This is a genomic window from Roseibium sp., assembly GCF_048261595.1.
In the GTDB taxonomy this organism is placed as follows: domain Bacteria; phylum Pseudomonadota; class Alphaproteobacteria; order Rhizobiales; family Stappiaceae; genus Roseibium.
Window position 1 is genome coordinate 395,154 of record NZ_JBLXFW010000003.1, and the last position, 55,400, is coordinate 450,553.

The following is a 55,400-nucleotide window of genomic DNA, read 5'->3' on the forward strand; positions in this document are numbered from 1 at the left end:
AACCTGCTGATCGGTCATGGCATAGCAACCGCGCGAGGAGCAGGCGCCATGGACCATCAGGTGAGACCCGGTGCGTCCGTGGGAGCGGTCGTAGGAATTCGGGTAGCCGAGGTTGAACGCCAGGTGGTAGTTCGAGTTCGGGTTCATCAGCCCAGGCGTGATTTCGTAAAAGCCTTCAGGTGCCTGACGGTCGCCTTCCTTGAACTTCGGGCCAAGCTCACCGGACCACTTGCAGATCTCGAATTCGTCGAGCAGCGCAAAACGGCCGTTCCGCTTTTCCTTCCAGACCTCGAGCGTATTCTCCTCTTTGAAGATCCGGATCAGGATCGGGGAGGTCGAGCTCATGTTGAGATCGGTCATTCGCCGCTTGATATCGCTCGAGACGGGGCGCTGGGCCTTGGGGCCATAGCCGAGTTCATCTGCCTGACAACCGACAAGAACGCCGGCCATCAGGATGACTCCACCGATCTTGCCCAGTTTATGTCGCGAGAAACGCCAAGCGGCCATGTCGAGGTCCCAAACTCAAGCTCATCCGTACAACCCGAACCTTGTCCGCCGGATGGGGCGGAGCTGGCCCTGAGTGTTCAAGTCGTAGCCATTTATGGTTGATGTGAGGTTACTTCGATCAGCAACATTCCACCAACCTGTAGTGCGTCCGGGCAGTGAAATGATCCGGAGCCTGCACATGATTGATCAATTCCCAACGTCATTGAATGAGGATTCTGGCCAAACAACGGCAAACGGGGATGCCCAGTGGACATCCCCGCACACAGTTTTGTGAAAATCGGAGTGTTATCGAATCAGGAAAGGGTGCGACCAATCGCCAGGAATTTTTCGCGGCGGTGCTTGCGCAACTCATCCGCGCTCTTGCCTTCCAGATCCTTCAGAGCGGCCTCGATCGAGTTGCCTGCGCGGTCGATCACTGTTTCGCGGGCGCGATGGGCACCGCCAACCGGTTCTTCGACAATGCCGTCAATGACACCAAGCTGCAGGAGATCCTGGGCCGTGATCTTCATGTTGGTGGCGGCATCCTGGGCGCGGGCGCTGTCACGCCACAAAATGGAGGCTGCGCCTTCCGGCGAGATCACAGAATAGATGGCGTGCTCCAGCATCAGCACCTTGTTGGCCGTGGCAATGGCGATCGCACCGCCCGAGCCTCCTTCGCCGATCACAAGAGAAATGCTTGGCGCGCCGAGGCCGAGGCCCATGTCGGTGGAGCGGGCGATGGCTTCGGCCTGGCCGCGCTCTTCAGCGCCAACGCCCGGATAGGCGCCGGCCGTGTCGACAAGAGAAATAACCGGGATTTCGAACCGTTCGGCCATTTCCATGATGCGGACCGCCTTGCGGTAGCCTTCAGGACGGGCCATGCCGAAATTGTGCTTCAGGCGGGATTGGGTGTCCGATCCCTTTTCCTGTGCAAGAACGGCGACGGACTGACCGCGGAAACGGCCCAGGCCGGCGATCAGAGCGTGGTCTTCGGCAAACTTGCGGTCGCCTGCCAGGGGTGTGAAGTCCTCGATCAGGCCAGCGATATAGTCAGCTGCATGAGGGCGGTCCGGGTGACGCGCCACCATGGTCTTCTGCCACGGCGTCAGCTTGGAATACAGATCCTTCAGGGTCTGCGAGGACTTCACCTGAAGGCGCTGGATCTCGTCCTCGACATTGACCGCTTCACCATCTGCCGCAAGTGCGCGCAGTTCCTGGATCTTGCCTTCGATGTCAGCGACGGGTTTTTCGAATTCCAAATAGCTGTGCATGTACTCGTATACCTGGAACAGGCCGCAGCCGGTGCATTCCCGATTGAAGGCGGCCGGTCGGAATTTGGGTCTGGGCAGGGTTTCGCGGCGGCTCGCCTGCCGTTTGCATGGGCTCTAGCAAGAGAAATGTGGCGGCGCAAGAGCCGCGCCGCAAGTGAAACCATGCGGCTAAAGGTTAACGGGCCGCGCTGTCGCTGCCGCTTCCGTCGATTTTCAGCTTCGAGGCTTCAACAACAAGACGCCCGGATTTGGTGTCGATCGAGATGCGATAGGGGATCAGAACGTCGTCGCGCCCCATCGGGGCCAGCCAGGTTTCCATATTCGCCTGCGCCATATACTTGACGCTGTCCTTGGAGGGACGATGGCCCGCAACAGGAACCCACTTGGCCTTGCAAACGACAACCTTGCCATCGTAACCACGTCCGGAGACTTCCCGGGTGCCCTCATAGGACAGCTTGACGTCGAAGCGCGTCCAGCCGTCGAAAATCGGCAGCTTGCGCTTGCAGGCTTCGGGTCCTAGTGCGTTCGAGGCCGAGCGAACCGGCATGAGGGCAGCGCTCAAGGGGTCCATGGCGTTCTGGCGATGCTTGCCGGTAACCTGGATGCGTTCCTTGTTCGGCTTGAACTGGGGGGTCACTTCCATGTTCCGGATGTGCCCCGATCCCTGCTTGAGCGCGACGAAGAAGTCACGATTGGCGGCATGTGACGCCATCTGGTAGTTGGAGGGTACGACTTTCGAACCGACCAGCCATCCAGAGGCCTCGGCGCCGCCTTTACCGGTTGTCAGAAGCGTACCGATGCCCGCGGGCTCAAGGCCGACCTTTGCAGAATAGGCGTTGCCCTGCAGGATGAGTGACAGGCTGCCGCGCCCGACCGTGAAGCCGGCGACAGAAATGTTATACAGGCCGCCAATGCTGCTTTTCTTTGCCTCGGCCGGTTGTGCTGCGACGAGGCCAGCCAGGAACGGCAGGATCAGGAACTGCAGAAACTTCTTTGAACCAGACACGTTTAAAACCTCCGCGTCACCGGATCTGATGACGATGCTGCGCCCCCGCGCTGCCGGAAACCGGCTACCTGCCCAACGAGAGAATCTGCTACGCAAATCACTTGCCGAGCTGCCGCAATTGTCTTCGACTTATGGTAACTCAGCGGTTAACGTAGCATATGGGCGTGCAGCAAACACACTGAATCGCATTCCGTGCGTTTTGAAGCCTTGACGATGGCGCGCTCGGTCAGTATAGCAGGCCAACTTTTTCCGTACAAAAGCCGGAGATGCCGTAGTCGGGCCCAGGTCCGCTCCCTTCCGGTTGCAACTGCCGAGCCCGCATTCGTTGGCCGGCCAGAAGTAAAAAGGTGATAACAATGGCACGCCGTTGCGAACTCTCCGGCAAGGACGTGATGACGGGTAACAACGTCTCGCACGCCAACAACAAGACCCGTCGCCGGTTCCTGCCGAACCTGTGCGTGGTTTCTCTGATGAGCGAAACCCTGGGCGAAACCTTCCAGCTGCGTATCAGCGCACATGCTCTGCGTTCCGTCGAGCACCGTGGTGGTCTTGATGCGTACCTGATGAAGGCTTCTGACGACGGTCTGTCCCAGAAGGCTCGCCAGATCAAGGCAAGCATCAAGCGTCAGCAGGCTGAAGCCGCTGCTGCCTGATACCCTCCCAAAGGGTTGAAGACATGCTGAATTCCCGGAGTTTCTCCGTGGCCAAGTTCGCCATCGCGGTCCTCGCGATGGCGACTGTCGTTGTGGCCTCCAATTTCCTGGTGCAGTTCCCGGTCGAAGGAATGCTCGGTGCGATCAATCTCGCCGACATTCTGACATGGGGGGCCTTCACCTATCCGGCCGCTTTCCTGGTCACGGACCTGACCAACCGCCGCTTCGGACCGTCGGCGGCCCGTATCGTCGTGGTTGTCGGTTTCTTGGTTGCCGTTGTCCTGTCGATCTGGCTGGCCACGCCGCGCATAGCGATTGCATCTGGCGCGGCGTTCCTGGTGGCGCAGCTTCTTGACGTGTCAGTGTTCGATCGCTTGCGCCGTGCGACGTGGTGGAAAGCCCCGATCGTTTCGTCGCTGCTCGGGTCGATCGTCGACACGGTCCTGTTCTTCTCGCTGGCCTTTGCGGCCGTATTCTCGTCAAGCCTCGGTTTTCATGACGAGTTTTCCGTCGAGGTCGCGCCGCTGTTCGGTGTCTTTGCCGTTGAGTCCCCCCGCTGGGTCTCTTGGGCGCTCGGTGACTTTGCGGTGAAAATTCTGGTCGCCGTCGCGCTGCTTGCGCCATATCGGATCGTCCTGACGTTCCTTAGGCCGACCTCGGAAAACGCCGCTGCCTGAGGGCCAAGAGGCGCTCAAGAAGACAAAATGAAAAAAGGCGCCCATCGGCGCCTTTTTTGTTGTCAGGTCAGACGCGCTGTCAGGAGGCGAAGGCCGACGGCTCCGAAGACAGCCGCGAAGAGCCCGTTGAACACGCGATATAGTCTCGAGTACCCCCTGCGCAGAGCGGGGACCGCAAAGAGCCAGCCGTAGCCGAGAAAGACCGTGGTGCTCATCATGCCAATCATTGTGATGACCGGGACGAGCTCGGCGAAGGTTGAGTTCGCGGGAACGCCGATCGAATAGAGCGATCCGAAAAACAGGATGGCTTTCGGGTTGGTGAGGTGCAGTGCGTACCCCTTCCGAAAAGCAGCTGCAAGCGAGCCAACCTGAATGGGGCTGACCTGCTTATCAGTTGGAAACAACGTCGCCTTTGCCGCCTTGAAACCCATGAACAGCAGATAGCCTGCTCCGACATAACGAACGGTTTCAAGGATCCATGCGTTGTGCAGCATGAGCGTTCCAAGGCCGAGTGCCGCGGTGATAGACCAGGTCAGTGATCCGCAGAGGACGCCGCTCGCAAGCACCATTCCGTACTTCCGGCCCGATGCCATTGATGTTCCCGCAATTGCGAGTGTCGCAGGTCCGGGACTTGCCAGGGCAACGATCGCAACGCTGAAGATGAGCGGATAATTGATAACGTCCATTATATCCATCTCAGGCTTTTGAGGGCTATTCGTCGTCCAGTTTGAACCTTAGCAGCAATGTCCGCTGGAGGATCGACCGGTTGTTGTCCGACAGAAGCGTGAGGATGGTTTCGCCGTTCTGTCCCTCATGGATGGCGACGCCCTCCATGTTGTCGATCTGATAGCCGTAGTCGGCCTCCATGAGCACGTCTCCGGTCAGCATCGCCCCAGGCGTGATGTTCTCAGCCTTGAATCTTCGCAGGCGCATGCCGACGAGGTCGCGCAGATTGAAGCGTCGTTCGAGGATCAATAGATCTCCTCGTGACAGGAAGGCTGCGTCGGTCACGTCGTAGCGGTCACTACGGACGACCGTGAAGGTGTCTTGCCTGCCATCCTTCAGCAGGAATCCCGGGATGTTGACGTCGCCCTCTGCTCCGCGCTCTGCAATGGCCAGAAGGGTTCCTGCCAGCGGCGATCCGGCCGGAGCTATCGCCATGGCTTCCAGACCCTTGCTTCCTCGCAGGGACTTGATGTCTTCGGAAACCTCGAGCTCCTCGATCATCCGCTCGGTGCCAGTGACAAGCGGCCATGGGAATCGGAAAATGCCGTTGTACTGTTCCGCGGAGACGAGAATGCTGTCGCGATCGATTGCAAGGGCTTCAGTGTCGTGGCGCCAGCCGTCCCGGAGCGGTTTTCCTTTTGTATCGAGCAGTGGGGCCAAGCGGGCATCAGCAATGCCGGTGGGGACGCCGTCGTCGTTCTGTTCCACGCTGGCTGCGAACCACAGTCCGTTGTCAGTCACTGCAAGGATTTCTCCGCCGGCCTCAAGGCTCAGCAAAGCGGAAAGCCCTCCCACGTCCCGATTCGTCGACAACAGTTCCAGTCCGCCGAGAAAGGTCAGCGGCCCAAACGTGCGGAGGTCCCGGCCGATCTGAAATCTTTCGATCGGTTTTGTCTTGACCGCAACCGCTTCGGCATCGGTCAGAAGCGCCTTGGCTGCCAACGCTGGGATGGCCGTGGAGCCGACGATAACGCAGATGGATGCGGCGACGGCGGACAGGAAGCGATCTCGCCGCAAGCCTCTTGTGCCGCCCACGCTCATCAGCGCCGTCCCGAGGCTGAGCGCTTGCGGCCACGCCCGCGGGTCAATGCCGCCTGCTGGGCCTCGTCATCGAAGAGGTCGGCAAGCTGGTCTGTCATGGCACCGGCCAATTCTTCGGCGTCAACGATGGTGACCGCGCGGCGATAGTAGCGGGTCACGTCATGGCCGATGCCGATGGCGATCAACTCAACCGGAGAACGGTTCTCGATTTCCTCGATGACATGGCGCAGGTGCCGTTCCAGGTAGTTGCCCGGGTTCACCGACAAGGTGCAATCGTCGACCGGCGCGCCGTCCGAGATCATCATCAGGATACGGCGCTGCTCTGGTCGTCCGAGCAGGCGCTCGTGAGCCCAGGTCAGTGCCTCTCCGTCGATGTTTTCCTTGAGCAGGCCTTCGCGCATCATCAGGCCGAGATTGCGGCGCGCGCGGCGCCAGGGTGCATCGGCTGACTTGTAGATGATATGGCGCAGATCGTTGAGGCGGCCCGGCGTTGCCGGCTTGCCTTCGGCGAGCCATGCCTCGCGGGATTGTCCGCCCTTCCAGGCCTTGGTTGTGAAGCCGAGGATCTCGACCTTCACGCCGCACCGCTCGAGCGTGCGGGCCAGAATGTCGGCGCAGGTCGCGGCAACCGTGATCGGGCGGCCGCGCATGGAGCCGGAATTATCGATCAGCAGGGTGACGACCGTGTCGCGGAACTTCGTGTCCTGTTCCTGTTTGAAGGCAAGCGGAGACATGGGATCGGTAATCGCACGCGTCAGGCGAGCCGTGTCCAGAATTCCTTCTTCCAGATCGAAGTCCCAGGAGCGGTTCTGCTGGGCCATCAGCTTGCGCTGCAATCGGTTGGCCAGCCGCGCGACGGCGCCTTGAAGGTTCGTCAGCTGCTTGTCGAGGAAACCGCGCAGGCGGTCCAGCTCGGCAATGTCGCAGAGATCCTCGGCGGTCACGATCTCATCAAACTGGGTGCTGAACACCTTGTAGTCCGAAAGCGGCGGGCGGTTGGACAATGGGTGATCCTGACGGTCGCTCTCGCCGGCATCCTCCGCAGCGTCGGCCATATCGTCTTCGGCGAAATCGTCCATTTCGCTGTCGGCCGCTTCCTGCTCCCCGGCGTCCTGTTCTTCGCCGGACATTTCCATGTCCTGCGGAGCGCCTTCCTGCTCTCCGGTGTCTTCTTCGCTCTCGCCGCCGGTCTCGGACTCGTCGTTGTTGCCGTCGTCCTCGCTCTGGTCCGGATCTTCATCGTGATCCCGATCGCTGATGTCATCCGCCATGTCGAGAGCAGCCAGCAGTTTGTGAATCTGGCTGGCAAAGGCGTCCTGATCTTCGACGCGGCTCACGAGGCGGTCGAGATCCAGTCCTGCCTTGTCCTCGATCCAGCCACGCCACATGTCGACGAGTTTGGTCGCGCTTGGCGGGGGCGGGGCGCCGGTCAGACGTTCACGGACCATGAGGGCTACCGCATCGTGCAGCGGAGCTTCCTCGCGGCTGACGATTTCCGGGGCATTTGCCTTCTTGTAGCGGTCGTCCAGCATTGCATTGATGTTGCTGAGAACGCCTTCCATGCGCAGTGAACCGACCGCGTCACAGCGGGCCTGCTCCACGGCTTCGTAGATTGCGCGCGCATCCGCTCCGTTTGGTGCCTTGCGAGCGTGGATCTTCGGGTCGTGGCAGGCAAGCTTCAGTGCCATGGAATCGCCAAGGCCGCGCGTGACCGCGATCTCTGCCTTGGTCAGCTTGCGCGATGGCTCCGGCAGGCGAGCGGTCGCCCCGGACAATCCGGGCCGGTCACCCGAAAAGATGACCTCAAGCTCGGGCTCTCCGGCAATCGCCCGGATCGTTCCGGTCACGGACTGCTTGAACGGCTCGTTCGGTGGTGCGGACTTGGCGCCCGGATTTGAGTTGCTACCCGGCCCAGACATTCTGTCCTCAGCTCATCACGACGTTGACGGAGGACTCGGGAAGTTCCTCGCCGAAACAACGCTGGTAGAACTCGGCGACCAGCGCCTGCTCCATGTCGTCGCACTTGTTCAGGAAGGTCAGGCGGAACGCAAAACCGACGTCGCCGAAGATGTTGGCGTTTTCGGCCCAGGTGATGACCGTACGCGGGCTCATGACGGTCGACAGATCGCCGTTGATGAAGGCGTTACGGGTCATGTCCGCAAGGCGTACCATCTTGGAGACGATCGCGCGGCCTTCGGCGTTCTGGTAGTGCTTTGCCTTGGACAAAACGATGTCGACTTCGTTGTCATGGGGCAGATAGTTCAGCGTGGTGACGATTGACCAGCGATCCATCTGCGCCTGGTTGATCTGCTGTGTGCCATGATAGAGACCGGAGGTGTCGCCCAGGCCGACCGTGTTTGCCGTCGCGAACAGGCGGAAGGCCGGGTGAGGACGGATCACGCGTGACTGGTCGAGCAGCGTCAGGCGTCCCGAGGACTCCAGAATACGCTGGATGACAAACATCACGTCCGGACGGCCGGCGTCGTATTCGTCAAAGACCAGAGCCACGTTGTGCTGGTAGGCCCAGGGCAGGATGCCATCACGGAATTCGGTGATCTGCTTGCCGTCTTTCAGAACGATGGCGTCCTTGCCGACAAGGTCGATACGGGAAACGTGGCTGTCCAGGTTGATACGGATACAGGGCCAGTTGAGGCGCGCTGCGACCTGTTCGATATGGGTCGACTTGCCCGTGCCGTGGTAGCCCGTGACCATGACGCGGCGGTTATGTGCGAAGCCTGCCAGGATCGCCAGCGTGGTCGCGCGGTCAAACAGGTAATCCGGATCGGTTTCCGGCACATGCTCGGACGGGGCCGAGAAAGCGGGTACCTTGAGATCGCTCTTGAAGCCGAAGACTTCCTCAACGGAGATTTCGGTATCCGGCATGCTCGCAGCCGCGCTCGTCATTTCAGTCATCGGTCCTCCGCTGCCTCGGCTTGGCCGGGTCGGGTGTTTGGGAAGGGCCCCTGCGGATGCACGGGCGAGGTCGGAGCTCATTCAGGAGCTAACAAAATCCGGCTTTCTTCAGGACATTATACGCCTGAATAATCTCGCGTAGACGGTCTTCACTGGAGCGATCGCCGCCGTTGGCGTCCGGATGATTCAATTTCACAAGTTCTTTATAGCGCGCCTTGATCTCATCACCACGGGCATTGTGCCCTAGATTGAGCACATCCAGCGATCGCTTTTCAAGAGCGAGAAGCTTTCTCTGACGTGGTTGATGGGTCGAGGCGTGGCGGCGTTGCGCGTTGGCTCGCATATGGGCGCGCGGGTCGTATCCGTCAGGACCGTCGGCGGCCTGCCGGTTGACGCCCATTTTCCAGGTTGGTCGATGCCCGGTGAGGGAGTCCTTCTGATAGCTGCGCACGTCGTCGTCGCCCATGCCGGTGAAATAGTTGTACGACTTGTTGTACTCGCGTACGTGGTCGACGCAGAAACGGAAATACTGCCCTTCACGGTTGCGGCCCTTTGGGGCGCGGTGGACGCCCGGCCGGTCGCAGCCCGGGTGTTCGCAGGCGGGATGCAAGTCTTCATCGACCCGATCCTTGTCGGGTTTGACGCGAATGCTGTCGAAGATCTTCGAATCCAGTTTCATTCAAACACTTGTTGCCGTGGTGCGGGGTTCGGGTTGGCGCGGCAGAAAGAAAACCCCGGCGTTGTCAGACTCAAGAGGCGGATCATATCACCTTTCGGCGGAGCGATGAAACGCCGAGAAGGAAAACTTCTGGATCGTCCCGAATGGTGTCGGGTGGAGATGATCCCTTGTTTCCAGTAAGGCGAAGCCGGGCCCGAATACCTCGGCAAGGCTATGTGCATCATGTTGCCGCACCGCCAGACCGGAGCATTTTTCAGGCCCGCCAATGGCAAATGTGCCGATCACCAGGAGGCCGCCGGGTTTCAATGCCTTGTGAACGACGGCGGCGTAGCGGGCCTGGTCTTCCGGTGCGGTCAGAAAGTGGAATGCAGCCCGGTCATGCCAGACATCGAACGTCATGGAAGGATCCCAGTCGAGGACATCGCTGACGATCCATTCAACTGCCTCTGCCTTGTCTCCGAGGCGGGTCTTGGAGACTTCGAGGGCCGCGCCCGAGATGTCGAGTACCGCCATGTGCCCATGGCGCCGTTCCATGAGCCGGTCGATCAAAAAAGACGCGCCGCCGCCGATGTCGACGATGGAAGGTTCCTCGCACCCAGTGTGGCGGTTGATCAGGTCAAGCGAAACGGACGGTGTCTCCTCGTACCAACTAACGTTGGTGCTGTTCTTCTCAGCCCAGGCGTTCTGCCAGTGGGTCTTGCGCGCTTTGTGAGACATGTTTGGTCTTGCCGTGGGTGCTTCTGTCACGGGTTATATATGGAACGTCCCGATTGCGGCTCAAGCCGATTGACGGACGATCATGCAGGCCCCAATAAAGGGCTATGAGCACCAAGGACACCATTCACTCGAAGCTGACCCAGGCATTTGCGCCTGTTTCGCTCGACGTCATCGACGAATCCGAAAAGCACAGGGGCCATGGCGGCTGGCGCGAGGGCGGAGAAACGCATTTTCGCGTCCGTATCGTTTCAGAGGCGTTTGCCGGCATGAGCCGCGTTAATCGTCACCGGGCAATCAATGACCTTCTCGCCGACGAGCTGGCGGCCGGTGTGCATGCACTTGCCCTGGAGATCCGGTCACCTGATGAGCCGGATCCTCGTGCCGCCAGGGTTTCCGACGCCTCCTGAACTCAGGTCGCTTGGCTGGCCTTCGTGGACTGCACAGTCTGGTTTTGTGCCTGAACTGGTTGCGCGAGCGCAGGCTGCTGTGCCGCCTTTTGCTGCCCGAGCGGCATGATGCGTAGCCGCGTAATGCGGTTGCGTTCACGGCGCAGAACGGTGAAGCGAAAGCCGTGGAAGGTGAAAATCTGGCGCTCTTCCGGGATCATTCGCGCTTCGTGAATGACGAGGCCTGCAATGGTTGTGGCTTCGTCGTCAGGCAGTGACCACTCGGTCGCACGGTTCAGGTCGCGAATCGGAACGGAGCCGTCCACGATCACCGAGCCGTCTGCCTGGGGCTTAACGCCTTCCAGCTCGACGTCGTGCTCGTCCGCAATCTCTCCGACGATTTCTTCCAGAATGTCTTCAAGTGTCACAAGGCCCATGACCTCACCGTACTCGTCGACAACGAGTGCGATATGGGACTTGTTCTTCAAGAAGGCATTGAGCTGGTCCTGAAGCGTTGTCGTATCCGGCACGAACCAGGGCGAGGAGATGATCTGGTTGATATCGATCTTCTCGCTGTCGCCGCCAGCAGCATGCAGTGCGCGCAGAAGGTCCTTCGCGTGAAGGATGCCGACGAAGTTGTCCGTCTCGCCACGCCACAGGGGCAGGCGGGTGTAGGGCGAGGCTAGAGCGGCGTCGACCAGCTTTGGCAAGTCGTCATCCGCGTTGAGCGCGACCATGTTGGTGCGATGGATCATTACGTCCGAGACCTCGAGTTCCACGAGGTCGAGCAGTCCCCCGATGCGGTCCTTGTCGGCCTTGATGAGGCCGCCTTCCTTATGCTGCAGATCGACCGCGCCGCGCAGTTCTTCGTGGGCCGACAGCACGCTGGTGTCGTCGTCGACATTGACTCCGACCAGACGCAGCATGAGGCGGACGATCACTTCCACACCGATGACGATCGGGCCGAAGACAGCCACGACCGTGCGGACGATCGGCGCAACAGCCAGGGCAAATCGCTCCGGATTGGAAATCGCCCAGGTCTTGGGAAGAACTTCCGCGAAAATCAGGACCAGTGCGGTCATGACCAGCGTCGCGATGGCGACGCCGGCCTCCCCGAAGAGTGTCAGGAACACGCTGGTTGCGAGTGACGATGCCAGGATGTTGACGAGGTTGTTGCCGAGCAAAAGGGCGCCGATCAGGCGTTCGCGCGCGGCAATCAGCGCCGAGACGAGCGCGGCACGTCTGTTTCCACCCTTTTCCATCTGGTGCATGCGCGCGCGCGAGGCTGCCGTCAAAGCGGTTTCCGAGCCGGAGAAGAAGCCGGACAGGAACAGTAGGATCAGGATCGCAGTGATCGCCAGCCAGAGAGTTGTAGCGCTCATGAGGCAAGTTTCTCCGTAAGAAAGTCACGGACCAGAATGGGGTCGACGCCTTTTTCGACGAAGGCACTACCAATTCCCCGCGTCAGGATGAAGGTAAGGTTTCCCCGACTTACCTTCTTGTCCTGTGCGATGATGTCCATCAGCGTTTCCGCTGGCGGCATCTGGCCGGGAATGTCGGAGATCTTTGTCGGAAGGCCGACATCCAGAAGGTGGTGTTCGACCCGGTCGACGCCTTCCTGCGGTAGCAGGTCCAGGCGGCGCGAGAATTCATGGGCCAGCATCATGCCGATGGCGACGCCCTCACCATGCACCAGGCGTTCGGTCTCATAGGCGACTGCCGACTCCAGTGCATGGCCGAAGGTGTGGCCGAGATTCAGGAGTGCGCGCCGACCTGCTTCCTGCTCGTCCTCTGCCACAACGTCCGCCTTGGCCTGGCAGGACCGCGCCACAGCCTCGTCACGTTCCGTCCCGCCGGCAAAGACAGCCTTCCAGTTGCTTTCGAGCCAGGAGAAGAAGTCCGCGTCTCCAAGCAGGCCATATTTCGCGACTTCTGCGTAGCCGGCACGGAAATCGCGCAACGGCAGCGTATCGAGTATGGAGGTGTCGCAGAGCACCAGATCGGGCTGGTAAAAGGCGCCAATCAGGTTCTTGCCATGGCGCGAGTTGATGCCGGTCTTGCCGCCGACCGAGCTGTCTACCTGGGCAAGAAGTGTCGTCGGCACCTGGATGAAGCTCATGCCGCGGCGAACCGAGGCAGCCACGAAACCGGACAGGTCGCCGACAACGCCGCCGCCGAGCGCGAGCACGATGTCGCCGCGTTCCATGCGTGCGGCCAATACCTCGTCGCAGAGCCGTTCGAACATCTCGAAGCGTTTGGAGGCTTCTCCTGCAGGTATCGTCAGCGCCACGCTCTGAATCCCAGCGGCGTTCAGAATGTCGCGAAAGCGATCGAGATGCAGCTTGCCAACGGTTTCATCGGTGATGATAGCTGCCCGGGCGCCAGGTTTCAGGGCCGCAATTCGGATGCCGGCGGTTTCCAGAACGTCGCGCCCGATCACGATGTCATAGCTGCGTCTCCCGAGATCGACCCTGACGGTCTGGTGGTTCGGGGTCTCACTGTCAGCATTGGCAAGCGTGTCGGTCATGGAGTCTCTTCAGGTATCCTTGGGGCCCGAGATGGTGTCTGGCGGTGGCAATTCAAGCCAGCCTTCCAGGGCGTCGATGATTTCTTGCATGACCACTTCATGCGGTACTTCGCGGGAGTGGACGGTCAGATTTGCCTTTGAATAGACCGGGTGCCGTTTTGCCATGAGCTCTTTCATGGTGCCTTCGGGATCCGGATTTTGCAGCAGGGGTCTGGTCGCCTTCTTGCGAACCCTTGCCATGACCGTGTCAAAATCGGCTTTGAGCCAAACCGAAATCCCGCACTCTTCGATCGCGTCGCGGGTCGCACCGCTCATGAAGGCGCCGCCGCCGGTCGCCAGCACTTGGGGGCCTTCCTTGAGCAGGCGAGCGATCACGCGCTCCTCTCCACTGCGAAAATAAGGCTCGCCATGGGCCGCGAAGATTTCGGCGATGGACATATTCGCTGCGCGTTCGATCTCGGTGTCAGCGTCGACGAAATTGAGGCCAAGCTTGTGGGCAAGACGCCGGCCAACGGTGGACTTCCCGCATCCCATGATGCCTACGAGAACGATCGAGCGATCGCCGAGGGCCGCGACAAGGCGCTCCTCCCGGCTGGCAAGTGCTTTTTCTGCGGTGCCTTCATTGGCGTCAGGCGCGGGCGCCGGACCAGGGTCGCTAAGTTGCTTCATGGCGGCTTTTTAGCACATTCACCCAAAAAGAAAGCCGCAGTTTGAAAAGAAAGCTGGCCAGCGGATTCCATTCCCGAAATTGCACGGACCTGTGCGGCTTGCCAGCCCGCTCTGACCGGGGAAAACTGGTTCGAGCTGATTCGTGACCGGAGCCCATTCGCCGTGCCAACCCTGACGAGACTGATCCTTGCTTTGATCGTCCTAGGCGGCATCGGCTATGGCGCTGTCTATGCGCTCGCCAATATGGTGGAGCCGAGCGAGCGCGAGATCACCATTCGCATCAAGAAGGACGGCTTCGGCCGCTAGAGCCTTGGCGTCAGACCATTCGATCGAGACGTTTCTGGAGATGATCGCCGCCGAGAGGGGAGCTGCAGAGAACACGTTGCAGAGCTACCGGCGCGATCTTGAGGACTTCTCGGATTTTCTTGGCCGGACCCAGGTTGCAAAGGCCTCAGCGGATGACGTCTCAAGCTACATGGGCGATCTGACAGCAAGGGGATTCGCCGCGTCGTCCCAGGCTCGGCGGCTCTCCGCCCTCAAGCAGTATTTCAAGTTTCTCTATGCAGAGGGCGCGCGCGGAGACGACCCGACGCGAACTCTCTCTTCACCGAAGAAACGGCAGAGCCTGCCCAAGGTCCTCAGTATAGAAGACGTGGATAGCCTGATCGGTGCGGCACAGTCTGAAACGGCCAAGGACCACAAGAGCGGGGCTGCGCGGCTTCGTGCCCACCGGCTCTATACGCTGCTCGAAGTACTCTATGCTACGGGCCTACGTGTCTCGGAGCTTGTTGCCCTGCCTGTGACAGCGGCGCGGCGCGACGCCCGGCTTATCGAGATCAAGGGCAAAGGGGGAAAGGAGCGGCTGGTTCCGCTATCGAGAGCCGCTCAGGCAGCTATGAAGGACTATGTCGGCTTGCGCGCGGCCGAAGGGGCCTATGCGGCCAGTCCATGGCTTTTCCCGTCTCACGGGGAAAGCGGCCATTTTACCCGACAGGCCTTCGCCCGGGACCTGAAGGCGCTTGCCTCAAACGTGGGAATCGATCACCGGAAGATTTCTCCGCACGTTCTGCGTCACGCCTTTGCGTCGCACCTCCTTCAGAATGGAGCGGACCTGCGCGTTGTCCAACAGCTTCTCGGCCACGCAGACATCTCGACGACGCAGATTTACACCCATGTTCTGGATGAGCGCCTGCGGGACCTGGTCGAAAGCGCGCATCCATTGGCGAAGCGGTGAGGGAAGGGCGGGCCCAAGCACTGCCTCATCCTGAGGAGCGCCTTGGAAAGGCGTGTCTCGAAGGATGGGCAAACTGTTCAGAATGTGCCGCCTATGCTTCGAGACGGCGCTTGGGCGCCTCCTCAGCATGAGGCTTTGCCTGTTGGGACCGGGACAATCATCCAAGCGGGCGTTTCAAACCCCTCCCGGCTGTTACTTCGGCATCAAGGCCCAATAGTCGAAGTCGAGGATGACACCGTCGTCATATTTGCCGTCCGCGTTGTGCAGCGGGAAATCGGCGCAGGGCTTGTTCTTGGTGGCAACGAGACGCAGGCGCAGGGCGCCGACGTCGGTGCGGCCGTCGATCTCCGCCGTATCGAGCACTTCTGACCAGGCATAGACCGTGTCGCCCGAGAAAAGCGGCGCGACATGGCGTCCGCCGTTGATTCCTGCGATATGGAAGGCGTTGCCGAGGCCGTTGAAGGACAGGCCGCGTGCCAGTGAAATCACATGGCCACCGTAGATCAGGCGCTTGCCGAAGCGGCCCTGACCTTCGGTGTGCTGGTTGAAGTGCACCTTGGCGGTGTTCTGGTAGAGACGTGTCGCGATCTGGTGCTCGGCTTCCTCGACGGTCATGCCGTCGACATGGTCGATCTTCTCGCCCTTGGCATAGTCGCCGAAGCGGAAGGTGGATCCGGCAAGGTCCTCGTCCCAGTTTGCCGTGTCGAGCAGCGGCACGGCATTGCCGAGCGCCTGTGGGTCAATGGCAGCGGGCAGTTCCGGGACGACCGGCTCGGGCGGCGGATTGTCTGCGTCGCGTTTGTTGACCATCACCCAGCGGACATAGTCCAGCACTTCCGTGCCGTCGGCGGTGTAGCCTGTCGAGCGGACATAGACGACGCCGGTCTTGCCGTTGGAGTTTTCCTTCTTGCCGATGACCTCGGAGACCGCAGAGAGCGTGTCGCCCGGATAGACAGGGGCGAGGAAACGGCCACCTGCGTAGCCGAGGTTGGCAACGGCGTTCAGGGAAATGTCCGGAACGGTCTTGCCGAAGACGATGTGGAAGGTCAGCAGGTCGTCGACCGGTGCGCGGTCATAGCCGAGTGCGTTGGCGAAATCGTCGGAAGACTGGACCGCGAAGCGGGAACCGTAGAGGGCGGTGTAGAGGGCGACGTCGCCGGTCGTGACTGTGCGCGGCGTGGCGTGACGGATCACCTGCCCGACATAGAAGTCCTCGAAGAAATTGCCCGCGTTGGTTTTGGTCACGGTTCGCTCCCGCTGATGCTGTTTGTCCGGAAATGTTGCTTGCTGTCCCGGACATGATCCGGGACATTAGAATTGCCGCTGGCCCCGGATCAAGTCCGGGGCTGCGCCGACTCTGGTGAAATGTGTCGGCCCCTACGCCGCCTTTTCTGCGCCGGATGCGACGATCCGGACCACGTCGGCCATGATGTCGGTGAGCTGGAAGTCCTTCGGCGTGTAGACCGCCGCAACGCCCATGGCTTTCAGGGCCGTGGCGTCCTCTTCAGGTATGATGCCGCCGACGACAACGGGGATGTCATCGACGCCGGAGGCCCGGAGACGGTCCATGACATCCCGCACCAGCGCCAGATGTGAACCGGAGAGGATCGACAGACCGATGACGTGGACGTCTTCCTCGACGGCTGCATTGGCGATCTGGGCCGGGGTCAGGCGGATGCCTTCATAAACAACTTCCATGCCGCAATCGCGAGCGCGTACGGCGATCTGCTCGGCGCCGTTGGAGTGACCGTCCAGGCCGGGCTTGCCGACAAGGAACTTGAGGCGGCGGCCCAGTTTGGCGGAGACGGCCTCGACATCCTGACGTACGGCTGTCAGGTCACCGGCATCGTCGCGCGCGGCCTGGCCGACCCCGGTCGGGGCGCGGTACTCGCCGAAAACTTCACGCAAGGTGCGGCCCCACTCGCCGGTGGTGACTCCAGCCTTGGCGGCCGCGATCGAGGGTTCCATGATGTTGCGGCCTTCGCTGGCGGCCTGCTTCAGCTCCGCGATGGCGGCATCGACGGTCTTCTGGTCGCGCTGGTCGCGCCAGGCCTTGATCTTCGCGATGGCTTCGCCTTCGACATGTTCGGGAACCGTCAGGATGCCGCCGTCTTCACCAGAGGCCAGCGGGGACGGTTCGGTCTCCGTCCACTTGTTGACGCCGACAACGATCTGGTCGCCCGCCTCGATGGCGGCAAGGCGTGCGGAGTTGGCTTCCACCAGCTTGCGCTTCATGTAGCTGGATTCGACTGCGGCAACGGCGCCGCCCATATCGTCGATGCGGGCGAGCTCTTCGCGGGCTTCTTCCTTGAGGGCTTCCACCTTGCGGGTGATTTCCGAGGAACCGTCGAAAATGTCGGCATACTCCAGAAGATCGGTTTCATAAGCGACGATCTGCTGCATCCGGAGCGACCACTGTTGGTCGAACGGACGCGGCAGACCGAGGGCCTCGTTCCACGCGGGTAGCTGAACAGCGCGGGCGCGGGCGTTCTTGGACAGGACCACTGCCAGCATCTCGATCAGGATGCGATAGACGTTGTTCTCCGGCTGCTGCTCGGTCAGGCCCAGGGAGTTGACCTGAACGCCGTAGCGGAAGCGGCGGTACTTTTCTTCCTCGACTCCGTAGCGTTCGCGGCAGATTTCATCCCACAGCTCAGTGAATGCACGCATCTTGCAGAGTTCTGTGACGAAGCGCATGCCGGCGTTGACGAAGAAGGAGATGCGGCCGACGGCCTTCGGGAAATCGGCTTCCGGGATTGCGCCGCTCGCCTTCATGCTGTCCAGGATGGCAACCGCCGTGGCGAGGGCGAAGGAGAGTTCCTGAACCGGCGTCGCGCCTGCTTCCTGCAGATGATAGGAGCAGACGTTCATCGGGTTCCACTTGGGCATGTTGGAGTATGTCCAGGCAATCACATCTGTGGTCAGGGCCAGGGACGGGGCCGGCGGGAAGACATAGGTCCCGCGCGATAGGTATTCCTTGATGATGTCGTTCTGGGTCGTGCCGGAGAGCAGCTTGCGGTCCGCGCCCTGTTCGTCGGCGGCTGCGATGTAAAGCGACAGCAGCCAGGGAGCGGTGGCGTTGATCGTCATGGACGTGTTCATCCGCTCAAGCGGGATCTCGTGGAACAACGCGCGCATGTCGCCAAGGTTGGAAACCGGAACGCCGACCTTGCCGACCTCACCTCGCGAGAGGAGATCATCCGGGTCGTAGCCGGTCTGGGTGGGAAGGTCGAACGCGACGGATAGACCGGTCTGACCCTTGGCCAGGTTGGTCCGGTAAAGCTTGTTCGACTCCGAGGCCGTGGAATGACCCGCGTAAGTGCGGAAGATCCACGGACGGTCCCGTTCTGCCGCTGGCTTTTCCGGCGTCGTCATCAGTTCTCTCCTCCTCAGGAAGCCCGGGAATGCGACGAGAGTCGCGGTTCCGTGAGCCGTGAGTTTCCTTTAACGGAAACCATGCCGTTTTCTGCAAGGCGTGAAAAGCCTTTTTATATGCAATGCAAAAAGCTACTTGGCCAAAAACGCAAGTTAAGCAATAGTCGTATAGATATGGCTCTTAAATCGAACGATAGTTGCGCAAATGTAGCCGATTGGCGGGTTTTGCCTTTTGCAATGCAGTAACAAGCACTTGGCAAAGCGCATCGCAAAGGAGGATCGGCCCAAGGGAGGACTTGATGACAACTGCGACCGCAGAAGCCAACGACAACCAGACCGCGGAGACCGCTCCGATGAAAGATCTCTATGAGCTTGGTGAAATTCCGCCGCTCGGTCATGTTCCGAAAAACATGTACGCGTGGGCGATTCGTCGCGAGCGTCACGGTCCCCCCGAGCAGGCAATGCAGCTCGAAGTCGTTCCGACATGGGAACTCGACAGCAACGAAGTGCTCGTTCTCGTGATGGCAGCAGGCGTCAACTACAACGGCATCTGGGCGGGCCTCGGCGAGCCGATCAGCCCGTTTGACGGCCATGGTGCCGACTATCATATCGCCGGATCTGATGCGTCCGGCATTGTCTGGGCTGTTGGCGACAAGGTGAAGCGCTGGAAGGTAGGCGACGAGGTCGTCATCCATTGTAATCAGGATGATGGCGACGACGAGGAGTGCAACGGCGGAGACCCGATGTTCTCGCCGACCCAGCGCATCTGGGGCTACGAGACACCGGACGGTTCCTTTGCGCAGTTCACCCGTGTCCAGGCTCAGCAGCTGATGCCGCGGCCGAAGCACCTGACCTGGGAAGAAAGCGCCTGCTACACACTGACGCTGGCAACCGCATACCGCATGCTGTTCGGCCATCATCCGCACGAGCTGAAGCCGGGCCAGAACGTGCTGGTCTGGGGCGCTTCGGGCGGTCTCGGTTCCTACGCGATCCAGCTGATCAACACGGCTGGCGCCAACGCCATCGGCGTCATTTCCGATGAAGACAAGCGTGATTTCGTCATGGGCCTCGGCGCCAAGGGTGTGATCAACCGCAAGGACTTCAATTGCTGGGGACAGCTGCCGAAGGTCAACACGCCTGAGTACAAGGAGTGGTTTGCCGAGGCGCGCAAGTTCGGCAAGGCGATCTGGGACATCACCGGCAAGGGCAACAACGTAGACATCGTGTTCGAGCACCCGGGTGAAGCGACCTTCCCGGTCTCCACGCTGGTCTGCAAGAAGGGCGGCATGGTCGTCATCTGCGCCGGTACTTCCGGGTTCAATTGCACCTTCGACGTCCGCTACATGTGGATGCACCAGAAGCGGCTTCAGGGCTCGCATTTCGCTCACCTCAAGCAGGCCTCGTCGGCCAACAAGCTGATGATCGAGCGCCGCATCGACCCCTACATGTCGGAAGTGTTCCCGTGGGACCAGATCCCGAAGGCCCACACCAAGATGTGGAAGAACCAGCATGCACCGGGCAACATGTCCGTGCTGGTCAATGCACCGACGACCGGCCTGAGAACTTTCGAAGACGTGCTCAACGCTTCCAAGCGCTGAGCGATCCCTGCTCCCAGGAGCTCATAAAATAATGAGCAGCCTACACTGGCCCAACCCGCATCCGCGGGTTGGGTTTTTTTGCGTGCCGGATATGCGATGGGCTCTCCGTTGGAAATGAGCGGAGATGCCCAATTTTTGCTGCTATCTGCGATCACCAGTTGGCGCCATGATTTGCGTCGCCGGAAGATGCGGCAAAAAGGGGACATGCAATGGGGCTTTCGAATGGGGTTGTTTCCGGTCTGACATCGGGTAACAGGAGGGTCCAGCGCGCGTTTGTGCTCGCCTCGCTTCTTGCGTCTTCTGTTCTACTTGCGGGATGCGTCTCTGAACCTGAAACCCCCGCTTTCTATCAGAGCATGGCGCGGGTGGATGCGTCGGTCGATCAGGCGACTGCCGCGCAAATGATTTCCCAGTACCGGGTCAATAACGGCCTTGGGGCCGTCGTCGTCGATCCGGCGCTTACCGCGATCGCAAGATCGCAGGCCAAGGCGATGGCCGCCGAGGGCTCGGTCAAGGCATCGCTTGGTGCAGCGCAGCAGCTGACCACGCGCATGGCGTCCATAGGTGAGCCGAATGCCCATGCCGTGGAAAATGTTAGCGGCGGTTATCGTACACTCGCCGAAGCTTTCTCCGGGTGGAGGGAAAGCCCCAAGCACAATGCCGTCATGCTGGATTCCTCCGCAACTCGGATGGGCCTGGCGACCGCCTATTCCTCGCAGGCCAAGCACAAGGTTTTCTGGTCTCTGGTGATGGCGGGGCCAAAGTCCCAAACGGTAGCGGCCGGCAACTGACTTTGGACAATTTCCTTGATTGATCGTCCCTCGCCCTCCAGTCTCTGGCAAACGGGGAAGGGGCGAGCTTCAAATGGGAAATTCAGGGAAGAGATCTTCGAGGGCGCTGGCGGTCGCTATGCTGTCGGTAGGGCTGTGGAATGGCCTCCTCCACGCGTCTGGGGCCACCGATCTCCACGCAGGCTATTACTATCCTCAGCCGCAGTCGCAGGAGGTCTATGTCTCCGACGTGCCGCTTGCCCCCGATGCCAGCGAGTCCTCGCGTGCCGCCTTTGTCGTCGGGCTGGCGGCACAGCAGGCACAGCAAGCCTATCAGCCGGGATATCACCTGTTCGCCAAGGGCGAGCAGCTGGAGAAGATGATCATCGTTGCCAGCGGTGAGGGCCGCTACGACACGCTTTTCCGCATGCGGGCGCTTCTGGCGTCATTGACCTCCATGGCGCGCGCCACTCCCCTCTTCGCGCAGGTGAACGAGCCCCACGAGTACAACTTTCTGGATTTCTGCCGCTTGATGGGTTTTGAACAGCTCACCGTCAGCGACGGCAAGACGTTCGCCCACCAGATCAAGATCCGTTAGCCATTCTCCGATCAGCAAGCAGTTCAGCTTTGTGGGCGAGCAGCCCTGTCTGAACCGCTGCAGCGATCTATCTCTTCAGCTCACCCTTCAGCCATTTCTGGAACTCGGACTTGCTGCCGTAGAAGACATTCCGGTCGACATTGCCGTCGATGCCGGGAATGCGTCCCTCGGCCGTGTATTGCCAGAAGAACCAGTCGTCGCGGTCGGTGTAGATCCGGTTCGGATAACTTGCGACCGATCGCAGCCAGAATTGTTCGTCCTTGAAGGCGCGGACAAGCCGGTCTCTGTGGAAGTCGACAGAGGAATAGATCACCGGCCGCTTGCCATAATATTTTTCGATCTCGTCCAGGAAGTATTTCATGTCCCGGAGAATTTCCTCGCGGGGCGGACGAAGGCGGCAGTTTTTGGAATGGGCGTTCCATTCCATATCGAGCACCAGCGGAAGCGCAGTCGGATCGCGTGGAACATTCTTCTGTACCCAGTCTACCTGTTCGGCAACCGGGCGGCAGAAGTAGTAGAAATGGTAGGCGCCGCGTGGAACGCCTGCCGCCTTTGCCCCGAACCAGTTGTCGAGGAAACGTTCGTCGGAATGATCTCCGCCTTCTGTCGCCTTGATCCACGCGAACTCCACCCCGCCGCGTTTTGCTGCATTCCAGTCGATGTCGCCCTGATACTTGGAAACATCGATGCCGTGAATCGCGTAGTCCTCGGGCGTCGGGTCTGGAAAATCATAAAGAGAACAGGCGCTCAGGGCCAAGGCCCCGGCCAGGACACATAGCTGTGCGAGACGTTCAATCACGACAGGTCCCCAATAGTTAAGAAGGTGCAAACCATGGCGGTCAAAATGGAGCAGATTTCCTAACGAAACATGGAGATCGCGAATGCGTGATCGAGTGTGGACAGTCATTGGAAAACTGGAGCAGCGTTGCGAGAGATCAAGGCCCGGCGAGGAATTGTCGCGAAGCTCTGTGTCATGGATCATGCCGTCACACTTGTAAGCCTGGGGCTGCTTCTGCTTGTCGGAATGGCCGCCGACGAGGTGGGCCATAGGACGAGATTGCCTCGCGTCACATTGTTGATCCTGTGCGGGGTGGCGGCCGGACCGTCCGGGTTCGATGTCCTGCCAAGTGGCCTGTCTGAACTTTATGAGCTCATGTCCGTCCTTGCACTCAGTATGGTTGCTTTCCTGCTTGGCGGAAAGATGTCACGGCTGACCCTGGTCAACAGCGGCCGGACGATCATCATCGTTTCGCTCGTTGTCGTCGCAGTGACTTGCGCGGTTGTAGCATCGGGCCTCTTTATTCTCGGAGTGGCCCTCGGTCCGGCGCTTGTGCTTGCGGCAATTGCGACGGCTACCGACCCTGCCGCCACCCAGGATGTGATCCGGCAGACCGGTGCGAAAGGCCATTTCACGTCTGTGCTGACGGGCATCGTGGCTGTCGACGACGCCTGGGGGTTGATCGTTTTCGCCCTCGGCCTCGTCTGGGCCCAAAGCCTCGCCGGGATGATGGGTGAGGGACAGTTCATTTTTGCTGCACGCGAAATCCTTGGTGCGGCATTGCTCGGGGCGGTGGTCGGCTTTCCGGCGGCCTATCTGACCGGGCGGCTTCGCCCGGGAGACCCGACACAGGCCGAGGCACTTGGCGTCGTTTTTCTGGTTGCAGGTCTCGCCATCTGGCTGGAAGTGTCTTTCCTTCTGGCTGGCATGGTCTGTGGCTGCGTGCTTGCGAACTTCGCGCAGCACCATGTGCGGGCATTTCACGAAATCGAACATGTCGAATGGCCGTTCATGACGTTGTTTTTCTTCCTGGCCGGTAGCCAACTCCAGATGGAATCTCTCCTCGACCTTGGGCTTTTGGGCCTTGGATATATCGGACTGCGGTTTGTCGGCCGGCTGATCGGCGGATGGGTGGGGGGGAAAGCGTGCGGCATGCCTGCCATCGAGCAACGCTGGGTCGGGCTGACGTTGATGCCACAGGCGGGCGTTGCCTTGGGCATGGCGCTGATTGCGTCCGATGCCATGCCGCAATGGCGGGACGCGATCATGACCGTGACGATCGGATCGACCGTCGTGTTTGAAATCCTTGGTCCCTTGATGACGCAGGTCGCTCTTGTCCGCGTCGGCGATGTCGGACGGCGGTGAGGAAATAAAATCTGGCAGGGCGGGGGGAATCTTCCTATGAAGAGCCGAGTTACCGATCAGCCCGCCAAGGATTCCCATGACAGACCGTCTGACGATTGCGACATGGAACATCAACTCCGTGCGCCTGCGCATGCCGATTGTCGAGCGGTTCCTGGAAGAGGTGCAGCCGGACGTGCTGTGCCTGCAGGAAACGAAGTGTCCCGACGCAAATTTCCCGTTCAATCCTTTGCGCAAGGCCGGGTACGAACACATCGAAATCAATGGTCAGAAGGGCTACCATGGTGTGGCGACCGTCTCCCGCCTGCCGCTTTCCAACGTCGAGAAACGCGAGTTCTGCACCATGGGCGACAGCCGGCATCTGGCTGTCGACGTGCCGTTCAACGGCAGCTCGCTCCGGCTGCATAACTTCTATGTTCCGGCCGGTGGCGATGAACCGGATCGGGAGATCAATCCGAAGTTCGGTCACAAGCTCGATTTCTTCGCAGAGATGAAGGACTGGCTTCGCGGTGAGGAAACCGCCAAGCCGGCGGTTCTGGTAGGGGACCTGAACGTCGCGCCCTATGAGCACGATGTCTGGTCGCACAAGAAGCTGCTGAAGGTCGTCTCCCACACGCCGCTGGAATGCGAATTGTTCGAGACAGTTCGTGAAGCAGGCGGCTGGATCGATGCAATGCGCCAGTTCACGCCGATCGAGGAGAAGCTCTACACGTGGTGGAGCTACCGCGCCAAGGACTGGTCCGGCGCCGACAAGGGGCGCCGCCTCGACCACGTCTGGGTGTCACAGCCGCTTGGCGGCAACATCCGCGGCACACGCGTGTTGCGCGACGCGCGCGGATGGGAAAAGCCGTCCGACCATGCACCGGTAATCGCCGAATTCTCGGTCTGATACCGAAGCCGGCTTACGGCGTCAGGATGACCTTGCCACGAACCTTGCGACCGGCGATCTCGCCGAGCGCTTTGGCGATCTTCTCCATCGGGTAGATGGCATGAATGTGCGGCTTTAGCTTGCCTTCGGCCACCCATTGGAGCAGCTGCTGCATGTTCTTCTTGTGCTGTTCGGGATCTCGAACCACCGCATCGCCCCAGAAAACGCCTAGCACGTCGCATCCCTTCAGCATGATGATGTTGAGGGGGATCTTCGGAATGTCGCCGGCGGCAAAACCGACAACCAGAAAGCGGCCTTTCCAGGCCGTAGCCCGCAAAGCCTGCTCGGACAGATCGCCGCCGACCGGATCATAAACGACGTCAACGCCTTGCCGCGCTGTCAGCTCTTTCAGCGTCTCCTTGAGCGGTTGTTTCGAGTAGTCGAGCGTTTTCCAGGCGCCGAGGTCCCTCGCGAAGGCGAGCTTCTCTTCCGATGAAGCGCAAGCAATTACGTCCGCGCCCATAAGCGTTGCGATTTCGACGGCCGCCTGCCCGACGCCACCCGACGCTCCGAGAACGGCGACCTTCTCGCCTTCTGCGAGATGCGCCCGATCGCGGAATGCATGAAGGGTCGTCCCATAGGTCACCGCAAGGCCGGCGGCATCCTCGAATGAAATTCCGTCGGGCAACTTGACCAGGTCATCCTCTGTCGCGACCACCAGTTCGCGTGCCGCGCCCCAACGGACGTAGCCCATAACCCGGTCGCCCGCGGCAAACTGCTCGACGCCTTCTCCGATTGCCTCGACCACGCCGGCGAATTCCGCGCTGGGCGAGAAGGGCAATTCCGGTTGGAATTGGTATTTCCCGCGGATGATCAGGGTGTCGAAGAAATTGAGTGCGAAGGCCTTCACCCTGACCATCACCTCTCCCGCACCGGGGGTCGGATCCGGCAGATCTTCTATGACCAGGTCTTCAGGGGCTCCGAGCGATTTGCAGAGGCAAGCTTTCAACGTGTGTCTCACAATCTGGTGCTGGGCGAAATCTGCAGGTTGGTAGCATGTGCTTCCCCATGGGGATATGACCTGATTGGCTAAGTACAGCCGGTGAAGTCCTTGAAGTTCTGGACTGAGGGCGGTTAGAAGACCGCAACGACACGATCAACTTTGATCAGGCAGAAGAAGAGGACGGTACATGCGCGGGTATTTTGCAGTTGGGGCAGAGGGCCTGTCCAAAAGGATGAACCTCGGCAACCTGATGCGCTCTGCTCATGCTTTCGGCGCCAACTTCTTCTTCACCGTGGACGCGGACAAGAGCCTGCGACGGGCGCCTGCCTCGGATACTTCCAAGAGCCCTGGCCATTTGCCGCTGTTTTCCTGGGACAGTGTGGAGACGATGGATCTGCCTCGCGGGTGCCAGGTCGTCGGGATTGAACTGACCGACGATGCGATCGATCTGCCGAGTTTCGGCCATCCGCTGCAGGCGGCTTACGTTCTGGGCCCGGAGCGAGGTTCGCTGTCACAGGCCATGTTGAACCGCTGTGACCATGTCGTGAAAATTCCGACAAAGTTCTGCATCAACGTGGCCATGGCAGGGGCTATCGTTCTTTACGATCGCCATCGCGCGCTGGGCAGATATGCCGATCGGTCCCTGACGGCCGGAGGCCCAAGCATCGAACGCCCGAAACACGTTTCCGGCGGGCCGGTCAGCCGCACCGGCCGGATTGTCCCGGGTCAGGCGAAGTAATCATCGACGGACGCCCTGGCGGGCGTCAGTCAACATCGACTTCCTCGTCGGCCTCGATGGCCTTGCGCAGTCGCCCAAATGCAAGGCGTATACGGGATTTGACAGTCCCGAGCGCAATGCCGGTCCGGTCCGCAATTTCGCTGTGGGACAGGCCCGCGAAAAAGGCAAGCTTGACCACTTCTTGCTGTTCGGCCGGAAGCGAGGCGAGGGCAGCGCGCACGCGCTCGTCCCGTTTCCTGGCATCCATCTCGACAGACACATCTGGCACGTCGGAAGGCCGAAGCGCCGGTTCTTCGGGGTCGAGTTCGGCCGTGCGCTGGCGGCGCAGCCGGTCGATCCGCCGGTTTCGGGCGATGCGGTATAGCCATGTGCTGGCGGATGATTTTTCCGGATCGAAGAGGGCGGCCTTGCGCCACAGGGTAACCATGACTTCCTGCGCGATTTCCTCGGCCGATCCCTCATCGGCTCCCTGCTGCATCAAATACCCCTTCAGCCGTGGGGCGAAATAGTCGAACAACTCCGCAAACGCGGTCTTGTCAGACTCTTTCGCGACCTTCACGATCAGGCCGGAATAATACTGCAGATGCCCCACCGGACAGGATCTCCTTGTTATTCTGATCTTTTATCAGGTTCTGGGTAAACGGAAAGTGCCGGTGCCACACTGTCGCCCGAATTATCCGGCCAGCGTGCACCCAGTCGCGGCATTTTCAAGAAATCGGGATTGAACGAAACGCTTCAACCCTTTCGTAACCGGCTTTAAGTTATCCTTAAAGCAAGGTTTATATGCCAAGTGGCATTTGAGTGAAATGCGAAGGATTTTCGCAAGCAAACACGGTGTTGAGATGATGCAAGCAAAAACGCTGGGTATGGCCGTCGCCGGTCTTGTTCTTACGAGTGCAGCGGCTTTCGCACAGACCCCGACGTTGCTGAAGCAGCATAAGGACTGGGCCGCTTATTCGCACGCGGGCGGTAGCGGGAAGGTTTGCTATGCATTGACCAAACCGACCCAGATGCTCCCGGGCGACCGGAACCACGGCGACGTGTTCTTCTTCGTCTCGTCCCGGCCGAGCGAAGGTGTTTCTTCGGAGCCGAGCCTGCTGGTCGGCTATCCGTTGAAGGACGGGTCGAACGTACAGGTCGATGTCGATGGCCAGGTGTTCAGCCTGTTCACCAAGAACGACGGCGCATGGGTCGAGAATGCGGCCACTGAGCAGCAGTTGATCGCAGCCATGAAGGCCGGGCGCGAAATGACGGTCAACGGCGAATCCAGCCGCGGAACCAAAACGACCTACAAGTTCTCCCTGTCCGGGGTGACTGCGGCAATCGATACAGCCGGTGCTGCGTGCCGCTGATCGGGCATTCAGGTTAAGGAAAAAAGGGTCGGCAATTGCCGGCCCTTTTGCTTTTTGCAGGGCTCCCATGCGGGGCAGAACCTTGATTTCTCCGCAATTCTGTGGTTTTCACTCGCCTTGAGTTGAACCGGCGAGAGGCTGGTCTTTCCTGACTTGATGGCTGCGATGATCAGACGATCCTCAATGGATTGGTAGACGCGAGCCATTGGTCCGGAGAAAGAGACGCGACGTTCCGAGGCGGCCTTTCTTGGCCCGGAACAGAATTTACGGACCGTGGATCATGGCAACAACGCTCGACATCGCGCGCGACAATCCGAATGCGCAAACGATTGTGGCTCCCCTGGCGGCAGCCACTTCCGGCGAGGACATGCCGACGCTGATCGGCCTGAACCGCGAGGAACTGGCCGCCGCAATGGCCGAGATCGGGGTCCCGGAAAAGCAACGGCGCATGCGCGCCTCCCAGCTCTGGCACTGGCTCTATGTGCGCGGCGTGTCCGACTTTGCGCAGATGACGAATATCGCAAAGGACCTACGCGCCAAGCTTGCCGAGACCTTTACGATCGCCCGTCCGGAGATTGTCGATGAGCAGATCTCCGTCGATGGCACACGCAAGTGGCTGTTCCGGTTTCCGCCGCGCGGTGCCGGTCGCCCGGTAGAGATCGAGACTGTCTATATTCCCGAAGAGGGCCGGGGAACGCTCTGCGTTTCCTCCCAGGTCGGCTGCACGCTCACCTGTACCTTCTGCCACACGGGCACACAGAAGCTCGTTCGGAACCTGACTGCAGAAGAGATCCTCTCGCAGATCCTCATGGCGCGTGAGCGTCTCGGTGACTTCCCGGATGCTTCCACGCCTCAGGGCGCTATCGTGCCGAGCGAAGGCCGCCTGGTGACCAATATCGTCATGATGGGCATGGGCGAGCCGCTCTACAATTTCGAGAACGTGAAGAAGGCACTCCTGATCGCCTCCGATGGGGACGGGCTGTCGCTGTCCAAGCGCCGGATCACGTTGTCGACTTCCGGCGTTGTTCCGGAAATCTTTCGGACAGGTGACGAAATCGGCTGCATGCTGGCGATTTCCCTTCATGCGGTGCGCGATGAAGATCGAGACATACTGGTGCCGATCAACAAGAAGTGGAACATCGAAGCGCTTCTCGACGCTTGCCGGAATTATCCGGGGCTGTCCAATGCCAAGCGCATTACTTTCGAGTATGTGATGCTCAAGGACATCAACGACAGCAATGCGGATGCGCTTGAACTGGTGCGCCTTCTGAAGGGTATACCGGCCAAGATCAACCTGATCCCGTTCAATCCCTGGCCCGGGTCGCAATATGGCTGCTCCGACTGGGAGCGGATCGAGGAATTCGCCGATATCGTCAACCGGGCCGGCTATGCCTCACCGATCCGTACACCGCGCGGTCGCGACATCTTCGCTGCCTGTGGCCAGCTGAAGTCTGCCTCCGAGCGCATGCGCAAGAAGGACCGCGAGGCGATTTCTGCCAGCGCCTGAATGGTTGAAATCTGACAAGGCAAACAAGAAAGGCCGCTCCAATTGGAGCGGCCTTTCTTTTCGGTTCAGGGCCTTGTTCAGGCAAGACCGTGCTTTGACAGAGGCAGATCGGTGATCCACTCGCCCTTTGCAGCGGCGATCGCATTGGCGACAGCCGGGCCGATGGGCGGGGTTCCTGGTTCACCCGCACCGGTCGGCGCTTCTTCCGACGGTACGATGTGCACCTCGATTTCCGGCATGTCGGTCATGCGGATCGGCAGGTAGGTGTCGAAGTTCTCCTGGTCGACTTCACCATCGGTCATGGTGATTTCGTTGCGCAGGATCGCGCCGAGACCATAGCCGATGCCGCCTTCCATCTGCGCCCGGATGTTGTCCGGGTTGATCGGAATGCCGCAATCGACGGCGCAGATGACCTTTTCGACCTTTACGGTCCCGTCCTCGCGGAAGGAGATTTCCGCGACTTCCGCCACATAGGATTGGAAGGATTCGACGGCCGCAATGCCCCGGAAACGGCCTTCCGGCAATGGTTTGCCCCAGCCGGCTTTTTCCCCGGCGAGCTTGAGGACACCGGCCAGCCGCGGGTTCTTCACCCGGTCGAGGCGGTACTGCAGCGGATCCTCACCGGCTTCTTTTGCCAGGCGGTCTATCATGGTCTCTGCCACATAGCCCGTGTGGGTATGGCCGACCGAACGCCACCAGAGGACCGGCACCGGCGTTTCCGCGTTGTGCAGCTCCGCCTTGAACGCCGGTACGTCGTAGGGCAGCTCGCCGATGCCCTCTACCGAGGTGGCGTCGATACCGTCCTTTACGATGAAGGATTCGAATGACGTGCCTTTCATGATCGACTTCGAGGCAACCGAATGACGCCAGCCAAGCAGGTTGCCCTTGTCATCGAGGCCTATGCGGGCCTTGTGGGCGACCATCGGACGGTAGTAGCCGCCCTTGATGTCGTCCTCCCGGGTCCAGACCACCTTGATCGGCTGCGCTGCATGGCCAGCGTCAAGGCGAGCCTTGGCGATGAGGGCAGCTTCAGCGAAGTAGTGGCTGTCCGGCTGGGCACGCCGGCCGAAGGAGCCGCCCGCCCAGGTGGTCTCGATGGCGATTTTGTCCGGCGTCAAGCCGAGTACAGATGCCGAGACCATCTGGTCGATGGTCTGGAACTGGGCTCCGGTCCAGAACGTCGCGCTGGAACCGTCAAAGAGCACGGTAATGTCCAAAGGTTCCATCGGAGCGTGGGCGAGGAACGGGAAGCTGTAGTCGACCTCGATCACTTTGGCAGCGTTGGCAAGTGCACCGTCGGTGTCGCCATGACTGCCTGGAATCGGCAATCCGTCGGTTGCGGTCATTGCCGTCAGTTCGGCCGCCATCTCATCGGTGCCGCGTTGTTCGGCCTTGCTCTCGTCCCAGGTGACGCTCAGTAGCTGGCGCGCCTTGATTGCGGGCCATGTGGAGGTTGCCAGCACGGCGACGCCGCTCGGGACCTGAACCACGTCCACGACACCCTTGACCTTGCGTGCCTCGGCATCGTCGAAGGAAACCGGCGTTGCACCGAATTTCGGCGGCCGGGCAAGCACCGCGACCAGCATGTTCTCAGCCTGATGATCCATGCCATAGAGGCCGACAGCCCCGGAAGTCTTGGCCGGAACGTCGACGCGGGGAAACGACTTGCCGATGTAGATCCAGTCGGCAGGTGACTTGAGGGCGGGTTCTGCAGGAACCTCCTGGGAAGCCGCGCGGCCGGCCAATTCCCCGAAACTTGCCGAGCGACCGGAGGTGTGACTGACCACGCCGTTTGCGACCGTGATTTCTGCGGCCGGGAGGTTCCATTCCTCCGCAGCGGCTGCCACCAGCATCGCCTTTGCGGCAGCGCCTGCCGTGCGGTACTGGAGGAAGGAATTGGCTATGGCGGTTGAGCCACCTGTGCCCTGCATTCCGAACGCAAGGTTCTTGTAGACTTCAACGTTCGCCGGGGCAAAGTCGGTTTCTATCTGCGCCGGATCAGCGTCGAGTTCTTCGGCGACCAATGTTGCAAGACCCGAGGCAGTGCCCTGGCCCTTGTCGAGATGCTTGATCAGGACAACAACCTTGTTGTCCGGCCGGATATGGACAAACGGCTGCGCGAATTCGTCGCTTTCAGCTGCAGCCTTGGCCGCTCCGGGCATCTTCGCCGCGAGAAGGAGGCCGCCGAGTGTCCCGGCAGACATCTTGAGGAAGGTACGGCGGGAAGGTTTCGCCGCTTCGAGCGGCTTGTTGAGAAGATGCAGCATGGATCAGGCCTCCATCTTTTCGGCAGCGATGTGAATGGCCTTGCGAATGCGGGCGTAGGTCGCACAGCGGCAGACGTTGCCGTCCATCGCTGCGTCGATATCCTCGTCCGTCGGCTTCGGCGTCTCAGCCAACAGCGCGGTGGCGGCAAGGATCTGGCCGGATTGGCAATAACCGCATTGGGGAACGTTGAGCTCCTGCCAGGCGGCCTGTACGGCTTTGGCGGCCTTGCCGTCGATGCCTTCGATGGTCGTGATGTTGGCGCCTTCGACGTCCTCGAGGAGTGTCTGGCATGAGCGAATCGGCATTCCGTCGAGGTGCACGGTGCAGGCGCCGCATTGAGCGATGCCACAGCCGAACTTGGTTCCGGTCATCCCGAGCTCATCCCGGAGCGCCCACAACAATGGTGTGTCTGGCTCGGCATCGATTGTGCGGGACTGTCCGTTCAGGGTGAGTGTCACTGACATTCTTGGCTAGCCTCCCTTGGCTGGTGTAGACTGGCTGGAAGGGGTAAACGATCAGGTGTAGAAATACTTTGCCCAGCGTGGAAAGTAAACTGCGCGGTTTACATAGGGCGGGCAAACTGCACTTCAAGGAGTGCCGGGGCAAAAAACGCGATGTCGCAGACGGAAATAAAAAACAAGCAGATCATCGAAGCTGCGATCGCCGAGTTTCAGGAACGTGGATTTGCCGGAGCCAGCATGGACCGCATCTCCGAGCGCGCCCAGGTTTCCAAGAGAACCGTTTACAATCACTTCGACAGCAAGGAAGCCCTGTTCAAGGCCATCAACAAGTGCCTGTTCGACCAGCTTCAGGCGTCCATGCAGATCACTTTCGATCCAAACGTTCCGATCCGGGAAGAGCTGCGCCGACTTGGCTGGACGCAAGGTAACATACTCGTTGACCCGTGCGCCATGAATATGGCGCGCATGATGATGGGTGAGATCCTGCGCGATCCAGAGACGGCCGAGAACATGAACCGCCGCATGGACATGGTCCGGCCGGTGAAGAATTTTCTCGATGCCGCCGTATCGGCGGGCAAGTTGAACATCACCGATACATGGGTCGCCGCAGAACAGTTCCTCGGTCTTATCAAGACGCGCGGCTTTTACCCAAAACTCTTCGGCGAGCAGCTCTCCACCCGCAAGGAAGTAGAGAAGATCATCGAAGACGCGATCGACATGTTCCTGTGCAGTTACGGCGTGAAGGCATAAGGGGCACACGTGAAGGCCTCAGCGCCGATCTGCGTAATGGTGCTTACGGAACCAGCCTTTCTCCCTCTTGCGTTCAGGCATTTACCGGCTAAATTGCGCCGGACTTCAAACGGCTGCAGGGCGGCCATCACACAAGATCTCGAACGGATTTTCGACCCATGGCGCATGGTGACATCAAGAAGGTCGTGCTTGCCTATTCCGGCGGCCTCGACACCTCCATCATCCTGAAGTGGCTGCAGACCGAATACGGCTGCGAAGTCGTCACCTTCACGGCTGACCTCGGTCAAGGCGAGGAACTGGAGCCGGCGCGCAAGAAGGCCGAGATGCTCGGCATCAAGGAAATCTACATCGATGACCTGCGCGAGGAATTCATCAAGGACTTCGTCTTCCCGATGTTCCGCGCCAATGCGGTCTATGAAGGCGTCTACTTGCTCGGAACGTCGATCGCCCGTCCGCTCATCTCCAAGCGCCTGATCGAGATCGCCGAGGAAACCGGCGCCGACGCCATTGCCCATGGCGCCACCGGCAAGGGCAACGACCAGGTCCGCTTCGAACTGTCGGCCTATGCGCTCAACCCGGACATCAAGGTGATCGCTCCCTGGCGCGACTGGACCTTCAAGTCCCGGACCGACCTGATCGAATTCGCCGAGAAGCACCAGATCCCGGTCGCCAAGGACAAGCGTGGCGAGTCGCCGTTCTCGGTCGACGCCAACATGCTGCACTCGTCTTCCGAAGGGAAGGTTCTGGAAGATCCGAATGTCGAGGCACCGGATTATGTCTTCCAGCGCACCGTCGATCCGACCCTGGCGCCGGACGTGGTAACTGAAATCGAGATCGGCTTTGAAAAGGGCGACATGGTCTCCCTAAACGGCAAGAAAGAGTCGCCCGCGACCCTGTTCGCCAAGCTGAACGACCTTGGCCGCGACAACGGCATTGGCCGTCTCGACCTGGTCGAAAACCGCTTCGTCGGCATGAAGAGCCGCGGCATCTACGAAACGCCGGGCGGCACGATCCTCCTGACCGCCCACCGGGCCATGGAATCGATCACCGTCGACCGCGGTGCCGGCCATCTCAAGGACGAGCTGATGCCGCGCTACGCCGAGCTGATCTACAACGGCTTCTGGTTCTCGCCGGAGCGCGAGATGCTGCAGGCCCTGATCGACAAGAGCCAGGAATTCGTCACCGGCACGGTCAAGCTGAAGCTCTACAAGGGCAACGTCATCGTCACCGGCCGCGCGTCGCCGTACTCGCTCTATGCCGAGGAACTGGTGACCTTCGAGGACGACCATGGCGCCTACGACCAGAAGGACGCTGCGGGCTTCATCAAGCTGAATGCCCTGCGTCTGCGCACGCTGGCCAAGCGCAACCGTCTCGGCTGACGCCGAAGCGGACTATCGGAATAGGGAAAGGGCGCCTGATGGCGCCCTTTTTGATTCCCGGCCTAGCGGTCCGGCCGGTTTCCGTATTTCCATGGAAAAGACTACCTTTCGGGAACGGTCACAGGTTTGCGCCGTTGATCCGATATAGAAAGGGCGCGCGATGAAAAACGGTTTCACCTTGCTGGTTTTCCTGACTGTCGTCGTAGGCATTGGTTTGCTGATAGGCTACTCGTTCATGCCCGGTCCCTGGTATCAAGAGCTTGCAAAGCCGCCCCTAACCCCTCCGAACTGGCTGTTCGCTCCCGTCTGGACGCTCATCTATGTGCTGATCGCAGTCGCGGGATGGCGGGCATACTGCCGCGCCTGGACAGGGCGGGCTTTCCGTATCTGGTGCGCTCAATTGGTGCTCAACTTCGCCTGGAGCCCGATTGTCTTTGGTGCGCATGCGCTCGGCGGCGGTTTTATTGTGGTGCTTGCACTGCTCGTCACAATCCAGGTCTTCATTCACGACCGCTGGACTTCCGATCCAATTGCTGCCGCCTGCTTTGTTCCCTACGGTCTCTGGGTCGCATTCGCCAGCTACCTGAACGCCGGACTGTTTTTCCTGAATTGATGCAGCGAACGGATCAGTCGGAGAGCTTCACGATCTGGTCCTGATCAGGACAGGTCTTCAGCGCCTGAAGGGCCGTGCGGCCATCGCCGAGCGGGGCCTCTTGCCAGATCTCTGCGAGGGGAACCAGGACGAAGGCCCGTTCTCCCATGCGCGGATGGGGGATCGTGAGGTTGTCTTCGTCCACTTTTTCGAGCCCGTAGATCAGGACGTCGATGTCGATGATCCTCGGTCCCCAGCGCACGTCGCGAACGCGGCCCAGTTCACGCTCGATCTGAAGGCAGCGATCGAGAAGCTCGCGCGGCGAAAGCGTTGTTTCGATGACGAGACAGATATTGCGATAATCATCCTGAGGGACCGGCCCCCAGGGTGGGGTTCTATAGTCGGATGACCGGACAAGGACCCTGATACCCTCGCTCTCGTCAAGTTTGGAAATCGCGCCGGCCAGGTTTGCCTTGGTGTCGCCCATGTTGGAGCCGAGCCCGAGGGCTGCCCGAACGACGGGCCCGCGCAATGCGTCCTCTTTGAGGGTCATTGAACATGCTCCGCGACCATTGCCGCAAGAATACGGGCAGCATCCACATGGGGGCGCACATCATGGACGCGCACGATAGCAGCACCTTTCTGCATGGCGAGAAGATGAACACTGAGAGATCCGTATAGGCGGTCATCGGTTTCGACGCTCAGAACCGCACCGATCATCCGCTTGCGCGACGCTCCGGCCAAAACCGGCAGGCCGTGCTTTTTCAGGGTTTCGAAGCGATTGAGGATCTGGAAGTTTTGATCGATCGTCTTGCCGAAGCCAAAACCCGGGTCGAGGATCTGTTTTTCGCGCGGGATCCCGGCCTTTTCAGCCAGTTCCATGGAGCGTTCGAACCAGCGATCGATATCGGCGAGGATGTCGATATCCGGGTCGGCGGCTTCGCGATTGTGCATCATGATGACATGAGCGCCGGTTTCTGCAGCGGCATCCGGCATGGCCGGATCCCTCTGGAGGCCCCAGACATCGTTGATGATGATTGCGCCGGCCGCACAGGCACGACGCGCAACCTCTGCCTTGTAGGTGTCGATGGAGACCGGAGTGCCCAGGTCCGCGACAGGTTCCAGCATTGGAGCGAGGCGAGACCATTCGTCATCAAGTGTGACCGGCGTGGATCCGGGGCGGGTGCTTTCGCCGCCAATGTCCAGAATATCCGCACCCTCACTGATCATTTGCCGTGCGTGCGCAACCGCCGCATGGACGGCATTGAAGCGCCCACCGTCGGAGAAGCTGTCCGGCGTGACGTTTAGAATGCCCATGACATGCGGGCGGGAGTCCGGTGATGGCAAGCGGTAGCTGGCGGCGCGGGGCATGAAGATGCGGTCCCTAATTTTTCTGCGTGTTTGACGGTTCGTGGGATCAGGGTCAAGCGTGGCTAGCCTCGGCCGTCATGAAAAATTCCGCAATCGGTCATCCAGACGTATCCTGAATGACAAGAACGTCCGGCACAGAAGCAACCTGCCAAGGGAGGGCAGGGTGCCGCTCCCCCAGCTTTGGAGCAAATCATGTCTTCGAGAATTTCCCGCCGTGGCTTCCTGAAATCCTCCGTCGCCACAGGTATCGTTTTTTCCTCTCCGCTGGCCATGCCGGCCCTTTCCCGCGCGTCCTCACGTCCCGTCGTGACCCACGGTCTCCAATCGGGCGATGTCGACATGAACTCCGGTATGATCTGGGCGCGGACCGACCGTCCGGCCAAAATGCTCGTCGAGGTCGATACCACGGGTTCATTCGAGACGCCGACCCGTCTTGCACCGATCAACGCCCTGCCGGACACCGATTTCGCCGCAAAGCGCCTTCTTGAAAATCTGCCGTCGGATCAGGAGATCTTCTATCGGGTCGCTTTCGCCGATCTCAATGACGTGAATGCCATATCCGAGCCGATGACCGGCCGCTTCCGCACCGCGCCGGCCTCGCGCCGCTCGGTTAAATTCGCGTGGTCCGGGGATACGGCCGGTCAGGGCTGGGGCATCGACAAGGACCGCGGCGGCATGAAGACCTATGCCACCATGCAAAAGCACAATCCGGATTTCTTCATCCATTCCGGCGACACAATCTATGCCGATGGCCCGATGAAGGAGACGGTCGAGCTGAAGGACGGCACGGTCTGGAAAAACGTCCTCATCGAGGAAAAGACCAAGGTTGCGGAAACGCTGGAAGAGTATCGCGGCCAATGGAAATACAATCTGATGGACGACAACCTGCGCGCCTTCAACGCGGAGGTTCCGACCTTCTTCCAGTGGGACGACCATGAGGTGGTCAACAACTGGTCGGCGGCAAAGGATCTTACCGCGGATGACCGCTACTCTGAAAAGAACATCCACCTTCTGGCTGCGCGTGCCGGACGTGCGTTCCACGAATTGACGCCGATCCGCTACGCACCGGCTGAACCGGGCCGCATTTATCGCAAGATCGCCTATGGCCCGATGCTCGATATCTTCTTCCTGGACCTTCGCTCGTATCGGGGCCCCAATGGCGACGCCATGGAAATGGAGATGACGCCGGAGAGCCGTATCCTGGGAGCTGAGCAGCTTGCCTGGCTGAAGCGTGAGCTGGCCCAGTCGCGAGCCACCTGGAAGGTGATTGCGTGCGACATGCCGATTGGTCTCATCGTCTGGGACAACTGGAAGGATCAGGCCGGAGCCGAGGCTGTCGCCAACGGCGATCATGGCGCGCCAAAGGGGCGCGAACTGGAATTTGCCGATCTGCTGCGCTTTATCAAGACTGCGGACATCGATAACGTTGTCTGGCTGACGGCGGACGTGCACTACACGGCGGCGCATTACTACAATCCGGACAAGGCGCAGTTTCAGGATTTCAAGCCGTTCTGGGAATTCGTTTCAGGCCCGATCCATGCAGGAACCTTCGGTCCGAACGACCTCGACATGACGTTCGGGCCAGAGGTCAAATATATCAAGGCACCGACTGCCGAGCAGGGCGCGAACCTGCCGCCATCCATGGGACTGCAGTTCTTCGGCCTCGTCGATATTGATGGTCAGACCGAGCAGCTGACCGTTCGCCTGATGGATCGTGACGATGTCGAATTGCACAAGGTGACGCTCGATCCGGTGCGCCGGGCCTGACACCGGCCCCCGATAAAGCAGGCGGCGGGGGATCCCGCCGCCGCGCAGTCTGGACTGTACTGGTCCTTTGAAACCTATTCCGCCGGAGCAGGGCAGGAACGGATCTTGAGCCCAAGAAGAAGGTAAAGCGCGACACCTAGTACAGGCATCGCGGGCACGATGGTTCCCATGCCCAGCAGCGGGTCGCCGAGGCCGGCAATTGCAAGACTGCCGACGATGCCGCCCCCGAACTGCAGGAAACCCATCATCGCGGATGCAGAGCCGGCGATGTGCGGAAAGTCGCGCATCGCCGTCGTGAAGCTTGCCGGCAGCAGGAACGCCAGCGAAAACGCGAACATTCCCACCGGACCCATTACGGTCAGGTAGCTGGGTTCGACCAGATTGAGCGACAGGGCCATCGTAGCTGCGGAGATAAGGATGAAGACCGAGCCATAAGGCACCAGCCGCTCGGCATCCATTCGCTTCAGAAGCTGTCCGGTGACGAGTGTCCCCGAGATGAAGCTGAACGACTGCATCATCATTCCCAGGCCGAATTGGGACGGCGTCAAGCCAACGTCATGAATGAGAACGAAGGGCTGGACTGTCGCCATGGCGTAGAGGTTTCCGAGGCAGAATCCGAGCAGAAGGCTGGGGCGCAGAAAACGCGCATCCGTCAGAAGTGTCAGATAATTCCGTCCAAGACGGCCGGGGTGAATGTTGGCAATGCTCTTGTGCGCATTGGTTTCCGGCTGGAGCAAGGCGACTGCCGCCAGAAGGACACCGCCATAGACGATCATACAGTAGAAGATCTCGCGCCAGCCAAAGAGCTCCAGGATAAACCCGCCAAGTGTGGGAGATATCGCGGGACCCAGAGCCAGCATCGTGCCGATGGTATTCATGATGCGGGCGGATTGCTGGCCGGAGAACTGGTCTCTCACGATGGCCCTGGACACTGTTATGCCAACAGCCGCGCCAATGCCCTGCAACGCTCTGGCGATCATCATCCAGGTCACATCGGGTGCGTAGGTCGCAATTATGGTCGAGCCGAGATAGAGACCCAGAAACGCGAGGGTCACGGGCTTTCGGCCGAAAGCATCGGTCAAAGGGCCGCATACGAGTTGGGTTACCGCGAAGCCGATGAAATAGGCCGTCAGCGTCAGCTTGATCATGGCTTCGCTTGTACCGAAGTCCACGGCCAGCGCAGGCATGGCTGGTGTATAGAGAGCCATGGTGATCGGACCGATGGCGACGAGCGCTGCGCCAAGCAACGTCGTCCTTCGTGCAGTCATGAGCCTAGCGTCGGCGCCGCCATCGTGGGTCATGATCCACCGTCCGCATTTTGCAGGTTGCTTTTCATCCGGTTGAGAAGGTTCTCGAGGTGCGCGCGCTCGCTGGTCGACATTCCCCGGAAGGTTTCGGCACGTACCTCCGTGGTCACGTCGTCGATCTTTGCCATGACCGGCGCCGCGCTGGATGTCAGGTTGACGAGCTTGGCTCGGCGGTCGGCCGGATCGATGCTGCGTTCGATCAAGCCGGCGGTCTCCAGAGAGTCCAGATAGCCGACCAAGGTCATCGGCTCGACGCTCATTCGTTCCGCGAGTGCAGTCTGTCTGAGCCCGGGAAACCTGCCGATAAAGGCAAGGGTACGGGCTTCAGCGACAGTCAGTCCCGTGTCCACGCTGGCCATTGAGAGCTCGAAGCGCTTGCGCAGCAATCGTGCGATGTCCACGATCATAAGCGTCGCTACGCTTTCAGACGAAGGCGATTTCATGAAGGCTCACTTAGTAAGGTTTCCTTATTATATAGCTCGCTCGATAACCATGTCAAACCCGCCTTGTCGCTTCGCATTGCACAAACGGCCGTTGCAGACTATATAGGGCGCGAATTTCGGCTGATGCGGCCGAACCCCGGAAAACGAGAGCCAAGACACCTGACGCGGGCCCCAAGGGCCCGCGCATGTCTTTTGGAGCCTGAAAATGAACCTCCGCAATATCGCCATCATCGCGCACGTCGACCATGGCAAAACGACCCTCATCGACGTGCTGCTCAAGCAATCCGGCGCTTTCCGCGACAACCAGCGGACCGAAGAGCGCATGATGGATTCCAACGATATTGAGCGTGAGCGCGGGATTACCATCCTGGCAAAGGTCACGTCACTGGTCTGGAAAGACACACGTATCAACATCGTGGACACCCCGGGCCACGCCGACTTCGGCGGTGAGGTCGAGCGTATCCTGCACATGGTTGACGGCGTGATCCTTCTCGTGGATGCCGCTGAAGGTCCGATGCCTCAGACCAAGTTCGTTCTGTCCAAGGCCCTCAAGCTCGGTCTCAAGCCGATTGTTGCGATCAACAAGATCGACAAGCCTGAACAGCGCGCCGACGAAGTTCTCGACGAGGTTTTCGATCTGTTTGCATCGCTTGATGCAAATGAAGATCAGCTGGACTTCCCGGTCCTTTACGGTTCCGCCAAGCAGGAGTGGATGGCAACCGAGCCGGATGGGCCGAAAGAAAACATGGACGCCCTGTTCCAGATGGTTCTCGACAACGTCGACGCGCCGAAGTCCGAGCCTGGCTCTTTCAAGATGCTGGCAACGACCATCGAATCCGATCCGTTCCTGGGTCGCATCCTGACCGGCCGTATCGTCTCGGGCCAGGCCGTGCCGAACATGCCGCTCAAGGCCCTGTCGCGTGATGGCAAGGTTGTCGAGAATGGCCGCGTGTCCAAGATCCTTGCTTTCCGTGGCCTGGAACGCCAGCCGATCGAGAAGGGCGAAGCAGGTGACATCGTCGCGATTGCTGGCCTGACCAAGGCAACCGTTGCCGATACTCTGTGTTCACCGGACGTGGCTGACGCTCTTCAGGCACAGCCGATCGATCCGCCGACCCTGTCCATGACTTTCCGCGTGAATGACAGCCCGCTCGCCGGCACCGAAGGTTCCAAGGTTCAGTCGCGCGTCATCCGTGAGCGCCTTTTCAAGGAAGCCGAGGGCAACGTTGCCCTGAAGGTGGAAGAGACCGACGAGCCGGATGCGTTCATCGTTTCCGGCCGTGGCGAACTCCTGCTTGCGATTCTGATCGAGAACATGCGCCGCGAAGGTTTCGAGCTTGGCGTCGGACGTCCGCGCGTCGTTTATCAGTATGACGATGCGGGCAACCGCCTCGAGCCCGTGGAGGAAGTCATCATCGATGTGGATGAGGAGTTCTCGGGCGCGGTCGTGCAGAAACTTCAGGAGCGCAAGGCCGATCTTCTGGAAATGAAGCCGTCCGGCGGTGGTCGCACGCGCCTTGTATTCCATGCGCCGACGCGCGGGCTTATCGGCTACCAGGCCGAACTGATGTCCGATACGCGCGGCTCGGCCATCTTCAACCGCCTCTTCCACAGCTACCAGCCGTACAAGGGCCCGATCCAGGGCCGTCACACAGGCGTCCTGCTGTCGAACGGCTCTGGTGAAGCAGTAGCTTATGCCCTGTTCAACCTGGAAGATCGTGGTCCGATGATGATTGATCCGGGCACGAAGGTGTACCCTGGCATGATCATCGGTGAGCACACCCGTGGGAACGACCTTGAGGTCAATGTCCTGAAGGGCAAGCAGCTGACCAATATCCGGTCTGCCGGCAAGGACGACGCGGTGAAGCTGACAACCCCGATCCGTCTGACTCTGGAAGCGGCGCTTTCATACATTGCTGACGATGAACTCGTTGAAGTGACGCCGGAGTCCATCCGTCTGCGCAAGGCGCTTCTGGATCCGCATGAGCGCAAGCGTGCAGAGCGCGCTGCCAACAAGGCAAGCGCCTGATCCACGGCAGGTCATCGCATGAATGTGGAAAGCGGGCTTCGGCCCGCTTTTCTTTTGTCTGGACGTGGCAGGTGACGCCAGGCAATGTGTTTACGAATCGTAAAGGTTCGTTAACTTTTTCTTGTCACGCTTTCTGACGTAGCGGCCAGAAGGGCTGCGCTTTGAAAGCTGGCCAGGAGGCCGATATGCCAACGACGATCGAAAGGCCCCCAGCGGCCCACGTCGTGGCGCATGCGACGGAATATCCGCCCGACCGCGAACGCCGGGAACAGGAGCGGAATAACCGGAACAGTAACGAGTCCCGCGCAGAGCGCCAAGACGACACTGATGTTCCCATTCAAAATCGAGCGGGGCCGGATGCGGTTGTGATCGCCCATCTGGAAGAGGATCACCGGCTCGACGGCGTCAGCGCCTATACGCACCTCGGTGAACGTGCGCTCAGGCACCTCAAGCCGGGTGAAGGAGAGCACCGCCCTCCACTCCATCAGGTTCAGCGGCAAGGCGCATATGTGGCGAGCGAGATACGCCATGCCTATGAAGATCATGGCGGCGAGCCAGAAGAACACCGGGTCAACATCGCCACCTGATGAGCCGCTGAGGGGCCTTTGCTGCGATGCGAAAGATTTTTCGCGTTGCGGTATTGAAAGCCCGATCCGTAAGGTCCATATGGGCGGAAATATGTATTTCCACGTATATCGGGGCGCGCGGAATGGTCGAAACGATACTGTCTCTCGCGGGCGACAACCTCCTGTCGCCCATCATCCTCTTCTTTGTCCTCGGCCTGACGGCTTCGTTCCTGCGTTCGGACCTGAGTGTTCCCGAAGCCGCCGCAAAGGCCCTGTCGATCTATCTCCTTTTTGCCATCGGCTATAAGGGCGGCGTCAGTGTCAGTGATCATGGTGTCGACGCCGGGTTGCTCATGACATTGGCCGCGGGCATTGTCCTGTCGTTCGCAATACCGCTGATCGCCTTCGCTCTCTTGAAGGTTATGACCCGCCTGTCGGTGACCGATGCGGCTGCAGTCGCAGGGCATTACGGATCGATCTCGATCGTGACATTCGTTGCGGCGACCTCGGTGCTGCAGAGCCAGGGACTGACAAGCGAAGGCTACATGGTGGCGGTCGCTGCTGCCATGGAAGCGCCGGCGATCCTGTCCGCCCTGTGGCTGGTAGCGCGCAACACGACGTCTTCCGACGGGACTGCATCAGAAAACAGTGGCCTGTTGCGGGAAATCCTTCTCAACGGGTCTATCGTTCTTCTTGTCGGCTCGTTCCTGATCGGCGTCGTCACCGGAAAGGAAGGCCTGGCGGAAATCGAGAGCTTCATCGTTTCGCCGTTCAAAGGCGTATTGTGCCTGTTCCTCCTCGACATGGGGCTGGTTGCTGGGCGAGGGCTCCGCGGTGCCAAGGGCGTCCTGACGCCGGGGCTCGTGGCCTTCGGCATCCTGATGCCGATCCTCGGCAGCTTCCTTGGTCTTGTCGCCGGGCAGGTCATCGGGCTGTCGGTTGGCGGAACGGTGCTGTTCATGACACTCGCCGCGTCCGCGTCCTATATCGCAGTTCCTGCGGCAATGCGTGTGGCGTTGCCGGAAGCCAACCCTTCAGTCTACCTGACCATGTCGCTTGGCATTACATTCCCGTTCAACCTCACTCTGGGCGTGCCGCTGTACCTCACGCTCGCCACTCTAGCCGGGAGCTGATCTGATGGAGACCAACAAGGCAAAACGCGTCGAGATCATCATTGAGGCTCCGATGGAGGGCCGGCTGACGGATGCGCTGGAACAGGCGGGTGTGACGGGGTTCACGGTTCTACCGGTTCTGGGTGGCAGTGGCCGGTCGGGACGATGGAGCCGCGAGGGTCAGGTTTCGCGAGCAGGCGGCATGGTCGCGGTGATCTGCATTGTGAGGGAAGAAAGACTTGAGCATCTGCTCGAAACCGCCTTTGCGCTGGTGAAGCGTCATATCGGCGTCATCAGCGTGACCGATTGCGAGGTCCTTCGAGCCGAGCGTTTCTAGTTCGAATGTCAGGTGCCCGGCAGCTAGGCAGTCGGTGTGAATTTCCCTATAAGTCACACCGAATAAAGAACTGAAGCCAGCTTCCGGAGGCAAGATATTGAGTTTTCCCAGCGATTTGATCTCCGGCTACGGCCGTTACCTTCAAAAGGGTTTCGTCCGGTACAAGGAAACCCACGAGCATCTGGCGATTTACGGCCAGAAGCCTGATGTCATGGTGATTTCCTGTTGTGACAGCCGTGTCACGCCTGAAGGGATCTTCCATGCGGGCCCCGGTGAGCTCTTTGTCCTGCGCAACGTTGCCAATCTTGTGCCACCGTTCGAGGCAACGGACGGTCAGCACGGTACCAGTGCCGCCATCGAGTATGCAGTGACCGCGCTCAAGGTGAAGCACATCGTCGTGATGGGGCACGCCAAATGCGGTGGTGTTCAGGCGTTCCGCGAAAATGCAAACGCGCCCACGCTGAAAGGCGATTTCATTGGCCGCTGGATCAAGCTTCTCGAGCCTGCGGCCATTTCGATGGCCTGCATGCCGGTCGACAACCTGGATGATCCGCAGCTGGCGATGGAATACGCCGGGGTGCGTCAATCTCTGAAGAATTTGCGCACATTTCCGTTTGTTGACCAGCAGGTCGAGGCAGGAGAGCTTCAGATTCACGGGGCCTGGTTCGATATCGGGTCTGGGGAGCTTCGGGTCATGGATCCTGATACCGAAGTCTTCAGCACCGCAGTCGCGGACATGGACGCCGTTGATGGCGACTGACCTATCGATTTGAAAATATTGCCAAGGATTGACGACATCTCGCGGGAGGTTGGAATGCATATTGACCCGGCGCTTTACCAACGCATGGCGCAGTACAATCTCTGGATGACCGGGAAGGTCTATTCTGCCGCAGACAAGATGTCGGATTCAGAGCGGAAAGAAGATCGGGGGGCGTTCTTCAAGTCGGTTCATTCCACGCTGAACCATCTTCTGTTCGGCGATCGCGCATGGCTCGGACGGTTCAACGGCAGGTCCTACGAGGTCAAGCCCATTGGTATTGATCTTTATGACGACTACGAGCCGTTGAAGGCGGCGCATCTTGATATCGCGAATGATATTGTTGCCTTCACGGATGAGGTGACGGCTGATTGGCTTGCGGGAACCCTTGAATGGGTGGCGATTGCGGATGGCGCGGTCCGATATCGTCCGCGCTGGCTTTGTGTGACACACATGTTCAATCACCAGACCCATCACCGGGGGCAGCTTTCGACGTTGTTCAGTCAGACTGGCATCGATATCGGCGTGACGGACCTGCCGTTCATGCCCGATCTTCTCTGAACGCTGCGACTGGCAACTCAGGCCTTTTCAAGTTCCCTTGCGCCGCCGATCATCCGTTTGCGGATCGATTCGGCAGCGGGGAGTTCGCGCAGGCGGTCGTGATAGGGTGACTTGATGCAGGTCGGATCGGTGGCGGCAGCGTCGCCGGTCATGGCAAAGGCCTGGCAACGGCAACCGCCGAAGTCGATCTCCTTGCGCTCACAGGATCGGCATGGTTCCGGCATCCATTCGAAGCCGCGGTAGCGGTTGAAGGCTTCAGAGGTTTCCCAGATATCACGTAGCGGCTTATCTGTAACCTTGTCTAACGAGAGCGAGGTGATCGATTGCGCGGCGTGGCAGGGAAGAACGTGGCCGTCAGGGGTGATCATGAATGCATCTGATGCCCAGCCGCCCATGCATGGCTTGGGATAGTCGGCGTAATAGTCTGGCGTAACGAAGTCGATATTGAGGATGCCGGTCAGTTCTTCGCGAATGCGTTCGACATAATCGACCTGACGCATGACTGCATCATAGTCCGGCAGCAGGGCCGCGCGATTCAGGTAGGCCCAGCCGTAATATTGGACGTTGGCGATCTCGAGCCGCTCCGCGTCCAGTTCCAGCGCGAGTTCAACGAATTCCGGGACTTCCTCGATATTCAGTTTGTGGATCGGGGCGTTGATGGTGAGCGGCAGTTCGAGTTCGCGCGCCCACTGTGCCACCTGGCGCTTCTTCACATGGGCGTTCTTGTAGTGGCCGACGAGTTCAGTCGTCTCGGGACGAGCGCCCTGAAAACTTACCTGAATATGGTCGAGGCCAGCCTGTTTGTAGCTTTCAAGCTTGTCGCGGGTGACCGTGACCGCAGCCGTAATCAGGTTGGTGTAAACCCCATTGTCGCTCAGGCAGGCGATAAGCCTGTCGAGATCCGGTCGCAGGGTGGGTTCACCACCCGACAGGTGGATCTGGAGAATGCCGAGTTGCGCGGCCTGTTCGAATGTGTCGACCCAAGTGCCCGTGTCGAGCTCTCGGTTCGCTTTGAGAAGTTCCACCGGATTGGAGCAGTAGCCGCATTGAAGCGGGCAACGATGGGTCAGTTCCGCCAGCAGACCGAGGGGCGGGCCGATAGTGGTCATGGGCTCACCACCCTCGAATTGTCGCATCTGACCAGAAGCCGGTCCGACCACTCCTGCAGGAAGGCGACCACATCCGGCATTATCTGATCTGGCGGCGCGTTGTAGTCCTTTGACAGCCCTGAGACGATCTCGGTGACGGACGAAGTCCCGCTGCAGCGTCCTAGAATGTCCGCGCTGATGTCATCGGGCCAGAGAACTTTTTCCGGTGCCAGAACGACCCATTTTTCGCGCAGCTTGTCGAACCGGAGGTGCACATGGCCCGGCAGTTCAGGCACGCTGTCGCCTGATACGATCGATCGTGTGCGGTCGGTGCCCACAGCCTACTCCGTTTCCGGCGGGCGGAAGGCGCCGGGCGCGATCACGCCCGGTTCGACATAGGCAAAATACAGTGCATCGAGCATGGCCCAGAGGATGTCGCACTTGGCGAGCAGTGCGCCCACGGCGTCGGCCTGCTTGTCTGGGGTATCTGCCCAGATTGTCACCAGGTGCAAGGCATGCTCGGCGTCGCGCGGCGCCTGGTGCAGGCGAGGCTTGAAGTAGGCCATCGTATCTTCGGTGATGTAGTCGTAGCGGGCGAGCATGGCAGGCACGCGCTCGCCGATGGCGACCGGCGAAAACAGTTCTGTCAGCGAGGACGCGACGGCAACGAGAAGTGAGTTGTTCGATACGAGATCGATGTAGGCGTTGACCGCGAAACGGGTGGCCGGAAGTGCGTATCTGCGCGAGCGGACCATGTCCGTGTCGAGGCCCAGGCCTTCCGCCAGTTTCAGCCAACGCTTGATGCCGCCATCCTTGGTGCTGTCTTCATCGCCATCGTGGTCGACGATGCGCTTTCTCCATTCGCGCCGGAAGTCCGGATCCTCCGATCGGGAAAGAATGATCGCGTCCTTTTTCGGAATGATGGCCTGGTAGCAGTAGCGATTCAGCGCCCAGGCCTGCATTTGAGCGAGCGTGAGGTCCCCGGCGTTCATCAGTTTATGGAAGGGGTGGTGTATGTGGTAGCGGTCGAAGCCCGCCGTGCGCAGACGCTCTTCAAGCTCCTGGGGAGACAGAAGACGGCCTGCGCGGCGGATATCGTCGGCGGCATTGGCGGCGACGCCACTGCCGACGCGCGGTTGCGTTTCAGGTGAAATGGATCTGGCCAACTCAGCACTCACAACGTCAACTCCATTCCGTCGTACCCAATCTCCCAGCCGGCCTCGGCGACCGCCCTGGCCGCATCCGAGGTGGGGTCGAGGATCGGGTTGGTATTGTTGATATGGACGAAGATCCGCCGTTTCAGGTCGACGCCCCTGAGCGCGCTCAAGGACCCGTCTGGACCGCTGATCGCCATGTGTCCCATCCGGGACCCAGTCTTCTCGCCGACGCCGGTGTCCGCCATTTCGGAATCGTGAAACACGGTGCCGTCGAACATGAGACATCCGCCACCGTCGAGGCGTTTCTTCAGGTCTTCGGTAACCGTGGCGCAGCCCGGCACGTAGTAGAGTGTCCGATCGTAGCCATTGCGGGGTTGAGGCTGCGTTTCGGACAGGGCAATGCCGATAGTGTCGCCGGGGGCCGTCCCGAAGTTCTCGTCGCTGTCGTTTTCCAGAAACAGAGCCACCTTGCCGGGCACGGTGAAGGTTTCAACTGTGAGGCCGAGTGGGCCGTCCGGACCTTCCAGATGCGTGACGCCCTCAAGCGGCAATTCCCTGCGCTCGACGACTTCAGGATTGAGGACGTTGAAGATGCTGTTGGCCGCCAAGGTCTTCAGGACGCGGCTGGTGGCATAGAGAACGAAAGGTTCGCGCTCGCGGAGGGACAAGAGGCCCGCGATATGATCGACATCGGCGTTTGTCAGAACGACGGCCTTGATCGGTGTATGCCGCAAGGGCCCGCCGGATGCAGGCTGAAGCTCCGGGGCAGCCGCGATCTGCTCGCGGATATCCGGGGATGCATTGAAAACAGCCCAGCCTTGCCCGTCCGAACTTGCCGCGATGCTGGACTGCGTTCGAACGAGAAAGCCGGGCCTTTTCTCGCGCACGGCTCGGCTCAGAGGTGCGTTACAGTTCCACTGGGGGAAGCCGCCTCCGGCTGCCGAACCAAGTACCCTGATTTTCACCGGGCACCTCCCGTGCGCCGGTATTACTTCTTACGACCGCAGGTGCCGATTTCTGCCGGCATGTAGCGGGTTACTTCGAAGCCAGCTTCAACAGCGGTCATCTGCGGCTTGGTCCAAGTTTTCATGTCGTGTCCTCCTCTGCTAGACATCGAGCAGGATACTAACATCGGGGATTTTTGGGATCAGGCGCAACCTTAGTATGTATTTTGAGTCAGGTTCTCATCTTTGATTTTGCGGTAGCTAAGACGAACAAGCCTCTGATGCTGCGATGCAACTTCAAATTACTTTGCATAAAGGGAGCCGATTCCCGAATTCGGCGTTGCAGCGCAAGCGGCGCTAGACCGCAAAGATTAGCGCACTTCCGCATATTACCAAGATGGCGCCGATCCAGGCGCCTGCGGCAGGAATTTCGCCGGTTCTCAGCCAGAGAAGGGGAAGCTGCAATGCCGGTGTGGTCGCTGACAGGGTCGAGATCACTCCGACCTTTCCGCCTGACAGGGCAAAGAGGATCAGGGTCATGCCGATACCCATGCCGAGGATCCCCGTAAGCGCGACCTGCATTGCTATCGGGAGCGTGGCGGGGTTCTGGGCCTTGAACCTTGGAAATGGCAGCTGCATCAGGAGGGTGAGGCCAAGGGCAGCAACGCCTATGCGAACAGCAGACGCTGCAACCGGGTCAACGCCAGTCTCCATGATTGGCCTTGCCACCAGGGACCCGACCGATTGAGACATGGCCGCCGCGAGACCGAGCAGGACGCCGACCCAGAGTGGCCCCTTGATGGTCTCCCAGACGTGGAGCTGGGATTTGCGTTTGCCGAAAGCAATGGACAGGACAACTCCGGCAAGGGTTATCGCGATTCCCAGCAGCATCTTGGCCGACAGGGCTTCGCCGAGGATGATCCAGCCCAGAACGACCGAGAATGGTGCATTGAGCGAGAAGAGCATGGCCGTTCGCCGTGGGCCCAGCCGGTTCATGGTCAGAAACAGGGCAGTATCGCCAAGAAAGATGCCGATGAAGCCGGACATCAGGAGCGGCAACAACATATCAGCCGACAAGGTTCGCCAAGTGCCGGTAAACGCCACGAAGCTGCCAAGCATGACGAACACAATGACCATTCGCATCCGGTTGAAGGCTATGGCGCCCAGGTGTTGTGACGGACCGGCTGCAAGGATGCCTGTCAGGGCCCAGAGTGCGGCTGCCGACACTGCGGCGGTTTCGTAGAGATACATGGTCAGGCGGACTGGGGTTGTTTGTGCGAACGGTATCAACCAAAAGACCCGGCGCGAACGCCGGGTCTTTCAAAGCTTTATTATGTCCCGATAGGCCGGGAGATCAGATCGATCAGGCGGCAGCCTTCTTCGGTTGGATCAGGCCGCGGTTGACGAGCACTTCAGCGATCTGAACGGTGTTCAGAGCAGCGCCCTTGCGCAGGTTGTCAGCGACGACCCAGAGGTTCAGGCCATTCTCGACCGTTGCGTCCTCGCGGATGCGGGAAATGTAGGTCGCATCTTCGCCAGCGCTTTCGTAGGGCGTGATGTAGCCGCCGTCTTCCTGCTTGTCGATGACGAGGCAACCCGGGGCTTCACGCAGGATGTTGCGTGCCTCGTCGGCGGTGATCTCGTTCTCGAACTCGATGTTGACCGATTCCGAATGACCGATGAAGACCGGAACGCGGACGGCCGTGCAGGTGACCTTGATTGCCGGGTCCAGCATCTTCTTGGTTTCTGCCAGAACCTTCCACTCTTCCTTCGTGTAGCCGTCTTCCATGAACACGTCGATGTGCGGGATGACGTTGAAGGCGATGCGCTTGGTGAACTTGTTCGGCTCGATCGGATCGTTCACGAATACGGCCCGGGTCTGATTGAACAGCTCTTCCATCGCTTCCTTGCCACCGCCGGAAACCGACTGGTAGGTGGAGACGACGACGCGCTTGATCTTTGCAGCGTCGTGGAGCGGCTTGAGGGCAACGACCAGCTGCGCCGTGGAGCAATTCGGGTTGGCAATGATGTTCTTCTTGGAGAAGCCCACGATCGCGTCGGCGTTCACTTCCGGAACGATCAGCGGCACGTCCGCGTCGTAGCGCCAAGCGGACGAGTTATCGATCACGACACAGCCCTTGGCGCCGATCTTCGGTGCCCACTCCTTGGAGATGGAGCCGCCAGCGGACATGAGGCAGATGTCGGTGTCGGAGAAATCGTAGTTCTCCATGGCCTGAACCTTCAGCGTCTTGTCGCCGAAGGAGACCTCCGTGCCCTGGGAACGGCGCGACGCAAGCGCGACGACTTCGTCTGCCGGGAAGCCGCGCTCGGCCAGAATGTCAAGCATTTCACGGCCAACGTTGCCCGTGGCGCCCGCAATAGCGATCTTGTAACCCATGTTGAATTTCCTCATCCGTCTCCCCGCCTAACCCGCTTGTCCGGTCGATTGACCAGCGGGCTTTTCAGCGCCCCCCATCCCCGGGGAGCGCGGGATGAGCAGCACCGTTAAGCGGTGGTCTTGGTAGTCGGTTTGACGGTGGTTGTCGGAGCAACGGCAGCGCATGCGAAAGCGGCGCCGGTTTTCACCGTCGTCGGCTTCGTTGCGATGTCGGCGGTTAGCCGCGCCATGCCTGTGGCTCCAAGTCGTACAAAACGAGGGTCTTTTTGCCCGGATGCGCGGCGTTGTCAACAACAGATCGTTGCGGCGCGGCATCACGTTTCGAAAGCAAATGTCAATTTGTCGGGAGAGGCGTCACGAAAACTTCAAGCAACTGTCACCGAAGATCCATCTGCCCGCCATAGCTTCGCGCGCGAATTGACCGGACATACCGTCTTCAGCAGGGAATGATCATGACACTTCGCAAATGTTTTCTGGCAGGCGCCAGCCTCTTCGCCACGCTCGGTGCCGCCGGATCCGCTCACGCAGGCTCCTTCTTCGAGCGGGTCGAAACCTTCCCGGTCTACAAGACCCTTGCTGAAGGCGTCGATCAGTCGACTGCGACCTCTGCCGAGATCATTTCCGCAACGAAGGATGGCAACACCCTGGTGTTCACAGACAGCCCGTCCGGTGCCGTGGTGTTCGTTGACGCGTCCGACCCGGCGGCGCTTGCTTTCAAGGGCCGCGTTGACGTGAGTGGTGAGCCGACCTCGGTCTCAGTCGGCGAGTCCTTTGCCTATGCCGGCGTCAACACCAGCGAGAATTACGTCAACCCGACCGGCCATCTAGCCGTGATCGCCCTCGCGGACATGGGCATCACCGCCAAGTGCGATGTTAAGGGTCAGCCTGACAGCGTCGCCGCTTCGCCGGACGGCAAGTATGTGGTTATTGCCATTGAGAACGAGCGTGACGAAGACCTGAACGACGGTGTCATCCCGCAGATGCCGGCGGGGCACCTGGCCATTTTCGATCTCGATGAGACTGGCGCCCCAACCAATTGTGATGCCGTTCGCATCGTCGACCTGACTGGTTTGGCTGAAGTCGCCCCGACCGATCCGGAGCCTGAATTCGTTTCCATCAATTCCAGGAACGAGGCTGTCGTCACCCTGCAGGAAAACAACCACATCGCTATCGTCGATCTGGCGTCTGGCGAAGTGACCGCAAACTTCTCGGCCGGTGCCGCTTCTGTGGAGAATATTCCTGTGACCAAGGCGCGCATGAGCGATGCCAGCGGTTCCATCGAAAACGTCAAGCGTGAGCCGGACGCAGTTGCATGGATTGACGATGAGCGCTTCGTGACTGCCAACGAAGGCGACTACGAAGGCGGTTCGCGCGGCTTTACCATCTGGAACACCAAAGGTGATGTTCTTTTCGACAGCGGTGCGCAGATGGAGCACCTGGGTATGGAAACAGGGCACTACCCGGCCAAGCGCGCTTCCAAGAAAGGCACCGAACCGGAAGGTGTGACGGTCGGCTCTTTCGGGGGAGAGACTTATATTTTCGTGAACTCCGAGCGTGGAAACTTTGTCGCCGTCTACAAGGACACCGGCGCCGAGCCCGAATATGTCCAGATCCTGCCGACCCATGTGGGACCGGAAGGCTCCGTTGCCATTCCATCGCGCGACCTGTTCGTGGTTGCCAATGAAGTCGATGAAGATGGCGTTCGTGCACAGGTCAGCGTTTACGAGTTCGGGGCTGACAGCGCTTCCTATCCGATGGTTGTCTCCGAAAAGAACCCGGAAACCGGCGCGCCGATCGGTTGGGGCGCCCTGTCAGGGCTGGCGGCTGACCCGGCTGACGCCAACAAGGTCTATGCGGTCACCGACAGCTTCTATGACAAGGCCAAGGTCCTGACCCTGGATATCTCGTCAACGCCAGCCAAGATCACGTCTGCCGTCATCCTGCACGGCAAGGATACCCCGAAATACGATCTTGAAGGTATTTCAGTCGCCAGGGACGGAGGTTTCTGGGTCGCGTCGGAGGGCAACCTCGACAAGGAGATGAACCACCTGCTCCTGAAGGTCGCCAGGGACGGTACGGTTGAGGAAGAAATCACGCTTCCGGAGGCGCTCGTCGCCCAGTCGGCCCGCTTCTCCTTCGAAGGCGTCGCCGAATTCGAAAAGAACGGACAGACCTTGGTGGCCGTGGCGGTGCAGCGCGAGTGGAAGGACGATCCCAAGGGGATGGTCAAGCTTGCCATCTACAACCCGGCAGACAAGTCCTGGGGCTTCGTTCACTACCCGCTCGACAAGCCCGCCAGCCCGGCCGGAGGTTGGGTCGGCCTGTCGGAAATCGTTTCTCTTGGTGGCGAAGAGTTCCTGATCCTGGAACGCGACAATCAGGGCGGCGAATTCGCTGCGATCAAGCAGATCACCAAAATCTCTCTCGAGGGTGTCGCTCCAGCTGGCTACGGTGCGGTGCTGCCGGTCGTGGAGAAGGTGAAGGTCAAGGACATCCTGCCGGAGCTGAAGGCTTCCAATGGTTGGGTGCTGGACAAGCCGGAGGGCCTGACCGTTACGGCATCGGGTGAAGTGATCCTCGTGACCGATAATGACGGCGTAGATGACGCTCCAGGAGCGACCGAGCTGTTCCACCTGGGTCAGGTCTCCGACCTGAAGTAAATTGCCGGCCAGAAGGACTGGCTCAATCTCCAGAATGCGCCCGGATACGCTTTGTATCCGGGCGTTTGCCCTTACCACTTTCTAGCCGCTGGTCGCCTGCCGTGTGATGGGAATGGGAGCGCCTGTCTGTGCTTTCAGCGCCTCCAATTCCGTCCGAACGGTTTCCGAGGACATCGGGTGGGAAAAATAGAAGCCTTGCAGGTGGCTGATGCCGTTGAGGCGCATTGTCTCGAGTTGCTCGAGATTCTCGATGCCTTCGACGGTAATGGTCAGGTTGAAGACCTGGCCCATTTTTATGATCGTCTCGATCAGTTCAGCTTCTCTGGGATCGTTCAGCGCTCGCTCCGCAAAACTCCTGTCAAGCTTCAGCGTATCGAGCTTCAATTTGCGCAGATGGTTGATGCTCGAGAACCCGGTTCCGAAGTCGTCGAGTGCGAACCGCACACCCAGTTCGCGCAAACGATCCAATGTATGGGAGACCAGATCGATGTCCTGGATGAAGAGGCTCTCTGTCACTTCCAGGTGCAAGCGCTCAGGCTCGAGTCCGGAAATATCCAGTGCTCTCAGAACCTGATCGTAGAACTGCCGGTTCTTGAACTGCTCGGCAGAAACGTTGACGGACAGGTTGAGAGGGATCGCCCATTTCGCGGCCTCGATACAGGCCTGTGTCAGAATGTACTCGCCGAGTTGAATGATCAGCCCGGAGACTTCGGCAATCGGAATGAAGTCTGCTGGAGCAATGGTTCCCCGCTCCGGATGCTTCCAGCGCGCGAGAGCTTCGAAGCCTGACGGCTTCAGTGTTGTAGCGTCGACAATTGGCTGGAATTCGACGAAGAGGTGGCCACCCTCGAGTGCGAGACGCAATTCCTGCTCTATGGCCATCCTGGAGATGGCTTCGGCCGCCATTGAATCGTCAAAGAAAGAATAGGAGTTCCCGAAGGTTTCCTTAGCCTTGTAGAGCGCAAGATCTGCACGGCAGAGAATATCGGACTCATCCGTGTCGGTTGGGCGGAGCGACGTTACGCCGATGCTGCCTCCCGATACCACCCTCATTCCCTCGATCTGGAACGGCTCCGCCATGCAGTTGATGATCGTAACCGCAAGGTGAGATGGGTCATCTCCAGCCGTCTCGTCAAGGACTACGAATTCGTCACCCCCGAGACGGAAAAGTCTGCAGTTCGGGCCGAGGAATGTGGAGATCCTCTCGCTCAGCGCCTTGAGCAAGGCATCACCGATATGGTGGCCGAGCGTATCATTGATGAACTTGAAGTTATCCAGGTCGATCAGGAAGACATAGACCGGGCGTGTGCGGCAAGCCTGCTCGGAAATGGCGCGGCGGATCTGCATGATGAGGTTGTGCCGGTTGCCCTGTCCGGTCAACGGATCCGAATTGGCAAGATCCCATTGCGCCCGTTCTGCTGTCTGTGTCCGCTTCAGCGTGCGGTGAAGCGCATCTTGCGAACGCCCGATAAAGTGGAAAGTGATACCGAGCACCAAGGGGGCAAGCATGACGATGCCCATGATCGGACTGTGGCTCAGATACACCGGGAACGGGTCTTCCGCCTCGCTGTGGGCATAATACTCCAACAGAACAGCGATGATCGGGAAAAGCGTGCCAAAGAGGACGCCGCCGACGGTGAATTTGACAATGGTTTTGCGCGAAGTTTCCGCCATGCACCTCTCCTTGGGGCAAGTGCTAGCAGACGAGTGTTTATTGCTTGCTTAAGAGAAGGAGTGGTGCCCGACTTCGGCCGAATCTGATTAACGAAGTTTTCCGCCGAACAGCCTCAACCGGTTGCTTCTGCGATGTATCTGGCGGCCATGCAGGTGTCGGTTGCATCAGGCCGCTCGGCTAGGGCATCGAGTGCGGTGCCGAAATTACCGATTTTACTGTGCTTTCCGGTAAACGGAAATGTTCGTGAAGGTCGAAACGTCGACCAGGTGAACTGTTTGCGTAACGGTCAGTGTGTTGCCGCTGTCCGACAGCCGTCTCTCGGCTTTCATGATCGTCAGGCCGCCCCTGCGTGCTTCGGAGACGAGATTGTCCGATCCGTCAAAGACAAGGCGCATGGCGTCGACAAGGCCGCTCTTGCCAAGCTTGATTTCCGGCCCGTCGGGCAATGCCTCGAACGTATCGTTCGTCACCTGACCGTCGGCGGCCACCTGGTTCATGGTGAACACCGCCATGCCGAAATTGTCATCGATCCTGAGCGTCGCGCTTTTCGGAGGATCGCCCTGCTCGAAGTCGCTTGCATCGGTATCGAGTATCCAGGTGCCGAGGAACGGGCTGAGTTTGTCGGACATGATGTCGCCTGCGATCTTTTGAGGTGTCTTGCTGCGCTTATAACGGAAAACGGCCGCCAGGGAATGCGTCCCCGGCGGCCGTTGTTCGAAATGCGTGAATGGATCAGGCGCCGAGTGCGTCCAGTTCGGCGATGATGGCGTCGCCCATCTCCACCGTCGAGACGACGTTGTCGCCGGCAGCTGCGATGTCCTTCGTGCGCAGGCCCTTTTCCAG

Annotated in this window: 58 protein-coding genes (2 of these 58 cut by a window edge); 23 read left to right on the forward strand and 35 right to left on the reverse strand. The window is 59.9% G+C overall.

From position 1 onward, the window contains the following. The 3 genes from ACN0SY_RS13015 to ACN0SY_RS13025 all read right to left on the reverse strand — a co-directional run. Positions 1-507, reverse strand: partial view of a L,D-transpeptidase family protein gene (locus ACN0SY_RS13015; protein WP_417687676.1) — the 5' end (the start) only. 690 nt of this gene lie to the left of the window's left edge; 507 of the gene's 1,197 nt are visible here — the first part of the coding sequence; the start codon lies at positions 505-507; its stop codon lies beyond the left edge, outside the window. A 293-nt stretch (positions 508-800) separates the two neighbouring features. Then, a complete protein-coding gene (locus ACN0SY_RS13020) occupies positions 801-1,757 on the reverse strand; it encodes an acetyl-CoA carboxylase carboxyltransferase subunit alpha (RefSeq protein ID WP_417687678.1) in 957 nt (318 codons plus the stop codon). A 175-nt stretch (positions 1,758-1,932) separates the two neighbouring features. After that, on the reverse strand, positions 1,933-2,763 hold the full coding sequence (locus tag ACN0SY_RS13025; RefSeq protein ID WP_417687680.1) for a DUF3108 domain-containing protein: 831 nt from the start codon (positions 2,761-2,763) through the stop codon (positions 1,933-1,935). Positions 2,764-3,119: 356 nt separating this feature from the next. Between ACN0SY_RS13025 and rpmB the strand changes: the two genes are divergently transcribed. Further along, the gene (rpmB, locus tag ACN0SY_RS13030; protein WP_417687682.1) at positions 3,120-3,416 is read left to right on the forward strand and encodes a 50S ribosomal protein L28; all 297 of its coding nucleotides are present in this window, start codon (positions 3,120-3,122) and stop codon (positions 3,414-3,416) included. Between the two features lie 23 nt (positions 3,417-3,439). Next, entirely contained in the window at positions 3,440-4,093 is a 654-nt protein-coding gene (locus ACN0SY_RS13035) for a VUT family protein (RefSeq protein ID WP_417687684.1), read from the forward strand. 62 nt (positions 4,094-4,155) lie between these two features. On the opposite strand, the gene ACN0SY_RS13040 is transcribed toward ACN0SY_RS13035, so the two are convergent. From ACN0SY_RS13040 to ACN0SY_RS13065, 6 genes are all read right to left on the reverse strand, one after another. Continuing rightward, positions 4,156-4,779: a LysE family translocator gene (locus ACN0SY_RS13040; protein ID WP_417687686.1), complete on the reverse strand. Its 624-nt coding sequence runs from the start codon at positions 4,777-4,779 to the stop codon at positions 4,156-4,158. 25 nt (positions 4,780-4,804) lie between these two features. Then, positions 4,805-5,860: an esterase-like activity of phytase family protein gene (locus ACN0SY_RS13045; protein WP_417687688.1), complete on the reverse strand. Its 1,056-nt coding sequence runs from the start codon at positions 5,858-5,860 to the stop codon at positions 4,805-4,807. Further along, a complete protein-coding gene (gene cobT / locus ACN0SY_RS13050) occupies positions 5,860-7,779 on the reverse strand; it encodes a cobaltochelatase subunit CobT (RefSeq protein WP_417687690.1) in 1,920 nt (639 codons plus the stop codon). Before cobT ends, ACN0SY_RS13045 begins: the two co-directional genes overlap by 1 nt. A 7-nt stretch (positions 7,780-7,786) precedes the next feature. Continuing rightward, positions 7,787-8,773, reverse strand: coding sequence for a cobaltochelatase subunit CobS (cobS, locus tag ACN0SY_RS13055; RefSeq protein WP_417687692.1), 987 nt, complete (start codon positions 8,771-8,773; stop codon positions 7,787-7,789). A gap of 88 nt (positions 8,774-8,861) precedes the next feature. Continuing rightward, positions 8,862-9,452: a J domain-containing protein gene (locus ACN0SY_RS13060; RefSeq protein ID WP_417687694.1), complete on the reverse strand. Its 591-nt coding sequence runs from the start codon at positions 9,450-9,452 to the stop codon at positions 8,862-8,864. A gap of 87 nt (positions 9,453-9,539) precedes the next feature. Then, complete coding sequence (locus ACN0SY_RS13065; RefSeq protein ID WP_417687696.1) at positions 9,540-10,169, reverse strand: class I SAM-dependent methyltransferase; 630 nt, start codon at positions 10,167-10,169, stop codon at positions 9,540-9,542. A 104-nt stretch (positions 10,170-10,273) separates the two neighbouring features. Here ACN0SY_RS13065 and ACN0SY_RS13070 point away from each other — a divergent pair, with 104 nt between their 5' ends. After that, entirely contained in the window at positions 10,274-10,576 is a 303-nt protein-coding gene (locus tag ACN0SY_RS13070; protein WP_417687698.1) for a BolA family protein, read from the forward strand. A gap of 2 nt (positions 10,577-10,578) precedes the next feature. Here the strand turns inward: ACN0SY_RS13070 and ACN0SY_RS13075 are convergent, their stop codons facing one another. From ACN0SY_RS13075 to ACN0SY_RS13085, 3 genes are read right to left on the reverse strand one after another with little or no spacing between them, the layout of a single operon-like run. Beyond that, positions 10,579-11,937 carry an HlyC/CorC family transporter gene (locus tag ACN0SY_RS13075; protein ID WP_417687700.1) on the reverse strand — a complete coding sequence of 453 codons (1,359 nt, stop codon included), beginning with the start codon at positions 11,935-11,937 and terminating at the stop codon, positions 10,579-10,581. Next, entirely contained in the window at positions 11,934-13,082 is a 1,149-nt protein-coding gene (gene aroB / locus ACN0SY_RS13080) for a 3-dehydroquinate synthase (RefSeq protein ID WP_417687702.1), read from the reverse strand. The genes ACN0SY_RS13075 and aroB overlap by 4 nt, the downstream gene beginning before the upstream one ends. A gap of 9 nt (positions 13,083-13,091) precedes the next feature. After that, on the reverse strand, positions 13,092-13,751 hold the full coding sequence (locus ACN0SY_RS13085; RefSeq protein ID WP_417687704.1) for a shikimate kinase: 660 nt from the start codon (positions 13,749-13,751) through the stop codon (positions 13,092-13,094). 162 nt (positions 13,752-13,913) lie between these two features. Between ACN0SY_RS13085 and ACN0SY_RS13090 the strand changes: the two genes are divergently transcribed. Together ACN0SY_RS13090 and xerD are read left to right on the forward strand one after the other, a co-directional pair. Beyond that, positions 13,914-14,057, forward strand: a complete 144-nt coding sequence (locus ACN0SY_RS13090) for a hypothetical protein (protein ID WP_417687706.1) — start codon at positions 13,914-13,916, stop codon at positions 14,055-14,057. 4 nt (positions 14,058-14,061) lie between these two features. Beyond that, complete coding sequence (gene xerD / locus ACN0SY_RS13095) at positions 14,062-14,985, forward strand: site-specific tyrosine recombinase XerD (RefSeq protein ID WP_417687708.1); 924 nt, start codon at positions 14,062-14,064, stop codon at positions 14,983-14,985. Positions 14,986-15,177: 192 nt separating this feature from the next. Here the strand turns inward: xerD and ACN0SY_RS13100 are convergent, their stop codons facing one another. Together ACN0SY_RS13100 and ACN0SY_RS13105 are read right to left on the reverse strand one after the other, a co-directional pair. Continuing rightward, complete coding sequence (locus ACN0SY_RS13100; RefSeq protein WP_417687710.1) at positions 15,178-16,230, reverse strand: MaoC family dehydratase; 1,053 nt, start codon at positions 16,228-16,230, stop codon at positions 15,178-15,180. 132 nt (positions 16,231-16,362) lie between these two features. Then, a complete protein-coding gene (locus ACN0SY_RS13105; protein WP_417687712.1) occupies positions 16,363-18,360 on the reverse strand; it encodes a methylmalonyl-CoA mutase family protein in 1,998 nt (665 codons plus the stop codon). 299 nt (positions 18,361-18,659) lie between these two features. Between ACN0SY_RS13105 and ccrA the strand changes: the two genes are divergently transcribed. From ccrA to ACN0SY_RS13120, 3 genes are all read left to right on the forward strand, one after another. Further along, positions 18,660-19,958, forward strand: a complete 1,299-nt coding sequence (gene ccrA / locus ACN0SY_RS13110; RefSeq protein WP_417687714.1) for a crotonyl-CoA carboxylase/reductase — start codon at positions 18,660-18,662, stop codon at positions 19,956-19,958. Positions 19,959-20,167: 209 nt separating this feature from the next. Continuing rightward, positions 20,168-20,749 (forward strand): CAP domain-containing protein, encoded by a 582-nt coding sequence (locus ACN0SY_RS13115; protein ID WP_417687716.1) that lies wholly within the window; start codon positions 20,168-20,170, stop codon positions 20,747-20,749. A 73-nt stretch (positions 20,750-20,822) separates the two neighbouring features. Further along, a complete protein-coding gene (locus ACN0SY_RS13120; RefSeq protein ID WP_417687718.1) occupies positions 20,823-21,326 on the forward strand; it encodes a hypothetical protein in 504 nt (167 codons plus the stop codon). Between the two features lie 67 nt (positions 21,327-21,393). Here the strand turns inward: ACN0SY_RS13120 and ACN0SY_RS13125 are convergent, their stop codons facing one another. Continuing rightward, on the reverse strand, positions 21,394-22,125 hold the full coding sequence (locus ACN0SY_RS13125; RefSeq protein WP_417687720.1) for a GH25 family lysozyme: 732 nt from the start codon (positions 22,123-22,125) through the stop codon (positions 21,394-21,396). A gap of 174 nt (positions 22,126-22,299) precedes the next feature. Here ACN0SY_RS13125 and ACN0SY_RS13130 point away from each other — a divergent pair, with 174 nt between their 5' ends. Continuing rightward, positions 22,300-23,469, forward strand: coding sequence for a cation:proton antiporter (locus tag ACN0SY_RS13130; protein WP_417687722.1), 1,170 nt, complete (start codon positions 22,300-22,302; stop codon positions 23,467-23,469). A 76-nt stretch (positions 23,470-23,545) separates the two neighbouring features. Further along, positions 23,546-24,355, forward strand: coding sequence for an exodeoxyribonuclease III (xth, locus tag ACN0SY_RS13135; RefSeq protein ID WP_417687724.1), 810 nt, complete (start codon positions 23,546-23,548; stop codon positions 24,353-24,355). A 13-nt stretch (positions 24,356-24,368) separates the two neighbouring features. On the opposite strand, the gene ACN0SY_RS13140 is transcribed toward xth, so the two are convergent. Beyond that, positions 24,369-25,343: an NADPH:quinone oxidoreductase family protein gene (locus ACN0SY_RS13140; protein WP_417687726.1), complete on the reverse strand. Its 975-nt coding sequence runs from the start codon at positions 25,341-25,343 to the stop codon at positions 24,369-24,371. 181 nt (positions 25,344-25,524) lie between these two features. On the opposite strand from ACN0SY_RS13140, the gene ACN0SY_RS13145 reads away from it, so the two are divergent. Then, entirely contained in the window at positions 25,525-26,076 is a 552-nt protein-coding gene (locus tag ACN0SY_RS13145; protein ID WP_417687728.1) for an RNA methyltransferase, read from the forward strand. 25 nt (positions 26,077-26,101) lie between these two features. On the opposite strand, the gene ACN0SY_RS13150 is transcribed toward ACN0SY_RS13145, so the two are convergent. Continuing rightward, complete coding sequence (locus ACN0SY_RS13150; protein WP_417687730.1) at positions 26,102-26,668, reverse strand: sigma-70 family RNA polymerase sigma factor; 567 nt, start codon at positions 26,666-26,668, stop codon at positions 26,102-26,104. Between the two features lie 253 nt (positions 26,669-26,921). Between ACN0SY_RS13150 and ACN0SY_RS13155 the strand changes: the two genes are divergently transcribed. Then, entirely contained in the window at positions 26,922-27,428 is a 507-nt protein-coding gene (locus ACN0SY_RS13155; protein ID WP_417687941.1) for an invasion associated locus B family protein, read from the forward strand. Between the two features lie 280 nt (positions 27,429-27,708). Beyond that, the gene (rlmN, locus tag ACN0SY_RS13160; RefSeq protein ID WP_417687732.1) at positions 27,709-28,935 is read left to right on the forward strand and encodes a 23S rRNA (adenine(2503)-C(2))-methyltransferase RlmN; all 1,227 of its coding nucleotides are present in this window, start codon (positions 27,709-27,711) and stop codon (positions 28,933-28,935) included. Between the two features lie 77 nt (positions 28,936-29,012). Here rlmN and ACN0SY_RS13165 read toward each other — a convergent pair whose 3' ends face one another. Both ACN0SY_RS13165 and ACN0SY_RS13170 read right to left on the reverse strand, forming a co-directional pair. Then, positions 29,013-31,202 carry a molybdopterin cofactor-binding domain-containing protein gene (locus tag ACN0SY_RS13165; RefSeq protein WP_417687734.1) on the reverse strand — a complete coding sequence of 730 codons (2,190 nt, stop codon included), beginning with the start codon at positions 31,200-31,202 and terminating at the stop codon, positions 29,013-29,015. Between the two features lie 3 nt (positions 31,203-31,205). Then, positions 31,206-31,667 carry a (2Fe-2S)-binding protein gene (locus ACN0SY_RS13170; RefSeq protein ID WP_417687736.1) on the reverse strand — a complete coding sequence of 154 codons (462 nt, stop codon included), beginning with the start codon at positions 31,665-31,667 and terminating at the stop codon, positions 31,206-31,208. 150 nt (positions 31,668-31,817) lie between these two features. Here ACN0SY_RS13170 and ACN0SY_RS13175 point away from each other — a divergent pair, with 150 nt between their 5' ends. The 3 genes from ACN0SY_RS13175 (at position 31,818) to ACN0SY_RS13185 (ending at position 34,406) form a co-directional block, all read left to right on the forward strand. Next, complete coding sequence (locus ACN0SY_RS13175) at positions 31,818-32,414, forward strand: TetR/AcrR family transcriptional regulator (protein WP_417687738.1); 597 nt, start codon at positions 31,818-31,820, stop codon at positions 32,412-32,414. A 158-nt stretch (positions 32,415-32,572) separates the two neighbouring features. Continuing rightward, positions 32,573-33,793, forward strand: coding sequence for an argininosuccinate synthase (locus tag ACN0SY_RS13180; protein ID WP_417687740.1), 1,221 nt, complete (start codon positions 32,573-32,575; stop codon positions 33,791-33,793). Positions 33,794-33,953: 160 nt separating this feature from the next. Continuing rightward, on the forward strand, positions 33,954-34,406 hold the full coding sequence (locus tag ACN0SY_RS13185) for a TspO/MBR family protein (RefSeq protein WP_417687742.1): 453 nt from the start codon (positions 33,954-33,956) through the stop codon (positions 34,404-34,406). Between the two features lie 13 nt (positions 34,407-34,419). Here ACN0SY_RS13185 and folK read toward each other — a convergent pair whose 3' ends face one another. Together folK and folP are read right to left on the reverse strand one after the other, a co-directional pair. Further along, on the reverse strand, positions 34,420-34,938 hold the full coding sequence (folK, locus tag ACN0SY_RS13190) for a 2-amino-4-hydroxy-6-hydroxymethyldihydropteridine diphosphokinase (protein WP_417687744.1): 519 nt from the start codon (positions 34,936-34,938) through the stop codon (positions 34,420-34,422). After that, entirely contained in the window at positions 34,935-35,756 is an 822-nt protein-coding gene (folP, locus tag ACN0SY_RS13195) for a dihydropteroate synthase (RefSeq protein WP_417687746.1), read from the reverse strand. The genes folK and folP overlap by 4 nt, the downstream gene beginning before the upstream one ends. A 192-nt stretch (positions 35,757-35,948) precedes the next feature. Between folP and ACN0SY_RS13200 the strand changes: the two genes are divergently transcribed. Continuing rightward, positions 35,949-37,523 (forward strand): alkaline phosphatase D family protein, encoded by a 1,575-nt coding sequence (locus ACN0SY_RS13200; protein ID WP_417687748.1) that lies wholly within the window; start codon positions 35,949-35,951, stop codon positions 37,521-37,523. Positions 37,524-37,597: 74 nt separating this feature from the next. Here ACN0SY_RS13200 and ACN0SY_RS13205 read toward each other — a convergent pair whose 3' ends face one another. Together ACN0SY_RS13205 and ACN0SY_RS13210 are read right to left on the reverse strand one after the other, a co-directional pair. Beyond that, complete coding sequence (locus ACN0SY_RS13205) at positions 37,598-38,824, reverse strand: multidrug effflux MFS transporter (protein WP_417687750.1); 1,227 nt, start codon at positions 38,822-38,824, stop codon at positions 37,598-37,600. Continuing rightward, positions 38,821-39,273, reverse strand: a complete 453-nt coding sequence (locus tag ACN0SY_RS13210) for a MarR family winged helix-turn-helix transcriptional regulator (protein ID WP_417687752.1) — start codon at positions 39,271-39,273, stop codon at positions 38,821-38,823. The genes ACN0SY_RS13205 and ACN0SY_RS13210 overlap by 4 nt, the downstream gene beginning before the upstream one ends. 205 nt (positions 39,274-39,478) lie before the next feature. On the opposite strand from ACN0SY_RS13210, the gene typA reads away from it, so the two are divergent. After that, positions 39,479-41,302, forward strand: coding sequence for a translational GTPase TypA (gene typA, locus ACN0SY_RS13215; protein ID WP_417687754.1), 1,824 nt, complete (start codon positions 39,479-39,481; stop codon positions 41,300-41,302). Positions 41,303-41,412: 110 nt separating this feature from the next. On the opposite strand, the gene ACN0SY_RS13220 is transcribed toward typA, so the two are convergent. Continuing rightward, the gene (locus ACN0SY_RS13220) at positions 41,413-41,868 is read right to left on the reverse strand and encodes a hypothetical protein (protein WP_417687756.1); all 456 of its coding nucleotides are present in this window, start codon (positions 41,866-41,868) and stop codon (positions 41,413-41,415) included. A gap of 143 nt (positions 41,869-42,011) precedes the next feature. Between ACN0SY_RS13220 and ACN0SY_RS13225 the strand changes: the two genes are divergently transcribed. The 4 genes from ACN0SY_RS13225 to ACN0SY_RS13240 all read left to right on the forward strand — a co-directional run bounded on the left by ACN0SY_RS13225 (position 42,012) and on the right by ACN0SY_RS13240 (position 44,635). Further along, positions 42,012-43,001: a sodium-dependent bicarbonate transport family permease gene (locus ACN0SY_RS13225; protein WP_417687758.1), complete on the forward strand. Its 990-nt coding sequence runs from the start codon at positions 42,012-42,014 to the stop codon at positions 42,999-43,001. A gap of 4 nt (positions 43,002-43,005) precedes the next feature. Beyond that, positions 43,006-43,317, forward strand: a complete 312-nt coding sequence (locus tag ACN0SY_RS13230) for a DUF3240 family protein (RefSeq protein ID WP_417687760.1) — start codon at positions 43,006-43,008, stop codon at positions 43,315-43,317. 94 nt (positions 43,318-43,411) lie between these two features. Beyond that, positions 43,412-44,077, forward strand: coding sequence for a carbonic anhydrase (locus ACN0SY_RS13235; RefSeq protein ID WP_417687943.1), 666 nt, complete (start codon positions 43,412-43,414; stop codon positions 44,075-44,077). Positions 44,078-44,131: 54 nt separating this feature from the next. After that, positions 44,132-44,635, forward strand: coding sequence for a DinB family protein (locus ACN0SY_RS13240; protein WP_417687762.1), 504 nt, complete (start codon positions 44,132-44,134; stop codon positions 44,633-44,635). A gap of 17 nt (positions 44,636-44,652) precedes the next feature. Here the strand turns inward: ACN0SY_RS13240 and pqqE are convergent, their stop codons facing one another. From pqqE to ACN0SY_RS13280, 8 genes are all read right to left on the reverse strand, one after another. Continuing rightward, complete coding sequence (pqqE, locus tag ACN0SY_RS13245; protein ID WP_417687764.1) at positions 44,653-45,744, reverse strand: pyrroloquinoline quinone biosynthesis protein PqqE; 1,092 nt, start codon at positions 45,742-45,744, stop codon at positions 44,653-44,655. Next, the gene (gene pqqD, locus ACN0SY_RS13250) at positions 45,741-46,061 is read right to left on the reverse strand and encodes a pyrroloquinoline quinone biosynthesis peptide chaperone PqqD (RefSeq protein WP_417687766.1); all 321 of its coding nucleotides are present in this window, start codon (positions 46,059-46,061) and stop codon (positions 45,741-45,743) included. Before pqqD ends, pqqE begins: the two co-directional genes overlap by 4 nt. A 3-nt stretch (positions 46,062-46,064) precedes the next feature. After that, positions 46,065-46,901: a pyrroloquinoline-quinone synthase PqqC gene (pqqC, locus tag ACN0SY_RS13255; protein WP_417687768.1), complete on the reverse strand. Its 837-nt coding sequence runs from the start codon at positions 46,899-46,901 to the stop codon at positions 46,065-46,067. Next, a complete protein-coding gene (pqqB, locus tag ACN0SY_RS13260; RefSeq protein WP_417687770.1) occupies positions 46,898-47,845 on the reverse strand; it encodes a pyrroloquinoline quinone biosynthesis protein PqqB in 948 nt (315 codons plus the stop codon). Before pqqB ends, pqqC begins: the two co-directional genes overlap by 4 nt. Before the next feature lie 23 nt (positions 47,846-47,868). Further along, a complete protein-coding gene (pqqA, locus tag ACN0SY_RS13265) occupies positions 47,869-47,970 on the reverse strand; it encodes a pyrroloquinoline quinone precursor peptide PqqA (RefSeq protein WP_417687772.1) in 102 nt (33 codons plus the stop codon). Positions 47,971-48,181: 211 nt separating this feature from the next. Then, entirely contained in the window at positions 48,182-49,075 is an 894-nt protein-coding gene (locus ACN0SY_RS13270; protein WP_417687774.1) for a DMT family transporter, read from the reverse strand. A gap of 112 nt (positions 49,076-49,187) precedes the next feature. Beyond that, complete coding sequence (locus ACN0SY_RS13275) at positions 49,188-50,222, reverse strand: aspartate-semialdehyde dehydrogenase (protein ID WP_417687776.1); 1,035 nt, start codon at positions 50,220-50,222, stop codon at positions 49,188-49,190. A 107-nt stretch (positions 50,223-50,329) separates the two neighbouring features. Beyond that, a complete protein-coding gene (locus tag ACN0SY_RS13280; RefSeq protein WP_417687778.1) occupies positions 50,330-50,452 on the reverse strand; it encodes a hypothetical protein in 123 nt (40 codons plus the stop codon). A 222-nt stretch (positions 50,453-50,674) separates the two neighbouring features. On the opposite strand from ACN0SY_RS13280, the gene ACN0SY_RS13285 reads away from it, so the two are divergent. Next, positions 50,675-52,882, forward strand: a complete 2,208-nt coding sequence (locus ACN0SY_RS13285; RefSeq protein ID WP_417687780.1) for an esterase-like activity of phytase family protein — start codon at positions 50,675-50,677, stop codon at positions 52,880-52,882. 81 nt (positions 52,883-52,963) lie between these two features. Here ACN0SY_RS13285 and ACN0SY_RS13290 read toward each other — a convergent pair whose 3' ends face one another. From ACN0SY_RS13290 to leuB, 3 genes are all read right to left on the reverse strand, one after another. Then, a complete protein-coding gene (locus ACN0SY_RS13290) occupies positions 52,964-54,556 on the reverse strand; it encodes a putative bifunctional diguanylate cyclase/phosphodiesterase (RefSeq protein WP_417687782.1) in 1,593 nt (530 codons plus the stop codon). A 213-nt stretch (positions 54,557-54,769) separates the two neighbouring features. Next, positions 54,770-55,186 (reverse strand): hypothetical protein, encoded by a 417-nt coding sequence (locus ACN0SY_RS13295; protein ID WP_417687784.1) that lies wholly within the window; start codon positions 55,184-55,186, stop codon positions 54,770-54,772. 103 nt (positions 55,187-55,289) lie between these two features. Continuing rightward, positions 55,290-55,400, reverse strand: the 3' portion of a protein-coding gene (gene leuB / locus ACN0SY_RS13300) for a 3-isopropylmalate dehydrogenase (RefSeq protein ID WP_417687786.1). Its footprint extends 1,002 nt past the window's final position; only the last 111 of its 1,113 coding nucleotides appear in the window; its start codon lies off the right edge, out of view — the gene reads right to left on this strand; its stop codon occupies positions 55,290-55,292.

What these genes read in the sequence shown, in the direction of transcription:
- ACN0SY_RS13085 (WP_417687704.1), bottom strand. Translation starts at nt 13,751, where the DNA reads ATGAAGCAACTTAGCGACCCTGGTCCGGCGCCCGCGCCTGACGCCAAT.
- ACN0SY_RS13290 (WP_417687782.1), bottom strand. Translation starts at nt 54,556, where the DNA reads ATGGCGGAAACTTCGCGCAAAACCATTGTCAAATTCACCGTCGGCGGC.
- ACN0SY_RS13145 (WP_417687728.1), top strand. Translation starts at nt 25,525, where the DNA reads ATGCGCGGGTATTTTGCAGTTGGGGCAGAGGGCCTGTCCAAAAGGATG.
- folP (WP_417687746.1), bottom strand. Translation starts at nt 35,756, where the DNA reads ATGCCCCGCGCCGCCAGCTACCGCTTGCCATCACCGGACTCCCGCCCG.
- ACN0SY_RS13065 (WP_417687696.1), bottom strand. Translation starts at nt 10,169, where the DNA reads ATGTCTCACAAAGCGCGCAAGACCCACTGGCAGAACGCCTGGGCTGAG.
- ACN0SY_RS13240 (WP_417687762.1), top strand. Translation starts at nt 44,132, where the DNA reads ATGCATATTGACCCGGCGCTTTACCAACGCATGGCGCAGTACAATCTC.
- ACN0SY_RS13060 (WP_417687694.1), bottom strand. Translation starts at nt 9,452, where the DNA reads ATGAAACTGGATTCGAAGATCTTCGACAGCATTCGCGTCAAACCCGAC.
- ACN0SY_RS13180 (WP_417687740.1), top strand. Translation starts at nt 32,573, where the DNA reads ATGGCGCATGGTGACATCAAGAAGGTCGTGCTTGCCTATTCCGGCGGC.
- ACN0SY_RS13225 (WP_417687758.1), top strand. Translation starts at nt 42,012, where the DNA reads ATGGTCGAAACGATACTGTCTCTCGCGGGCGACAACCTCCTGTCGCCC.
- rlmN (WP_417687732.1), top strand. Translation starts at nt 27,709, where the DNA reads ATGGCAACAACGCTCGACATCGCGCGCGACAATCCGAATGCGCAAACG.
- cobT (WP_417687690.1), bottom strand. Translation starts at nt 7,779, where the DNA reads ATGTCTGGGCCGGGTAGCAACTCAAATCCGGGCGCCAAGTCCGCACCA.
- ACN0SY_RS13115 (WP_417687716.1), top strand. Translation starts at nt 20,168, where the DNA reads ATGGGGCTTTCGAATGGGGTTGTTTCCGGTCTGACATCGGGTAACAGG.
- pqqE (WP_417687764.1), bottom strand. Translation starts at nt 45,744, where the DNA reads ATGACCACTATCGGCCCGCCCCTCGGTCTGCTGGCGGAACTGACCCAT.
- ccrA (WP_417687714.1), top strand. Translation starts at nt 18,660, where the DNA reads ATGACAACTGCGACCGCAGAAGCCAACGACAACCAGACCGCGGAGACC.
- ACN0SY_RS13120 (WP_417687718.1), top strand. Translation starts at nt 20,823, where the DNA reads ATGGGAAATTCAGGGAAGAGATCTTCGAGGGCGCTGGCGGTCGCTATG.
- ACN0SY_RS13295 (WP_417687784.1), bottom strand. Translation starts at nt 55,186, where the DNA reads ATGTCCGACAAACTCAGCCCGTTCCTCGGCACCTGGATACTCGATACC.
- ACN0SY_RS13020 (WP_417687678.1), bottom strand. Translation starts at nt 1,757, where the DNA reads ATGCACAGCTATTTGGAATTCGAAAAACCCGTCGCTGACATCGAAGGC.
- aroB (WP_417687702.1), bottom strand. Translation starts at nt 13,082, where the DNA reads ATGACCGACACGCTTGCCAATGCTGACAGTGAGACCCCGAACCACCAG.
- rpmB (WP_417687682.1), top strand. Translation starts at nt 3,120, where the DNA reads ATGGCACGCCGTTGCGAACTCTCCGGCAAGGACGTGATGACGGGTAAC.
- ACN0SY_RS13035 (WP_417687684.1), top strand. Translation starts at nt 3,440, where the DNA reads ATGCTGAATTCCCGGAGTTTCTCCGTGGCCAAGTTCGCCATCGCGGTC.
- ACN0SY_RS13040 (WP_417687686.1), bottom strand. Translation starts at nt 4,779, where the DNA reads ATGGACGTTATCAATTATCCGCTCATCTTCAGCGTTGCGATCGTTGCC.
- typA (WP_417687754.1), top strand. Translation starts at nt 39,479, where the DNA reads ATGAACCTCCGCAATATCGCCATCATCGCGCACGTCGACCATGGCAAA.
- folK (WP_417687744.1), bottom strand. Translation starts at nt 34,938, where the DNA reads ATGACCCTCAAAGAGGACGCATTGCGCGGGCCCGTCGTTCGGGCAGCC.
- ACN0SY_RS13165 (WP_417687734.1), bottom strand. Translation starts at nt 31,202, where the DNA reads ATGCTGCATCTTCTCAACAAGCCGCTCGAAGCGGCGAAACCTTCCCGC.
- ACN0SY_RS13270 (WP_417687774.1), bottom strand. Translation starts at nt 49,075, where the DNA reads ATGTATCTCTACGAAACCGCCGCAGTGTCGGCAGCCGCACTCTGGGCC.
- ACN0SY_RS13075 (WP_417687700.1), bottom strand. Translation starts at nt 11,937, where the DNA reads ATGAGCGCTACAACTCTCTGGCTGGCGATCACTGCGATCCTGATCCTA.
- ACN0SY_RS13200 (WP_417687748.1), top strand. Translation starts at nt 35,949, where the DNA reads ATGTCTTCGAGAATTTCCCGCCGTGGCTTCCTGAAATCCTCCGTCGCC.
- ACN0SY_RS13175 (WP_417687738.1), top strand. Translation starts at nt 31,818, where the DNA reads ATGTCGCAGACGGAAATAAAAAACAAGCAGATCATCGAAGCTGCGATC.
- ACN0SY_RS13185 (WP_417687742.1), top strand. Translation starts at nt 33,954, where the DNA reads ATGAAAAACGGTTTCACCTTGCTGGTTTTCCTGACTGTCGTCGTAGGC.
- pqqA (WP_417687772.1), bottom strand. Translation starts at nt 47,970, where the DNA reads ATGAAAACTTGGACCAAGCCGCAGATGACCGCTGTTGAAGCTGGCTTC.
- ACN0SY_RS13285 (WP_417687780.1), top strand. Translation starts at nt 50,675, where the DNA reads ATGACACTTCGCAAATGTTTTCTGGCAGGCGCCAGCCTCTTCGCCACG.
- ACN0SY_RS13280 (WP_417687778.1), bottom strand. Translation starts at nt 50,452, where the DNA reads ATGGCGCGGCTAACCGCCGACATCGCAACGAAGCCGACGACGGTGAAA.
- ACN0SY_RS13230 (WP_417687760.1), top strand. Translation starts at nt 43,006, where the DNA reads ATGGAGACCAACAAGGCAAAACGCGTCGAGATCATCATTGAGGCTCCG.
- ACN0SY_RS13130 (WP_417687722.1), top strand. Translation starts at nt 22,300, where the DNA reads ATGGATCATGCCGTCACACTTGTAAGCCTGGGGCTGCTTCTGCTTGTC.
- ACN0SY_RS13105 (WP_417687712.1), bottom strand. Translation starts at nt 18,360, where the DNA reads ATGACGACGCCGGAAAAGCCAGCGGCAGAACGGGACCGTCCGTGGATC.
- ACN0SY_RS13170 (WP_417687736.1), bottom strand. Translation starts at nt 31,667, where the DNA reads ATGTCAGTGACACTCACCCTGAACGGACAGTCCCGCACAATCGATGCC.
- ACN0SY_RS13275 (WP_417687776.1), bottom strand. Translation starts at nt 50,222, where the DNA reads ATGGGTTACAAGATCGCTATTGCGGGCGCCACGGGCAACGTTGGCCGT.
- cobS (WP_417687692.1), bottom strand. Translation starts at nt 8,773, where the DNA reads ATGACTGAAATGACGAGCGCGGCTGCGAGCATGCCGGATACCGAAATC.
- ACN0SY_RS13070 (WP_417687698.1), top strand. Translation starts at nt 10,274, where the DNA reads ATGAGCACCAAGGACACCATTCACTCGAAGCTGACCCAGGCATTTGCG.
- xth (WP_417687724.1), top strand. Translation starts at nt 23,546, where the DNA reads ATGACAGACCGTCTGACGATTGCGACATGGAACATCAACTCCGTGCGC.
- ACN0SY_RS13045 (WP_417687688.1), bottom strand. Translation starts at nt 5,860, where the DNA reads ATGAGCGTGGGCGGCACAAGAGGCTTGCGGCGAGATCGCTTCCTGTCC.
- ACN0SY_RS13205 (WP_417687750.1), bottom strand. Translation starts at nt 38,824, where the DNA reads ATGACCCACGATGGCGGCGCCGACGCTAGGCTCATGACTGCACGAAGG.
- ACN0SY_RS13155 (WP_417687941.1), top strand. Translation starts at nt 26,922, where the DNA reads ATGCAAGCAAAAACGCTGGGTATGGCCGTCGCCGGTCTTGTTCTTACG.
- ACN0SY_RS13210 (WP_417687752.1), bottom strand. Translation starts at nt 39,273, where the DNA reads ATGAAATCGCCTTCGTCTGAAAGCGTAGCGACGCTTATGATCGTGGAC.